Source organism: Streptomyces graminofaciens (assembly GCF_030294945.1).
Lineage (GTDB): Bacteria > Actinomycetota > Actinomycetes > Streptomycetales > Streptomycetaceae > Streptomyces > Streptomyces graminofaciens.
Genome location: NZ_AP018448.1, coordinates 8,756,456 through 8,814,126, shown reverse-complemented (window position 1 = coordinate 8,814,126; position 57,671 = coordinate 8,756,456). Strand labels below are relative to the sequence as shown.

The 57,671-nt window shown below is 69.6% G+C and carries 42 protein-coding genes, 1 tRNA gene and 7 pseudogenes; 22 read left to right on the top strand and 28 right to left on the bottom strand.

The window, feature by feature from the left end; translation table 11 throughout:
• Positions 1-239: 239 nt before the first annotated feature.
• The 5 genes from SGFS_RS38755 to SGFS_RS38735 all read right to left on the bottom strand — a co-directional run bounded on the left by SGFS_RS38755 (position 240) and on the right by SGFS_RS38735 (position 8,224).
• Complete coding sequence (locus SGFS_RS38755; RefSeq protein ID WP_286256880.1) at positions 240-1,187, bottom strand: quinone oxidoreductase family protein; 948 nt, start codon at positions 1,185-1,187, stop codon at positions 240-242.
• 534 nt (positions 1,188-1,721) lie between these two features.
• Positions 1,722-4,139, bottom strand: a complete 2,418-nt coding sequence (locus SGFS_RS38750; protein ID WP_286256879.1) for a tetratricopeptide repeat protein — start codon at positions 4,137-4,139, stop codon at positions 1,722-1,724.
• A gap of 606 nt (positions 4,140-4,745) precedes the next feature.
• Positions 4,746-6,389, bottom strand: a complete 1,644-nt coding sequence (locus SGFS_RS38745) for an MFS transporter (protein WP_286256878.1) — start codon at positions 6,387-6,389, stop codon at positions 4,746-4,748.
• Between the two features lie 162 nt (positions 6,390-6,551).
• Positions 6,552-7,871, bottom strand: coding sequence for an aminomethyltransferase family protein (locus SGFS_RS38740; protein ID WP_286256877.1), 1,320 nt, complete (start codon positions 7,869-7,871; stop codon positions 6,552-6,554).
• A 128-nt stretch (positions 7,872-7,999) separates the two neighbouring features.
• Positions 8,000-8,224 (bottom strand): hypothetical protein, encoded by a 225-nt coding sequence (locus tag SGFS_RS38735; RefSeq protein WP_286256876.1) that lies wholly within the window; start codon positions 8,222-8,224, stop codon positions 8,000-8,002.
• Between the two features lie 123 nt (positions 8,225-8,347).
• Here SGFS_RS38735 and SGFS_RS38730 point away from each other — a divergent pair, with 123 nt between their 5' ends.
• Positions 8,348-9,340: an Lrp/AsnC family transcriptional regulator gene (locus tag SGFS_RS38730; RefSeq protein WP_286256875.1), complete on the top strand. Its 993-nt coding sequence runs from the start codon at positions 8,348-8,350 to the stop codon at positions 9,338-9,340.
• Between the two features lie 507 nt (positions 9,341-9,847).
• On the opposite strand, the gene SGFS_RS38725 is transcribed toward SGFS_RS38730, so the two are convergent.
• Positions 9,848-11,077 (bottom strand): DUF418 domain-containing protein, encoded by a 1,230-nt coding sequence (locus tag SGFS_RS38725; RefSeq protein WP_286256874.1) that lies wholly within the window; start codon positions 11,075-11,077, stop codon positions 9,848-9,850.
• Between the two features lie 203 nt (positions 11,078-11,280).
• Here SGFS_RS38725 and SGFS_RS38720 point away from each other — a divergent pair, with 203 nt between their 5' ends.
• Together SGFS_RS38720 and SGFS_RS38715 are read left to right on the top strand one after the other, a co-directional pair.
• On the top strand, positions 11,281-11,940 hold the full coding sequence (locus tag SGFS_RS38720; RefSeq protein WP_286260282.1) for a response regulator: 660 nt from the start codon (positions 11,281-11,283) through the stop codon (positions 11,938-11,940).
• A complete protein-coding gene (locus SGFS_RS38715) occupies positions 11,937-13,046 on the top strand; it encodes a sensor histidine kinase (protein WP_286256873.1) in 1,110 nt (369 codons plus the stop codon). The genes SGFS_RS38720 and SGFS_RS38715 overlap by 4 nt, the downstream gene beginning before the upstream one ends.
• Before the next feature lie 504 nt (positions 13,047-13,550).
• On the opposite strand, the gene SGFS_RS38710 is transcribed toward SGFS_RS38715, so the two are convergent.
• On the bottom strand, positions 13,551-15,338 hold the full coding sequence (locus SGFS_RS38710) for an ABC transporter ATP-binding protein (RefSeq protein WP_286256872.1): 1,788 nt from the start codon (positions 15,336-15,338) through the stop codon (positions 13,551-13,553).
• Between the two features lie 380 nt (positions 15,339-15,718).
• Between SGFS_RS38710 and SGFS_RS38705 the strand changes: the two genes are divergently transcribed.
• Positions 15,719-16,855: a DUF418 domain-containing protein gene (locus tag SGFS_RS38705; RefSeq protein WP_286256870.1), complete on the top strand. Its 1,137-nt coding sequence runs from the start codon at positions 15,719-15,721 to the stop codon at positions 16,853-16,855.
• A 173-nt stretch (positions 16,856-17,028) separates the two neighbouring features.
• Here SGFS_RS38705 and SGFS_RS38700 read toward each other — a convergent pair whose 3' ends face one another.
• Positions 17,029-19,590 (bottom strand): GH32 C-terminal domain-containing protein, encoded by a 2,562-nt coding sequence (locus SGFS_RS38700; protein ID WP_286256869.1) that lies wholly within the window; start codon positions 19,588-19,590, stop codon positions 17,029-17,031.
• Positions 19,591-20,022: 432 nt separating this feature from the next.
• Between SGFS_RS38700 and SGFS_RS51895 the strand changes: the two are divergent.
• The 7 genes and pseudogenes from SGFS_RS51895 to SGFS_RS38660 all read left to right on the top strand — a co-directional run.
• A pseudogene (locus tag SGFS_RS51895) lies at positions 20,023-20,151 on the top strand (hypothetical protein); the annotation flags it as partial.
• A gap of 332 nt (positions 20,152-20,483) precedes the next feature.
• Positions 20,484-20,744: pseudogene (locus SGFS_RS38690) on the top strand (GH32 C-terminal domain-containing protein); the annotation flags it as partial.
• A 115-nt stretch (positions 20,745-20,859) separates the two neighbouring features.
• Positions 20,860-21,414: a hypothetical protein gene (locus tag SGFS_RS38685; RefSeq protein ID WP_286256867.1), complete on the top strand. Its 555-nt coding sequence runs from the start codon at positions 20,860-20,862 to the stop codon at positions 21,412-21,414.
• 270 nt (positions 21,415-21,684) lie between these two features.
• Positions 21,685-23,463 carry a histidinol-phosphate aminotransferase family protein gene (locus tag SGFS_RS38680; protein WP_286256866.1) on the top strand — a complete coding sequence of 593 codons (1,779 nt, stop codon included), beginning with the start codon at positions 21,685-21,687 and terminating at the stop codon, positions 23,461-23,463.
• A complete protein-coding gene (locus tag SGFS_RS38675; protein WP_286256865.1) occupies positions 23,460-24,263 on the top strand; it encodes a phosphatidate cytidylyltransferase in 804 nt (267 codons plus the stop codon). The genes SGFS_RS38680 and SGFS_RS38675 overlap by 4 nt, the downstream gene beginning before the upstream one ends.
• Positions 24,264-24,504: 241 nt before the next feature.
• The gene (locus tag SGFS_RS38665; RefSeq protein WP_286256864.1) at positions 24,505-24,696 is read left to right on the top strand and encodes a hypothetical protein; all 192 of its coding nucleotides are present in this window, start codon (positions 24,505-24,507) and stop codon (positions 24,694-24,696) included.
• A gap of 328 nt (positions 24,697-25,024) precedes the next feature.
• Positions 25,025-25,540, top strand: coding sequence for a MarR family winged helix-turn-helix transcriptional regulator (locus SGFS_RS38660; RefSeq protein ID WP_286256863.1), 516 nt, complete (start codon positions 25,025-25,027; stop codon positions 25,538-25,540).
• 94 nt (positions 25,541-25,634) lie between these two features.
• Here the strand turns inward: SGFS_RS38660 and SGFS_RS38655 are convergent, their stop codons facing one another.
• From SGFS_RS38655 to SGFS_RS38645, 3 genes are all read right to left on the bottom strand, one after another.
• Positions 25,635-26,027, bottom strand: a complete 393-nt coding sequence (locus SGFS_RS38655) for a nuclear transport factor 2 family protein (RefSeq protein ID WP_286256862.1) — start codon at positions 26,025-26,027, stop codon at positions 25,635-25,637.
• 38 nt (positions 26,028-26,065) lie between these two features.
• Entirely contained in the window at positions 26,066-26,848 is a 783-nt protein-coding gene (locus tag SGFS_RS38650; protein WP_286256860.1) for an MBL fold metallo-hydrolase, read from the bottom strand.
• A 142-nt stretch (positions 26,849-26,990) separates the two neighbouring features.
• The gene (locus SGFS_RS38645; protein WP_286256859.1) at positions 26,991-27,371 is read right to left on the bottom strand and encodes a VOC family protein; all 381 of its coding nucleotides are present in this window, start codon (positions 27,369-27,371) and stop codon (positions 26,991-26,993) included.
• A gap of 316 nt (positions 27,372-27,687) precedes the next feature.
• Here SGFS_RS38645 and SGFS_RS38640 point away from each other — a divergent pair, with 316 nt between their 5' ends.
• Both SGFS_RS38640 and SGFS_RS38635 read left to right on the top strand, forming a co-directional pair.
• The gene (locus tag SGFS_RS38640; protein WP_286256858.1) at positions 27,688-28,569 is read left to right on the top strand and encodes an SPL family radical SAM protein; all 882 of its coding nucleotides are present in this window, start codon (positions 27,688-27,690) and stop codon (positions 28,567-28,569) included.
• 191 nt (positions 28,570-28,760) lie between these two features.
• Positions 28,761-29,045 carry a hypothetical protein gene (locus SGFS_RS38635; protein WP_286256856.1) on the top strand — a complete coding sequence of 95 codons (285 nt, stop codon included), beginning with the start codon at positions 28,761-28,763 and terminating at the stop codon, positions 29,043-29,045.
• A gap of 324 nt (positions 29,046-29,369) precedes the next feature.
• Here the strand turns inward: SGFS_RS38635 and SGFS_RS38630 are convergent.
• From SGFS_RS38630 to SGFS_RS38610, 5 genes and pseudogenes are all read right to left on the bottom strand, one after another.
• A pseudogene (locus SGFS_RS38630) lies at positions 29,370-29,487 on the bottom strand (transposase family protein); the annotation flags it as partial.
• Between the two features lie 167 nt (positions 29,488-29,654).
• Positions 29,655-30,122 (bottom strand): hypothetical protein, encoded by a 468-nt coding sequence (locus SGFS_RS38625; RefSeq protein ID WP_286256855.1) that lies wholly within the window; start codon positions 30,120-30,122, stop codon positions 29,655-29,657.
• 359 nt (positions 30,123-30,481) lie between these two features.
• Positions 30,482-30,616: pseudogene (locus SGFS_RS38620) on the bottom strand (ABC transporter ATP-binding protein); the annotation flags it as partial.
• Positions 30,617-30,623: 7 nt separating this feature from the next.
• Complete coding sequence (locus SGFS_RS38615; RefSeq protein ID WP_286260281.1) at positions 30,624-30,905, bottom strand: hypothetical protein; 282 nt, start codon at positions 30,903-30,905, stop codon at positions 30,624-30,626.
• Positions 30,906-31,430: 525 nt separating this feature from the next.
• Positions 31,431-35,033: a BTAD domain-containing putative transcriptional regulator gene (locus SGFS_RS38610; RefSeq protein ID WP_286256854.1), complete on the bottom strand. Its 3,603-nt coding sequence runs from the start codon at positions 35,031-35,033 to the stop codon at positions 31,431-31,433.
• 406 nt (positions 35,034-35,439) lie between these two features.
• Between SGFS_RS38610 and SGFS_RS38605 the strand changes: the two genes are divergently transcribed.
• The gene (locus SGFS_RS38605) at positions 35,440-35,880 is read left to right on the top strand and encodes a Tat pathway signal protein (RefSeq protein WP_286256853.1); all 441 of its coding nucleotides are present in this window, start codon (positions 35,440-35,442) and stop codon (positions 35,878-35,880) included.
• A gap of 801 nt (positions 35,881-36,681) precedes the next feature.
• Here SGFS_RS38605 and SGFS_RS38600 read toward each other — a convergent pair.
• Positions 36,682-37,866, bottom strand: a complete 1,185-nt coding sequence (locus SGFS_RS38600; RefSeq protein ID WP_286256852.1) for a cytochrome P450 family protein — start codon at positions 37,864-37,866, stop codon at positions 36,682-36,684.
• 75 nt (positions 37,867-37,941) lie between these two features.
• On the opposite strand from SGFS_RS38600, the pseudogene SGFS_RS38595 reads away from it, so the two are divergent.
• Positions 37,942-38,403: pseudogene (locus SGFS_RS38595) on the top strand (transposase family protein); the annotation flags it as partial.
• Positions 38,404-38,446: 43 nt separating this feature from the next.
• Here SGFS_RS38595 and SGFS_RS38590 read toward each other — a convergent pair.
• Positions 38,447-39,373: an RNA polymerase sigma-70 factor gene (locus SGFS_RS38590; RefSeq protein WP_286256851.1), complete on the bottom strand. Its 927-nt coding sequence runs from the start codon at positions 39,371-39,373 to the stop codon at positions 38,447-38,449.
• Between the two features lie 153 nt (positions 39,374-39,526).
• Positions 39,527-40,000 carry a carboxymuconolactone decarboxylase family protein gene (locus tag SGFS_RS38585; protein WP_286256850.1) on the bottom strand — a complete coding sequence of 158 codons (474 nt, stop codon included), beginning with the start codon at positions 39,998-40,000 and terminating at the stop codon, positions 39,527-39,529.
• A 216-nt stretch (positions 40,001-40,216) separates the two neighbouring features.
• On the opposite strand from SGFS_RS38585, the gene SGFS_RS38580 reads away from it, so the two are divergent.
• Both SGFS_RS38580 and SGFS_RS38575 read left to right on the top strand, forming a co-directional pair.
• Positions 40,217-40,471, top strand: a complete 255-nt coding sequence (locus SGFS_RS38580; protein ID WP_434028235.1) for a DoxX family protein — start codon at positions 40,217-40,219, stop codon at positions 40,469-40,471.
• A 577-nt stretch (positions 40,472-41,048) separates the two neighbouring features.
• Positions 41,049-41,480, top strand: a complete 432-nt coding sequence (locus tag SGFS_RS38575) for a peptidoglycan-binding protein (protein WP_286256847.1) — start codon at positions 41,049-41,051, stop codon at positions 41,478-41,480.
• Positions 41,481-41,780: 300 nt separating this feature from the next.
• Here SGFS_RS38575 and SGFS_RS38570 read toward each other — a convergent pair whose 3' ends face one another.
• Positions 41,781-42,494, bottom strand: coding sequence for a hypothetical protein (locus SGFS_RS38570; protein ID WP_286256846.1), 714 nt, complete (start codon positions 42,492-42,494; stop codon positions 41,781-41,783).
• 916 nt (positions 42,495-43,410) lie between these two features.
• On the opposite strand from SGFS_RS38570, the gene SGFS_RS38565 reads away from it, so the two are divergent.
• Complete coding sequence (locus SGFS_RS38565; protein WP_286256845.1) at positions 43,411-44,121, top strand: tyrosine-type recombinase/integrase; 711 nt, start codon at positions 43,411-43,413, stop codon at positions 44,119-44,121.
• Positions 44,122-44,964: 843 nt separating this feature from the next.
• On the opposite strand, the gene SGFS_RS38560 is transcribed toward SGFS_RS38565, so the two are convergent.
• Together SGFS_RS38560 and SGFS_RS38555 are read right to left on the bottom strand one after the other, a co-directional pair.
• Positions 44,965-45,761 (bottom strand): IS5 family transposase gene (locus tag SGFS_RS38560; protein ID WP_434025902.1). Its coding sequence is split into 2 segments (ribosomal slippage): positions 44,965-45,423 and positions 45,426-45,761, totalling 795 coding nucleotides; the frame shifts between segments, so codons are not numbered across the junction.
• Between the two features lie 244 nt (positions 45,762-46,005).
• A complete protein-coding gene (locus tag SGFS_RS38555; RefSeq protein WP_286256844.1) occupies positions 46,006-46,914 on the bottom strand; it encodes a LysR family transcriptional regulator in 909 nt (302 codons plus the stop codon).
• A 132-nt stretch (positions 46,915-47,046) separates the two neighbouring features.
• Between SGFS_RS38555 and SGFS_RS38550 the strand changes: the two genes are divergently transcribed.
• Positions 47,047-48,165, top strand: coding sequence for a PrpF domain-containing protein (locus tag SGFS_RS38550; RefSeq protein ID WP_286256843.1), 1,119 nt, complete (start codon positions 47,047-47,049; stop codon positions 48,163-48,165).
• Entirely contained in the window at positions 48,162-49,595 is a 1,434-nt protein-coding gene (gene dctA / locus SGFS_RS38545; protein WP_286256839.1) for a C4-dicarboxylate transporter DctA, read from the top strand. The genes SGFS_RS38550 and dctA overlap by 4 nt, the downstream gene beginning before the upstream one ends.
• Before the next feature lie 446 nt (positions 49,596-50,041).
• Here the strand turns inward: dctA and SGFS_RS38540 are convergent.
• Positions 50,042-50,130, bottom strand: a tRNA-Met gene (locus SGFS_RS38540).
• Positions 50,131-50,306: 176 nt separating this feature from the next.
• Here SGFS_RS38540 and SGFS_RS38535 point away from each other — a divergent pair.
• Positions 50,307-50,933, top strand: a pseudogene (locus SGFS_RS38535) (NADP-dependent oxidoreductase); the annotation flags it as partial.
• A 189-nt stretch (positions 50,934-51,122) separates the two neighbouring features.
• A pseudogene (locus SGFS_RS38530) lies at positions 51,123-51,458 on the top strand (MurR/RpiR family transcriptional regulator); the annotation flags it as partial.
• 49 nt (positions 51,459-51,507) lie between these two features.
• Here the strand turns inward: SGFS_RS38530 and hutU are convergent.
• The 5 genes from hutU to SGFS_RS38505 are packed head-to-tail and all read right to left on the bottom strand — an operon-like array spanning position 51,508 to position 57,604.
• Entirely contained in the window at positions 51,508-53,166 is a 1,659-nt protein-coding gene (hutU, locus tag SGFS_RS38525; protein WP_286260280.1) for a urocanate hydratase, read from the bottom strand.
• A 5-nt stretch (positions 53,167-53,171) separates the two neighbouring features.
• Positions 53,172-53,954: an enoyl-CoA hydratase-related protein gene (locus SGFS_RS38520; protein ID WP_286256837.1), complete on the bottom strand. Its 783-nt coding sequence runs from the start codon at positions 53,952-53,954 to the stop codon at positions 53,172-53,174.
• Positions 53,947-54,822 carry a 3-hydroxyacyl-CoA dehydrogenase family protein gene (locus SGFS_RS38515; protein ID WP_286256835.1) on the bottom strand — a complete coding sequence of 292 codons (876 nt, stop codon included), beginning with the start codon at positions 54,820-54,822 and terminating at the stop codon, positions 53,947-53,949. Before SGFS_RS38515 ends, SGFS_RS38520 begins: the two co-directional genes overlap by 8 nt.
• Before the next feature lie 20 nt (positions 54,823-54,842).
• The gene (locus SGFS_RS38510; protein ID WP_286256833.1) at positions 54,843-56,066 is read right to left on the bottom strand and encodes a CaiB/BaiF CoA transferase family protein; all 1,224 of its coding nucleotides are present in this window, start codon (positions 56,064-56,066) and stop codon (positions 54,843-54,845) included.
• Positions 56,063-57,604, bottom strand: a complete 1,542-nt coding sequence (locus SGFS_RS38505) for an HAL/PAL/TAL family ammonia-lyase (RefSeq protein ID WP_286256831.1) — start codon at positions 57,602-57,604, stop codon at positions 56,063-56,065. Before SGFS_RS38505 ends, SGFS_RS38510 begins: the two co-directional genes overlap by 4 nt.
• Between the last annotated feature and the right edge of the window lie 67 nt (positions 57,605-57,671).

The following is a 57,671-nucleotide window of genomic DNA, read 5'->3' as shown; positions in this document are numbered from 1 at the left end:
TCGCCAGGACCCGGCAGGTTGAACGGCGTTTCCGCGCGCGCCCGATGGTCTCGCTCCTGCCCTGCTGCGGGTACGGCCTCGCGAAGGCGCCGTAGAGAGCAGGGCCCGGCGTTGCCCGAGGGGCGTCGCCCACTACGTGCGCCAGGGGCGGGGGCCGGGATGCGCCGCGGCAGGCGTGTGCGAGCTGGCGCTCCTCATGACCGCGGAGGCCGGGGTGCCGAGCAGCGGCAGGAACGCCGTCAGTCGGCGATCAGGACGGGGCGGGGGCCGGCAGGAGCCGTCCACGCCTCACCGGCCCGGGAGAGCGGGTAGGCGTGGGCGTCCACCTTCACCTTGCCGTCGGCGATGAGCTGTACGTAGGCGGCGACCTGAACGACGTAGCGGCGCATGTCGAAGGAACCGATGCCGCTGCCGCTGAGACGGAAGGGGCGGCTGCGCAGCAGTGAGGCGGGCACGGCGGCCTGTTCGCCGGCCGCGGAGCCGATCTCCACGTAGCTGGTGGCGTGCGCGCCGGGAATCTCCGCCAGCGCCTCGAAGGCGGCCTCGGCGACGCCGCCCCACAGGAAGTCCAGAACGAGGTCGGGCGCCTTGCCGTCGAGGGCCGCACCGATGACCGCCGCGTCCACGCCCTTGTCGCCGACGATCTCGACGATCTCGGCACCGAGCCCTGCCACGCGCTTGAGGTCGTCCATGCCGCGGCCCACGCCGATCACGCGTCGCACGCCGAGCGCGAGGGCGTTCTGTACGGCCAGACCGCCGGCCGCTCCGGTCACGCCGAGGATCATCACGGTGTCCGGTGCGCCGTGCTCGTCCGCGTGGGTGGTCAGCGGCATCCAGGACGACATGCCCGGGTTCATGCCCGCCGCCACCGCGACGGGGTCGGCGCCGTCCGGAAGCGGCAGGGCCAGGGTGACCGCCATCCGCTCGGCGAACGTGCCCCAGGGCTCCTCGATGTCGCCGGTGTACACCAGCGTGCCGTCGGCGGTGCGGGCCACCGCGTCCACGCCCGGCACCAGCGGGAAGTCCCCGGTGCTGCTGTAGTGCCTGCCGGAGGCCTTGGCCCGCACGATGGGGTGGATCGCGGACGCGACCAGATCGACGAGCTGCTCGCCCTCACCGACCTCCGGGTCGGGGAAGTCGAGGTACTCGGGGACTGCACCCGCCGTCGTCACCACTGCTGCCTTCATCACTGCTCTCCTTGGCTCAAATCACACTGCGGTCCCGCGCGGCTCCGGACTGTGAAACGGATGCCGAAAACCGGCAACCGGCAACCGGCAACCGGGCCAGCGACGGGGCGGCGGGCTTTTACGGATACAGCGTAACCATAACTCTGGCCGATCTCCAGCACGCCCGCGTCGGGACAGCGGACACCCACCACCGGAACCCCGGGGAGAAGCACCCGGCTCAAGCTCGGCACGCCCACCGAGCGAGGCCGACCCGCGGACCATCCGCAACGCCCACGCCGCGCGGCCGGTGTCCGCCCTGCGGGCCGAGCACTCCCCGTTCGAGCGGGACGTCGAGTGCGGCAGGACAGGAAACCAACAAGGCTCCTGTGTCAGTGAGTTGGGACGTCAAACACCTCCCTCAACGGCACAGGAGCCTTGTCCGTGGCAGATGCCTACGTCGGTCACCTCGATCAGTGGCCGAGCTGAAGTGGCCGAGCTGAAGTGGCCGAGCTGAAGGAGCGCACTGATTTCATGCGGTCTGCCCAGCCGCAGGAATCACTGATGGCGGCGGAAGCGACGGGCGCGGGGCGCGGGGCGGGTGAGTGTCCTGGAGAGCTCGGTGTCGGCAAGGTCGGGGAAGGGCATGCCGGCGGCGTGGTGATGGGTTCGGGACTGCTGGAGGGTGTGGAGGACGTCGTGGTTCCGGCCGGCGGCGCCGTAGAGGCGGGCAAGGCGGAAGCCGGCCTGAGCGGCGCCGGCGTGGTCGCGGGGGCCGACGAGGGCTTGTTCTGCCAGCGTGATGGCGTCGCTGAGACGGTTCGCCTCGGCGTGCAGCAGGGCTTGCACGGTCAGTGCCCTGCTGCGGCCTCGATGGTCGCCGTAGGCGTCGGTCTCCTGAAGCGCGCGGCTGATCAGTTCGGCGGCGGTGTGGTCGCCCTCGTGGAGCGCCATGTCGGCCAGCCCCAGGGTGGCCCACGTGAGTCCGCGGTGGTCCCGGACGGCGTGCAGGAGCTGAGCGGCGTGCTCGTAGTGGGTGCGGGCCGCGGCCCATCGCGGATCCTGTGCGGGACGGCTCGTGGCGTGGTGCCCGGGCCAGGGGCCTGCGTACCAGCGGCGAGGGAGCGGGCAGCCGCCGACCGTGCTCTCCTTCTCGGTGTCGGCGCGGGTGCGCAGAATCCAGCCGATACCGCGGGTTTCCTCGTTGGCGGCGAACAGGGCCTGCGCTTCGTCGAGTTGAGCGAGGGCTTGGGTGTAGTCAGCGTGGTGTCGGCTGATCACCGCCTTTTCCCGCAGGGCCCAGGCCAGCCCGCGCTCAAGCGGAAGGGCCCTGAAGAGCGTCTCGGCCGCGGTGAGCGTTCGCGCGGCTTCCCGCAGTTCGCCCTGCTGGCGCTGCAGGATCCCCAGGTTGCCCAGGGCATCGCTTTCGCCGTGTGCGTCGCCCGAGCCGTGGAAGAGAGCGATCGCTTCGCTGAAGCACTCTGCGGCCCTGACCACGTCACTGCCACTGTCGCGCAAGGCTTCGCCGAGGTTGCGCAGCAGCGCGGCACGGGCCCGACCGTCCCCCAGACGGTCGGCCGCGTCCAGAGCGAGCTCATGGACCTGGCTGCTGATGTCCCAGCGCCACTGATGCTCAAGAGCGATACTCATCGCGTCGGTGATCTCCCAGCACAGGTCCCACCACCCGCGAGCGTGAGCATGGGCGACAGCTGCCACCAGCACGACACGCTCGGCTTCGAACCACTCGACGGCCTCCCCCACATCACCCGCCACAGCGTCGTCCGGCGGCGGGCGGCGGACCGCCCCGTCACGGCCGCTGTGCCGGGCACCGGCCGGCCGTAGCTGCGCGTCGGCCGCGTCGGCCGCGCTGAGGAGAGCACCCAGCAGACGCCGCACGGCACTGTCGGACTCGTCCCCCGGCTGCTCGGCCGCTCGTTCCTTGGAGAACCCGCGCGCGAGATCGTGCAGCACGATGCGCTGGCCGCCTGCCTCGCCGCGGCGAGCCTGGACGAGATGCGCCAGCAACAGTCCCTCCAGGCACGCGTCGGCCGCATCGGCGTCCACGTCCAGCAAAGGCGACAGCGCCCAGGCCGGCAGGTCGGGAGTGTCCAGGGCTGACACCAGCCTGAACGCACGCTGCTGCAACGGCGTGAGCGCCTGATAACCAGCGCGGAAGACCGCGCGCACGCTGCGCTCGCCCAGGCTCAGCACATCCAGCCGCCGGTGGTCGTCGGCGAGATCGCGGGCAAACGAGCCCACGGTACGCGCGGGAAACGTGGCCAGCCGCGCTCCCGCGATGCGCAGGGCCAGCGGGAGCCCGCCGCACAGGCGGACCACGTCGCGACCTGATTCGGGGTCCTCGTCCACCCGGTCCCCGCCGCCGATCCGTCTCAACAGATCCCAGGCGGTGCCCTCGTCCAACCCCGACAATGCGACGCGCTCATCCACGGCCAGCGTGGCAAGGCCCTGGCGACTGGTGATCAGTACAGCGCACGAAGACCCACCCGGTATCAGGGCACCCACCTGTTGTTCACCGGCCGCGTTGTCCAGAACGATCAGGACACGCCGGTCGGCCAACTCCGTCCGGAACTGCCGTGTCCGTCCAGCCTCATCGTCGGGGATCCTTCCGCGCGCTACTCCCAGAGCCACCAGGAAGTCGCCCAGAACCTCGCCCACGGCAGCAGGACGTTCCTCCGCCCCGTTCAGGTCGACGAAAAGCTGACCGTCGGGGAAAGACGACATCAGCCGATGAGCAGCCTGCACCACGATCGCCGTCTTGCCGATCCCGCCCGGACCGTGCACCAGGCACACCCTGCCCACGCCCGGACGCTCGGCAGCCTCCACCAGCCGCGCCAGCTCCTGGTCTCGACCGGTGAAATCCGCCACCGCCAGGGGCAGCTGACGCGGGATGCCGGACGGTTCCAGGAGAAGGAAATCGCCATGGGCGAGGACCGGCGCGTGCGGCGACAGCAGCACCCGCAGCTCCTCGACTCCTGAAGGATCCTCACCCAGAGCCAGTACCAGCCGCCGTCGCAGCAGAGCCTGTGCGGCAGGAGAACGGCCCGCCTCCTCAACCACGGCCGCGCCCTCCTCACCGGGCAGCCGTCCGGCGATCCACCGGTACAGCCGCCCCAGCCGGTCGGCCACCGACTGCTCCACACCCTCCATCGCGCGATCCGCCAGACCGGCACCCAGCCTCTTCGCAGACACGATCGCCAAGGCGACCACTGCCGCCACGAGCTCCTCGACCGTCATCGACCGCCCCCTGGTCCTCCGCTGCAGCAGCCGCGCCGTCCCCGAACGCGCTACCGCCGCCCCGACGTCACTCATGCCCAGAACGCCGCCAAACGGCACCCGGCCGCTCTTCCAACGGCCGCCAAGGACTCTCTCGGGGCTCCCCGCCGGAAGTTCGCAGCACGGCGGCGATCAGCGTCCGTTCACGACGTTTTGCCGGTCAGGCGGGGTACGCCGCGTCTACACCCCTCCGTCGGCGGATTGCCCGACCACCGGCCGGGGAGGGGCATCGTCCGCGGCTCGTTACCTGACCGGCGCGGACGATGCCCCTCCCCTCTCGTCGACCGGTCAGGCGCGCTGGTGTCCCAGGGGTTGGGCCGTGCCGGCCTGAGCGTTCTCGCCGGTGGCGTCCGGGCGACCATGCCGCGCCGTGCTCCCGGTCTTCGCCGCGCCGTCCGTGACCTGCTGCTTCGGGGGGCGCAGCAGGACGACGGCGCATGCTGCGGCGAGCACCGCCAGCGTGGCGGCCACCACGAGGCACAGCCGCATGCCGTCGAGGAGGGACTCGCCCAAGGCGCCGTAGACCTGACCGGCTGTGGAGCCGAGGTTCATCCCGGCGACCGCGCCCAGGCCGCCCTCCTTGGCGGTGGACACGATGGTGTGGGCCTGGCTGCCGGTCACACCGGCGTCGGCGAGGTGGCCGGGCAGGGTGTGCACGGCTCGGGTGGACAGCAGGGCTCCGAGGACGGCCGGGCCGAGCGCGCCGCCGACCTGGCGGAAGGCGTTGTTGGCGGCCGAGGCCATGCCCGCCAGCTGGTGCGGGACGGCGGCGACGGCCGTGGCCGTCATCGGCGTGGTGACGAGTCCGAGGCCGACGCCCAGCACGATCAGCCGCCAGGCGATCGAGCCGTAGGAGGTGTCGGCGTCGAGGTTCGTCATGGCCAGCAGTGGCCCGGCGATCAGGAGCAGGCCGACGGTGATCATCCAGCGGGCCGGCACGCGGTGCATGAGCCGTCCGGCCGGGGCTCCCGCCACGATCGCGGCGACGGGGACGAGCAGCAGCCGCGCGCCGGCTTCCAGGGTGTCGAGCTGTTGGACCATGCCGAAGTACAGGCTGAGCACGAAGAAGAAGCCGATCAGCCCGAGGAAGGTGATCAGGGCGACCAGGGCGGTGGCGGTGAAGGCCGCGCTGCGGAACACCGCCAGGTCCAGCATGGGGCCGGCGCTGCGCCGCTCCACCAGCACGAAGGCGCCCAGCGCGACGACGCCCAGCGCGAGGGCGACGACCACCTTGGGAGTGGTGAAGGAGTCGGCGCCGCCCTCGATCACGCCGTAGACGAGCGCCGTGATGCCCACGGCCGCGGTGATCTGGCCGGGCCAGTCGAGCTTGCGTCCGTGCGGGGCACGCGAGTCGGTCAGCAGCGGGGCGGCGACGGCCATCGCGAGCAGCGGGAGGGGGACGGACAGCAGGTAGATCCAGCGCCAGGCGAAGTGGTCGAGGATGACACCGGCGATGACCGGGCCCACGGCCAGGGCCGCGAGCATGGCCATGGCCCACATGCCGATGAACTTGCCGCGCTCCCGGAAGTCGGGCACCGCGTGGCTGATCAGGGCCAGCGTGGTGGGCAGCAGCGCGGCCGAGCCCAGGCCGGCGAGGGCCTGCCCGGCCCACAGGGTCTGGATGTTGTGCGCGCACAGGGCGACCGCCGCGCCCGCCGCGCAGCAGAACAGGCCCGCCTGGAAGACCTTCTTGCGGCCGTGGACGTCGCCGAAGACGCCGGCGGTGAGGATGAAGGCGGCCATGGGCAGGACGAATGCGTCCTGGACCCAGGACAGTTGGGCGGTCGAGGTGTGCAGTGCCCGCTGGATGGCGGGCAGGCTGACGGCGACCGTGGTGATCGGCAGGTAGGCGACGAACACGCCGAGGCAGGCCGCGACGACGGTGGCCGCCCGCCGGTCGGTCGGCCTGATCGCCGTTGTGGTGGCGTTCACGGAAATTCTCCGCTTTCTCCCGTGCGGCGTGGTGGTGCCGCGGTCGGTCGGGTGGGGCAGGGGTTGGTGCACTGGGCTGCCGTACCTGGGGTGGGCAGCCCTGACCTGCGGGATGTTGCCGGTGGCGTCCCGCAGGCGTCGGTGGGTGGGGGTCTCCGCGGCTTACGCGACCGATCCGAACTCGGCCCGGTAGTGGGCCAGATGGAGGCGCAGGTCGACACGGGAGCGCACAGGCTTGTACGGGGCCTGCGCGACGGTGGCCCGGATCCGCTTGACCGGGTCCCCCGGGTCGCCCCAGACGACCTCGACCTGTGCGCCGATCTCGGCGTCGGCGGTGTTCAGCACGGACAGGGACAGCATCTGGCGGAAGTGGTGGCTGTAGCCGCGCTGGGTGGCCGTGCCGACGAGGACGCCGTCGCGCTCGACCCGGTCCACCCACAGGTGGCCGCGCAGGTCACGGGGCATGTCCATGAAGGTGTGGTGCGGGCCGTCGCCGTAGAGCGAGCGGTGCACGTCGAGCACGTCCTCGCTGTTCCAGACCAGGGTGCGCAGGACCCGGGCGGGCCGGGCCAGTTTCTCGCGCAGCGCCGTGTCCCCGAGGAAGGCGTGGTCGAAGCTGATCTGCCGGGTCCAGCCGAGCTCCACCGGGTCGCGGTAGTAGTCGCGCAGCGACTCGCCCTGGAAGCTGCCGGCGAGGTACGCCCTCGGGATGTGCCACGGCGAGCTGAGCAGGTGGGCGAGGAAGTCGGCCTGCTCGGGCTCGTACAGGGCGGGCAGATAGTCCAGGTTCCGGGTGGGGACGGCGTTCTCCAGATGGTTCAGGGGCGCGGCCCGGTTGCCCAGGCGGCGGATGCCGTACTTCTGTCCGGCCTCGACAACCGTGTCGTACACGGCGGTGCCGATCTCTCGCGGGCCCTGCAGCTCGAATCCGACCTCGCCGGCCATGCCCTGTCGCAGCGCCCGGACGCGGTGCCCGGCGAGGGTGATGGGCACCGCGTACATGTACGGGGTGTCCAGCAGCCGATCGTCGCTGGTCAGTTCCAGCAGCAGCGGGATCGACGCGGGGCCGGAGACCTGGTACACGAACCAGTCCTCGTCCTCGGCGGTTGCCTTGAAGTCGCCGTGCTCCAGGTTGTACCGGGCCCAGTCGCCGCCCGGCCCGTGGAACACGTGGTCCTCCTCGTCCAGCCGGGTCAGGATGCCCTCGGTGATGACATGGCCGTGCGCGTCGGTCTGCACGACGTGCTTGGAGGCGCCCACCGGGAATTTCCGGAAGGAGTTCACCGAGATCCCCGAGAACAGCTCGGGCACGCCGGGGCCGCGGAAGCGGGTCTGCGGCAGGAACGACCAGTCACCGATGTAACAGGTCCGCTTCCACGACATGCTCTCGTCGAGCCAGTCGGTGTGCTCCGGCTGTCCGAAGAGCTTGGCGAGGATGTCGAACGGGGGTGTCGAGCGGAAGGCGTCGACAGTGAAGTCCACGGGGGCGGATGCCTCTCTGGGGATGTTGGTCTCGGCTCGTGAGCGATGGTGCGGGCCGACTCGTCCGCGCAGCGGGGCCCGAGGCCCGGAGCGCCCTCGGGGGATGCGAGGAAGACGCTCCGGGCCGGTCAGGGAGCGGCAGCGACGCCCCACCGGGCAGTCGGCCCGCAGACTGCCCGGAGCAGCACCGCCGCGGGGGCCGGGGGCCTCACGCCGACCACCCGATGGGTGTGGGAGGGACCGGTGCGCGGGAGCGCCGCCCGGTGGGCCGGGACCACGCCCGCCGTGGTGAGGTGCATCAGCACGACGAACGTGCCGATGCAGGCCGCTGCCGGTGCCAGCCGCGTGCTCATGGGAGTCACGTCCTTTCTTCAGGACCTGACCAGCATCCGCCTCGTAGCCTTCGACCATGAACCCAGCAGCCCGAAGTGAACAAAAACCTCTACGCGACGAGGAGTACGTGTAAGACTCCCAGCATGATTGACGCTGTGGACAGAAAAATCCTCCACGCGCTGCAGTGTGCGCCCCGTGCCCCGTTCCGGCGCATCGGCGAGGTGACCGGGGTGTCTGAACAGACGGCCGCCCGGCGTTACCACGCGCTGCGCCGCAGCGGCGTGATGCGGGTGGTCGGTCTGGTCGCCCCGGCGGTGCACGGGCAGGCCCAGTGGGTGGCCCGCATCCGTTCCCGCCCCGACCGGGTCGGTCCACTGGCGGACTCCCTGGCCAAGCGTCCGGACATCGCCTACGCCAACCTGGCCTCCGGCGGCTCGGAGATCATCTGCGTGATCCGCTCCCCCGTGGAGGCCGAACGCGACGACGTCCTGCTGCGCCAACTGCCCCGCTCGGCCTCTGTCCTCGACGTCGGCATCGACCTGGTCCTGCACACCTTCGGCGAGACCGGGACCAGCGAATGGACCGGCTACGGCGCCGGCCTCACCCCCGACCAGGTACGACAGCTCACCGGCGACGGGCCCCCCGTCCCCACCGGCCCCCTCCAGACCCCTACGGACGAGGACGCCCCGCTGTTGGCCGCCCTCGCCGAGGACGGCCGTACCACCCACACCCGCCTCGCCGAGCTCACCGGCTGGTCCAACGCGCGCGTCGCCCGCCGTCTGGAGGCCCTGGAGACCTCGGGCACGCTCGTCCACGACGTCGATCTGCTGCCCGAACGCCTCGGCCATGCCCTCAACGCCACCCTCTGGCTGCGCGTCGCCCCCGCCCGCATCGAACAGGCCGGCGAGGAACTCGCCCGGCACGCCGAGGTCGCCTTCTGCGGCGCCGTCAGCGGACGGCACAACCTGATGGTCACCGTCATCTGCCGCGACGCCGAGGACTTCTACCGCTATCTCACCACCCGCGTCGCCACCGTCGACGGCATCGACGCCTACGAGGTCAGCATCCGCGTCCGCCGCCTGAAACAGGCCGCCTCGCTCATCTTCCACGGCCGCCTCGTCCATCCGGCACCCTGATGACAGCCGCGCTCCGGTCCGGCGACGAACGGGACGGCCGCGCGCTCCGGACTGCCTCTGCGCGGCCTGAAGAAGATCATGGGGTGGTCGCTACTGCCGAAGGGTGGCCCAGGGCGAGAGTTCGTTTGACATCGTTCGGGCGGTGGTGGATCTCGGGCGTGGCCCCGGGAGGCGGTGACAGCAGGCCCGCAAGAGTCAAGCTTGTTCAGCGGCCGACCCGCGAGTTGCTTGCGCCGAGCGGTCGGAGCGGTCGGAGCGGTCGGCGGCTCTCGGCGAGGTGAGCAGATGCCGCGATCCGCTCGGGCCGTTTGCGGGAAAGGCCGTTTCCCCGGCGCTCGGCTCCGGCCGCGGCAGCAGACCGGCGATTCCAGCCGTTGCCCAGCGCCCGGTGACTGACCGTCACACACCGCCCCGACCTCGCCGCGGGTTGGCCGGAGCGATCTGCGTAATCGGGCGACGGGTGGGACTGGGTCGCGGTCTCGCGGCCCGCGCCGCTTCGGATTCCTCTCATCGGATGCGCCGAGCGATCCCGGTCGCCCTGCCCATCAGCCATTCGAGCGGCCCTCGCTGGAAGAAGCGGGACCAGATGGTGGCGAGGACTGTGACGGACGCGATGAAGCCGAGCAGGATGTACAGGGGCGGGATGCTCTGGGCCTCGGTGTCCAGGAGCCAGATGGCGACGATGTGGTAGACGTACGCGGTCAGCGACATCGAGCCGACCGCGATGACGGGCTTGGCCAGACGCCGCAGCCGGGGGAAGGCGTCCATGGCGGCCAGGCACGCGGTCAGCACCAGGATCGCCACACCGGTGTTGCCCACGATGGACAGGGTCGCCTCGCTGTGCGGGGAGGCGACCAGCATCCCGGCGGGGGTGTCGCCGAAGATGCCAGCGCTGCCGGGCGGTGCGGACGACATGGACGACATGGACGACATGCCCGGCCCCCCTGCGGCTTCCCGGACGGCTTCGGCGGCACCGGGCAGGAGATGCAGCGCCAGCCAGGAACCGCCGTAGCCGGTCACGGCGAGGGCGACGCCGGTGAGGGCGAGGCGTATGCGTACGGCGGTGGCGGCCAGGTCGAGGCGGGCGACAGCCATGCCGGCGAGGACGAACGGGACCCAGGTCAGGGCCGGGTAGCCGCCGGTGAAGAGCAGCGAGACGATGCCGTCGGCCTGGCCGAAGGTGGGGAATGCGCGGTCGCCGACCACCGGCTTCAGCAGGTAGAGCAACTGCGGGCCCACCAGGGCCCAACCCGCGGCGATCAGCGCCAGCGGCCCCGCGCCCAGCCGGTACAGCGGCAGCACGAGCAGGAAGAAGAGTCCGTAGAAGGCGAGGATCGGCACGACCGGGGTGCCGGTCATGGTCAGGGCGGTGCCGAGGGCCAGCAGGATCACGGCCCGGATGACGACCTTGGCCACGGCCTGACGGCCGGCCAGCCCGGTCTTCGGCGTGCGGCGCCCGGTGATGAGGGCGACCGCGAAGCCGGCCAGGACGGCGAACAGGGCGGAGGAGCGGCCTTGCGCCAGCTCCATCAGGAAGCCGATGACACCGCCTTGGCTCGGGGCCGGGCCCACATGGACCGCGTACATACCGAAGACGGCCAGGCCCCGGGCCAGGTCCAGTCCGACCAGCCGGCCCACGCCGGGCGCTCCGGTCGAGGGCGCTCCGGTCGAGGGCTCACCTCGCTCGCGTGCAGGGGACGATGCGTCGGCCGGCGGGGAGTCCGCGTGCTGGGTCATGCCAGTCAGGCTGGAGACCGGGCCGATCATGGAGTATCCGGCAGAAGGCTGTGGTGCCCCTGCCGACTGGAGGGTGATACCCCGCCGGGTGGCTGGAGCTGCCGCCCGCCGGGCCGCCGGGGCTCTTGCGGGCTTTAGGGTCGGGTCGGCATTGATGGGACGGGCATGGACGAAGGTGAGGCGGAGCGCGCGTGATCCGGGTAGTGGTGGTGGACGACGAGGCACTGGTCCGCTCGGGCTTCCAACTCATTCTGGGTGCCTCGCAGGACATCGAGGTCGTCGCGACCGCGAGCGGGGGCGACGCCGTGGAGACCGTCCGCCGGGAGCGGCCCGACGTGGTGCTGCTGGACATCCGGATGCCGGACGTCGACGGGCTCACCGTGCTGCGCGAGCTGCGGACGACGCCTGATGCTCCGGTGGTGGCGATGCTGACGACGTTCGACGCCGACGAGTACATCCTGACCGCGTTGCACTGCGGCGCGGCCGGTTTCCTGCTCAAGGACACCGAGCCGGAGCAGCTCGCGCACCTGGTGCGCACCCTGGCCGCGGGCGGTGTGGTGCTGTCCCCCAAGGCGTCGCGGACCCTGCTGCACAGCCACCCCGGCACCCGAACCGCCGTCGACGAGGAGGCAGCCCGCGTCCGGCTGCTCACCGCCCGCGAGCGCGACGTCCTCGTCCTGGTGGCCGAAGGGCTGTCGAACGCCGACATCGGGGCGCGCGTCCACCTGGGTGCCGGCACGGTGAAGGACCACGTCAGCGCGATCCTCACCAAGCTGCGGGTGACCAGCCGGGTGCAGGCCGCGCTGCTGGCGCAGCGGGCCGGACTGCTCGACGAGCGCCCGCGGTCGGAGGCCGGCCGATGAGCCGTGCCCGCGCCGTGTGGCAGCGGGTTCCCGCACCGGTCGTCGACATCGTCCTGGTGGCGGTGGCGGCCGTGGACGCATGGCTGATCATGTGGGAGCACACGCGACTCGGTGTCGCGCTGGCCGCGCTCGGCTGCGCCGCGTTGGCTTTCCGGCGCAGGTTCCCGCTCGGTGTGTTCCTGCTCACCCTGCCCATCGCGCTGATGCAGGATGTCGCCGTCGCTGTGCTCGTGTCGCTGTTCACTCTGGCCGAACGCTCCCGCGACCGCCGTCTCCTCGCGGGGTGCGTCGCCCTGTCCGCCATCGCGAGCAGCACTCCGTGGCCCCTGGCCGAGGTCGACCGGACCATGACAGTGGTCTTCTTCGTGTACGGCCTGGCGACCGCCGCGGCCCCGGTCCTCTTCGGCCAGCTTGTCCAGGCGCAACGGGACTTGGCGCGGCGGCTGGTCGAGATCGAGGAGGCCAGGGAGCACGAGCGGGCCCTGCACGCCCAGGCCGTCCTCGCCCGCGAACGCGCCCAGCTGGCCCGCGAGATGCACGACGTGGTCTCCCACCAGGTCAGTCTGATCGCCGTGCGGGCCGGAGCCCTACAGGTCGCCACCCAGGACATGGACGCCAAGGAAGCCGCCGGCACGATCCGTTCGCTGAGCGTCACCACGCTCGACGAACTGCGCACCATGGTCACGCTGCTGCGCGCCTCCGGCGGCCACGCCACGGAGCTGACTCCTCAGCCCACCCTGGCCGACCTGCACAAACTGGTGGAATCAAGCGGCACGCACGTGGAGTTGTCGGGTGAGCTTCCGCCCTCCGTGGGCACGCCCGCCCAACGGGCCGTCTACCGCACTGTCCAGGAGTCGCTGACCAACGTACGCAAGCACGCCCCCGGCGCCACGGCCCGCGTCGAACTGTGGCAGGACGGCGACGACGTCGGAGTGACCGTCACCAACACCGCGCCCACGCGTCCCTCCCTGCCTCTGCCCGGTTCCCAGCAGGGCTTGGTCGGGCTGCGGGAACGCGCCGACATCCTGCGTGGCACCCTGGATTCGGGCCCGACCGCGGAGGGCGGCTACCGGGTGCGGCTGCGGGTTCCGCTCAGTGCGGACTGACCGACCAGGGCCTCATGCCATCCCGTCGGGTGGTGCCGGCTCACGAGACGACGGGAGCTTGAGGACGGGAGCTTGACGACGGGGGCTTGAGGACTAGAGCTTGACGACGGGTCCTCGGCGGCCATGACCACATGCCGTGGTGGTGGGCTGGATGTACCCCGTCGGTGACGTCCAAACTTCTTGCCGCGAACGGCAGTTCCGCTCGCCCGCGGGCTCGCCGACAGCCCCGGCCTGCGTCAGTGTCTGACGGAGGCCGTGGCCGTGGCCGATACGCGCCCGACGACATGGGTCCCGCCCTCCTCGGTCGGTATCCGTGACCATCGCCGCGTTACTTCAGCGAGTGTGCTGGCCAAGGCGACGGGCACTCCCGGGAGCGCGTCGGTGGAGCCGATCCTGAAGGCTCGTCCCCATGTGCGGCCCGCGGCCCGGCATGCGAGCAGGCCCCAGCAGAGCAGCAGGACGGTGTGGGGCACTGGACGACCGGACGACCCTGCGTGTGGTGGGTCATCGCGCGGGGGCCAGGAGCTGGGTGGCCGCCAGCCGCGCGTACAGCCGGTCCTGGCCCACCAGTTCCTCATGGGTGCCCACTGACCGGACCCGTCCGGCCTCCATGACGACGATCCGGTCGGCGCCTGTCACCGTCGAAAGGCGGTGGGCCACCACCAGCACGGTGGTCTCACGGGCCAGGTCCGAGATGACGTCCCGCAGCGCCAGCTCGTTGACGGCGTCGAGCTGCGAGGTCGCCTCGTCCAACAGCAGCAGCCGGGGCCGCCGCAACAGGGCGCGGGCGATCGCGATGCGCTGCCGCTCGCCGCCCGACAGCTTCGAACCGCGGTGTCCGACCGGGGTGTCCAGGCCGTGGGGAAGGCGGTCGACGAGGGTGTCGAGCTTCGTCCGTGCCAGGACGTCTCGGATGTCGTCGTCCGTCGCGCCGGGCGCCGCGAAGACCAGGTTCTCCCTCAGCGTGCCGGCCAGCACCGGAGCGTCCTGCTCCACGTACCCGATGGCGGACCGTAGCTCGGGCAGGGACCAGTCCTGTACGTCCTTGCCGTCGACCAGGATGCGGCCGCCGGTGGCCTCGTAGAACCGCTCGATCAGTGCGAACACCGTCGACTTGCCCGCACCGGAGGGACCGACGAAGGCCGTCATCCCGGTGCCCCGCGCCTCGAAACTCACCTGCTGATGGATGTACGGCAGGCCCGGACGGTAGCGGAAGGACACGTCCTCGAAGCGGACCGATGCCGGGCCCGACACCGCCGCACGCTGCCTGGGCAGGACGCCCTTCTGCCGGGCGGGCGGCTCCGTCGACAGGCGTTCCACGTGCGTGATCCTGGAGATCGCGGCCGCCCCCTCCTGGTAGCGGGACACGGCGTCGACCAGCTGGGACACCGGCTCGATCAGATAGAAGAGGTACAGCAGGAAGGCGATGAGGGTGGATACGGGGATCTCCCCGGCCGCCATCCGTGCCCCGCCGACCCCGAGCACCGCGAGGAAGGCCAGTTGGACGGCGAGTTCGTCCGCCGAGCCTGCCACGGCCTCCCACTTCGCGCTCTTCACGCCGTGCCGCCACGCCCGCCGCGCCGCCGCCTCCACCCGGGCGGTCTCCCGCTCCTCGGCACCGGACGCCTTCACCGTGCGAAACGCCCCGAAGACCCGCTCCAGCGCGACGGAGATCTCCCCGACCGCCTCCTGCGACCGCTCGGTGGCACGGGCGATTCTCGGCATCACCAGCGCGGCGGCCCCGCCGACCAGCACGACCACGCCGAGCGTCACACCCAGCAGCACGACGTCCAGGAACGCCATCATCACGATCGCCGCCACGAAGGCCACCGCGCCGGTGGCCGCGGAGACGACCGCCTGGGTGCTGACCGCCCGCAGCAGCGTGGTGTCCGAGGTGACCCGGGACATCAGATCACCCGGCGGGATCCGCTCCCACTCCGCGATCCGCAGCCGGAGCAACCGCCCCACAAGGGTGCGCCGCGCGGCCAGGACCACCGACTCCGCCGTCCGCTCCAGCACATACGCGCCGAACGCCTCGATCGCCGTGCCCAGCAGCACCAGGGCGGTGAGCGCCAGCAGAATCCCCGAGATGGTCTCACCGGAGGCGAGCCGGTCCACCAGTACCTTGGTGGCCAGCGGCTGCAGCAGTCCCCCGGCGGCCCCGACCAGGGCGCAGAGCAAGCCAAGAGCGACGGCCCACCGGTGCGGCCGGACATAGGCGCACAGTGCCTTGACCGTCTCTCGGGCAGGCAGGGACGTTTCATCCGTCGTCAAGGCGGATGCGGTGTTCACGAGATTCCTTTCTTCTGCGGTCTGCTCTTCGGCGGCCCGGTGTGTCATGCCTCCAAGCCTGGAAGCCCGGCCGCCCCGCGCCCATCCGGCAACCGTCGGGGACACCCCCGCCGAGTGGCTGGAAAGAACTGGAAAGAACCGCCCGTCCGGTCGTGCCGGACCTGTCAGGACGAGACTCCGCCGGTCGGCAGGGCGGTACCCGCCGATCGGCGGGGCCGTTGCCGAAGCCTGCCGGATGGTCCGCCTCCTGACGTCCACGCGAGATTCCCCGTATGACCAAGTTGCAGCCGCCGCAGGAGACATCAGCTCCGCAGGAGAACTCGCCTCCGCAGCCCCGAACCCCGCCCGAATCCGCCGTGCCGGCCCCGCCCGGTCCTTCGATGGGACGCCTCGTGGGGGTGGACCTGGCCCGCGCGCTGGCGGTGTTCGGCATGTACGTCGTGCACATCGGTCCCCCGCTGTCGGCCACGGACGGCGTAGCCAGCTGGGTCCGGTACATGTCGGACGGTCACTCGTCGGTCCTGTTCGCCACCCTCGCCGGGTTCTCACTGATGCTGCTCGCCGGCCGCCGGGAGCCGAAGACCGGCCTGGCCGGCCGACAAGCCAAGGCCAGGATCGTGATCCGCGCCGTGGTCCTGCTGGCGCTGGGCACCGTGATGGCGATGGAATACGGGGAGGTGATCATCCTCGCCTTCTACGGGGTCTACTTCCTGCTGGCCCTGCCCCTGGTGCGACTGCGGGCCAGGACGCTCGCGATCATCGCGGCCGTCCTCGCCCTCGTCACACCGCAGCTGTCGTTCGCCCTGAGCTCGCTGCTGACCGAGTCGGTCCAGCAGAGCATCAACGCCTACGACCCACTCCACCGGCTCAGCGACGTCGGCGTGCTCGATCTGCTGTTCACCGGCTTCTACCCGACGATCACGTGGATTCCGTTCGTGATCGCCGGCATGGCGCTGGCCCGCCTCGACCTGTCCGCGACCGCCGTCCAGTGGCGCCTGGCCGCGCTCGGCGCCGCCCTCGCCGCGGCCGCGTACGGCATGTCCTTGCTGCTGGCAGGCAAGCACGCGTTGGACAGCTTGGCGGAAGGCGGAGGGTCGTCCGGTAGCTCCGGGTCGATGCCCCCCGACGGCGGGTCGTTCGAGCCCCAGGCATCGATGCTCTTGACAGCCGGGCCGCACAGCGGCACCACGTTCGACATCATCGGCAGCGTGGGAGTCGCGATCCTCGTGATCGTGGGCGCGACGGTGGCGATGGACCGCCTGCCGCGACTGCGCCGCCTGGCGAAACCGGTCATCGCCGTGGGCACCATGTCCCTGACGGCCTACGTCGGCCACTTCGTCGCACAGTCCGTGCTGTCCGTGCCCGCCGGGACCGGCACCCAGCAGTCATGGGTGCCGCTGCTCATGTTCATCCTCGGGGCGATCCTCTTCGCCGCGATCTGGTCCCGCTTCTTCCGCCGCGGACCTCTGGAATACCTGCTCAACGTCGCCACCAAGCCGGCGAAGTACATCCGATGACGCCCAGCCGAAAGATCGTCCGGTACCCCCTCTGGGGCTGGAACGACGGCTGCGAGACCTTGTAGCCACCGTGAGGTGCCTCCGGCGACGCTCGCCGGAGGCACCTCGATCGACGGCTCAGGCGGGTCGCCCGTCCTTGAACGGATCGACCCCGAGGTGGCCTCGCGTCAGGATCAGTCGTGGGCGGAGTCGAGGTGCCAGACGACGGCCTTGTCCATGTTCACCGTGCCGTTCTCGGCGAAGACTTGCACGCCTTGGCTGGCGGGGTCGGGGAAGATCTGGTCGGTGATCACGGCTTCGCCGTTGCCGCCGAAGACCTCGACGGACGACCAGTCGACGAGGATCCGCAGCTTGACCTTGCCGTTCTTGGCCTGCAACGGGGCCCGCTGGACGCCGGGGAAGGTGCTGTTGAAGTCCACGGCGCCGGAGCGGGTGCGGTCGACGTACAGCTCCTGGGTCGTGGTGTCGTAGCCGATGACGGTCTCCTCGCCGTTCGCGCCCGTGCGGACCTTGAGGCCGAAGCGGTCGGCGTCCTTGAGGGAGAAGGTCGCCTCGATGTCGAGGGCTTTGCCCGTGGCCGCGGGGCCGATCAGGGTCTTGGAGGTGTCCTTGACGGTGACGCCGGACGTGGACACCGCGTGCGGCTGCCGGAGGGACTCCAGGCTGCCCACCGGCTTGCTGGTGAGCCGGATCCGGCCGTCGACCGTGCGCAGGGCCATCTCCCGGGGGACGCTCTGCGCGCCGCGCCAGGGGGAGGTGGGGACGGCGCCGCTGTAGTCCCAGTTGTTCATCCAGCCGACCATGTACCGCTTGCCGCCCGGTGCGTTCTCCCAGGACACCGCCGCGTAGTAGTCCTTGCCGTAGTCGGCCCAGTCGGCGCGCTGCACGACGGACTTGGCGGCGGTGTCGGCTTCGGTGAACCGGTCGGCCAGGATGTGGCCCCAGCCGGCGGTGTTCATGTCGACGATCTGGATCTTCGCCTTCCTGCCCGCGTAGGGACGCAGGTCGAAGGAGGCCCAGTCCAGGGTCTCGCTGTTGGAGCCGGTGGCGCTGCGGACGACCTGGCCGTCGACGATCAGGTTGACGGACGTCTCCTGGGAGACGGGCCGGGCCTTGGTGTCGGACAGCATGATGTGGTCGACGTTGAGGTGGCCCCAGCCGCCGGTGTTGTCGTCGACGATCCTGAGCTGCGCCTTCTTGCCCGCGAGGTCGCCGACGTCCCAGGACGCCCAGTTGAGCGCCTCGCCGTCCTTTCCGGTGGCGCTGCGCACCACTTCGCCGTCGACGAGGAGTTCGAGCGCGGTGGGGTCGGCCGAGCCGGCGGGGTGGTTGCCGCCGCCGATGAGGAAGTTGATGTGCTTCTTGTCGACGGTGAACTCGGGCGAGGTGAGGGTGCCGGTGGTGGAGTCGCCGTTCAGGTAGGTGTTGACCAGGCCACTGCCCAGAAATCCGGAGACCTCCTGCTGGTTGGGGAGGGTGCCGGTGGCCGGTGCGGAGCCGAAGGCGTCTCCGGTCTTCGTCCAGTCGCCGTAGGCGCCGCCTTCGAAGTCGGCGAGGACCGTGCCCTCGGGCGGCGGTCCCTGCTCCATGACGGTTCCGGACTCGTGCGGGTGGCGTCCGCCGCCGACCTTGAAGTTCAGGTAGGAGCTGTCGACGGTGAACTCGGGTGAGGTGAGGGTGCCGGTGGTGCCGTCGCCCGAGTGGAAGCTGTTGGCGAGGCCTGTGCCGTCGAAGCCCTCGACGGTCCCCTGTCCGGCCACGGCCCCGGCCGCCGGTCCGTCGCCGAAGGCGGTGCCGGTGGTCGTCCACGTACCGAAGTCGGTGCCCTCGAAGTCCTGCACCACCGTGCCGGCGGGCGGGGTGTAGGTGCCCTTGTCGTCGGCGGTGAACTTCTTGCCGTCGAAGTCGCCGACGAAGTACTGGGCGGCCGAACCTCCCGCGATGCCACCGGGGTTGATGTTGACGACCAGGACCCACTTGATGTTGTCCTTGTTCCCGTCGACCGCGAGGGGGAACAGGTCGGGGCACTCCCACACGCCGCCCGTCGCCCCGGCCGGCCCGAACTCGCTGAGCAGGTCCCAGTCCTTGAGGTTCTTGGACGAGTAGAAGCGCACCTTGTGTTCGGTGGACAGCGACACCGTCATCAGCCAGCTCTTGGTCGGCGCGTACCACTGGACCTTGGGGTCGCGGAACTCCTTGGAGCCGATGTCGATGACGGGATTGCCCTGGTACTTGGTCCAGGTGCGGCCGCGGTCGGTGCTGTAGGCGAGCGACTGGGCCTGCTTGCCGCCGTTCTTGTAGGCGCTGGTGTAGATCGCCACCATGGGCGGGTTCTTCTTCGTACCGAACCCGGTGGTGTTGTCCCAGTCGACGACCGCGCTGCCGGAGAACACCATCTCCTCGTCGTCGTGCGACAGGGCGAGCGGCAACTCCTCCCAGTGCACGAGGTCCTTGCTCACCGCGTGCCCCCAGGACATGTCGCCCCATGAGTTGCCGTTCGGGTTGTACTGGTAGAAGAGGTGGTACTCGCCCTTGAAGTACACGAGCCCGTTGGGATCGTTCATCCAGTTCTTCTCCGGAGTGAAGTGGAACTGGGGCCGATAGGTCTCGGAGTACGGCGGGGTGTCGGCAGCGACGGCTGAAGGAGCCAGCGGGGCTGCGGACAGGGCGCAGACGGTCGCCACCGCCGCCATCATCCGTATGCGGGCATGCCGGGGTACACGTCCAGAGCTCATGGTGTCTCCTGTGCTGCGGTCGTCCGCGCGGCCGAGCCTGCTGCCCGGCGCGGATGCCTTGCGGCGCCGTCGTCCACGGCGATCGACAAGGAATGTCATCGTTGACTTGTGTCATCGATGACATCGAGTGGCCCGATGATGGAGGCAATCCGCCCAGTGCGTCAACAGCCCTGGAGCTATGCGAACCCCGGATGGCCCGACATCCCGAAAGGGCGGCCGGCTGTCGCGAGCCGCCCCAACTGGCCTTGCCGCGGCGGACTGTGCCCGGCAACCGATCAGGTCAGGCCACTGAGGAGCGGCGAACAGGCGGACTTCCTGGATCAATGGTGATCGTCAGCGACTGGACCCCGCAGGGCGGTCCGAGCCATGTGACGGCCCACACGAGCCACGAGGAACAGGGCCGTTTTCACCGCGACCGCACCCCCCGTACGACTGGACCAAGGCCCGGACTTCTACGCCCCCGCCCTGCTCAAGGCCCCCGAGGAAGACCGGTGGCTGCTGTGGGGCTGGGCGTGGGAGGCCCGCGACGACTCCTGGGCGCACGAAGCCGGTTGGGCGGGAACCCTGCCCCTCCCTCGCGAACTGCCCCTGGCCGACGACGGCACGGTCGGCCAGCGCCCCGCACGCGAACTGCTCGCCCTGCGCGGGGAACACCTCCTGCACAGCACCGCACACGTCACTGGATCTCAGCCGGTTGAGCTCGGTGAGGTCAGCCGCACTTTCGACCTCGCCGCGGTCCTGACCCCCGACCTCACCGGCACGAGCGGGCTGCGCCTCATCACCTCGGCCGACGGCGCCGAACACCTCGACATCACCGTCGACCCGAGCGCCGGGCGGCTCACCGTGAACCGCGACCACGCCTCACTGGACCCACGAGCGCGTCCGGGCACGTACGCCCTGCCCTGCCGGCCGTGCAGGTCCCCGGCGCATCCGTCGAACTCCGCGTCATCGTCGACCGCTCGATCGTCGAGATCCACCTCGCGTCCGGCCAGACCCTCACCTTCAGGTTCTATCCGACCGGCGACCGGCCATGGCGGCTGCTGGCCCACACGACAGGCACCCGCGGCACCGACTTCGCCGTCGACGCAGGGGACCTGACCGCTGACGGATTCCATCAGCGGCCGCTTCTGGCGGGCCAGGGACAGGACGTTTGACCGACCTTGCAGCGCGCAGTGGTCGCCGTCTGGTGTCGTGTACTGGTCGGAGCCGACGAGTTCAATGTCGACACCCCCGGTGGGGACGTCCCCCACATCACACGAGGATCAGCCTTTGACTCCGCATTCCCTGGCGTTCTACGTGGACGTCGTCACCAACGGCACCTTGCTCGGCGTGGGCCCCGCGGATTCTCCCGACGACGTCACCAAGGCCCTTGGGCCGGACTTCGCCGAGGACACCTTCGGCGACGGCAGCATGTGCCGTGACTACGGCCTCGCCGAGTTCTACTGGGACCGTGCTTCCGCCGACCACCCCTGGTCGGGCCACCACTTCACCTTGCAGGTGCACCGGCTCGCGTACCGGGACCGCACCCTCGTCAACGACACGCTTCGTGCCCGGTACGGGCGGTTCACTCCCAGGCTTCGGTTCGAAAAGCTGCAACGTCTACTGGTGCGGCACGAAGTCCCCCTGATGGAGATCCCGGAAATCCCGGTGTCCGCCCCGTATTTCCGCACTTTCTGGCAGCCCGATTCCCATGTGGCCGTCTCCGTCATAGGCACCTACGGCGAGTACAGCACGCCGGACAATCTGCGGGTCGGCGACGTGTACAGCGTCCATGCCCCGATGGCTGCCGAGGAAGTGGAGTGGCGGAGGGCACAGGTCGGGTAACACGGGGACAGGGCGGGGACAGGGCGGGGGGCTTGCCAAGCCGCACGTGGTTGGCGCACCGCCGGGAGCCCGCACGGTCGCCCAGTCCCTGATTTCGCCATCAAGATCATCTTCGGTGATGGCCTGCCATTGACCTCCGCGGACGGAGCACGCGGGGGACGACTGCGCCTGAGTACGCGTACCTAGGTTGATCGTGTCGCTTGGCTCTGCCGCAGCCGCGCTGCGTTCTCCACGATGGAACGGCCCCATCCTGCGTCGAGAGAGGTGCTTATGAGCCGTGACCTGCAGCTGCGCGTTGCCACTCCGGAGGATCTTGAGTGGATCCACGAACTACGTCACCAGGTGTACGCGGAGGAGCTGGGCCAGCATGCGCTGGATCCGTCCGGGCGGCTTCACGACGGGCTGGACGGCGACAACGTCTACCTGGTCGCGGCGCGAGGCACGACCCGAATTGGTTTTGTCAGCCTGACTCCGCCCTGGTTGGGGCGGTACGCGCTGGACAAGTACCTGACCCGCGACGAGCTGCCGCTGCTGACCGAGGGCGGCCTGTTCGAGGTGCGCATCCTCACCGTTGAGCCGCGCTGGCGGGCCTCCGCAGCGGCACCGCTGCTGATGTACGCGGCACTGCGCTGGATCGCCGCCCGGGGCGGTCGTCGGGTGGTGGCGATGGGGCGCACCGAGTTGCTCAACATGTACCTGGCCGCCGGCCTGCGCCCGGTCGGCCGTACCGTCCACAGCGGTGCGTTGACGTTCGAGGTGCTGACCGGCAGCGTGGCCGAGCTGACGAAGGTCGCGATGGACCGTTACCGCACCACGTTGGAGCGTCTGCGGTCCGAAGTGGACTGGCGGCTGGACGTGGCGTTCGCACCCCGGCCGGACGGCTGCGAACACGGCGGAGCTTCGTTCACCGCCATTGGCACGGACTTCCGTAGCCTGGACCGACGCCTTCAGGTAGTCGCGGCCGACGTGCTGGACGCCTGGTTCCCGCCGGCCCCCGGGGTGCGGGCGGCGCTCACGGAAGATCCGGCCTGGGCCGCCCGGACCTCGCCGCCGACCGGGGCCGAGGGACTGGTGGCGGAAATCTCTGCGGCCCGGGGGCTGCCGGCGGAGACGCTCGCGGTCGGCGCCGGTTCATCCGACTTGATTTTCAGAGCGTTCGGCCAGTGGCTGACCCCTGAAAGCAGGGTGCTGCTGATGGACCCGGGATACGGCGAGTACGCCCACGTCACGGAGCGGGTGATCGGATGCCGGGTGGACCGGTTCCCGTTGCGCCGCGAAGACGGCTGGCGGATCGATCCGGCCCGGCTGTCCGCTGCCGTCGGATCCGACCGCTACGACCTCGTGGTGGTGGTCAACCCCAACAACCCGACCGGACGCCACGCTCCGGCCGCGGAGCTGCGCTCGCTGATCGCCGCCGCGCCGCCCCGAACCCGTTGGTGGATAGACGAGGCCTACCTGGGCTATGTCGACCTGTCCGAGTCGCTCGCCGACCTCGCGGCGATGGATCCGCGGGTCGTGGCCTGCACCTCGTTGTCCAAAATGTATGCGCTGTCCGGTATGCGGGCCGCGTACCTGGTGGCCGAGCCCACCACCGCGGCGCAGCTACGCCGACACACCCCGCCCTGGCCGGTGAGCCTCCCGGCGCAGCTGGCCGCGGTGGCAGCCCTGCGCGACCCGGCGTACTACAGCGACTGTTGGCTCCGCACCCACGCGCTGCGCCGGCAACTGGCCGCCGACCTCGCCGTGCTGGACGAGGCCGTGGTGGTCGAGGAGGGCGTGGCGAACTTCCTCACCGTGACCCTGCCGTCCGGTGGGCCGAGTGCCGCGCAACTGGTGAACGAGTGCCGCCGTCACGACGTATACCTGCGCGATCTGTCGCCGTTGTCGTCGGAGTACCAGGGGCGCACCGTGCGCATCGCGGTCAGGGACACCGCCGAGAACGCGCGCATTGTGGCCGCGTGTCAGGCCGCCCTGGACGTACTTCGGCCGGGTTCGGCGTCGCTCGTTCCGATGGCCTCGGCCGTATCCGCCTCCGGATCCGCTCTGTGATCACCGTGGCCTCCCTGGCGCCCTATCTCGGTGGGGCGCTGGCGCTGGGCGGCATCGCGGTGGCGGCGTCCGGGCGCCGCGAGCTGCTGATCCGGTGGTGCGCCTGGGCGATCGGAGTGCCACTGGTCACCGGTGCGTTCTGGTTGGGCCGCCCAGGCGCCGCGGCTGTCGCCATCGCGGTTGCGGTGATCGCGGTGATGGAGTTCGGCGGGCTGATGCGGCTGGGCTGGGTGGACCGGGTGGTGTTGGCCGCGGCGGTGGCAGGCGTGGTGCTGGCTGCCTGGTTGGCGCCCGGACAGGTACTCCGTGTGGTCGCGATCGGGGCGCTCGCGGTGGCCGCGGTGCCGCTCCTGGCCGGTGACGCCGACCATGGCCTGCGCCGGCTTTGCGCCGGCCTGTTCGGGCTGGCCTGGCTGAGTGTGCTGGCCGCGCTGGTGGTGCTCGGGGCGAGCGCGCTTGCGTTGTTCGTGGCGGTCTCGATCGCCGACATCGTGGCGTACTTCGCCGGTCGACGGCTGGGCGGGCCGCGGCTGTCGCCACTGTCACCGGCCAAGCGGTGGAGCGGAACCCTGGCCGGGGCCGCGGCCGGCCTCGGCGTGCTCGCCGTGCTGTCCTTGCTGAGCTGGCCGATGGCGGTTGCGGTGGCGGTCGGCGGCCCGGCCGGAGACCTTCTTGAATCCATGCTCAAAAGAGGTGCACAGGCAAAGGACGCCGGCCGCTGGCTACCCGGCTCCGGAGGCCTGCTGGACCGTATCGACTCGCTGCTCATCGCACTGGCTGTCCTGCTTGTCCTGCACTGACCCTCATCGGCCCAGCCGGGCAGCGGACACGGTGACGAAGGACCGACGCCGATGCGCGAACCACTACAGGAAGGCCGCGCTCACACCGACTCCTGCCCCACCGACTCCTGCCCCACAGCTGATGCGCTCCGGTCGAAGTCCTCAGGCGACTCGCGGCCGCCGACTAGCTCTCGCATTCTCTCCGCAGAGCGCGCAGTCGCCGCCAGCAGATACGTGCGCATCCAAGGGTGAGGAATGCTTCGTGGATGTCGTCGCGGATCTCCCATCGGATCCGCAGGCGGCGAAACCAGTGCAGATGGGCAATGTCAACTCAGACAAGGGCGGCGAGGTGTTCTGGCAGATGGCCGACTGGACCCCGGAATGGAATTTTCTCGGCGTACGGCGGCGCCTACGGGCAGCAAATCATGCCGCCACCACGGCTGCCCAACTGTGAAGTAGTCGACGGGGTGCCAGGACAGCAGATGCGCGAGCACGGTGGATCCATGCCCTGACGTCCCTGCGGGACCCGGGCAACTGGGCCCGGGCCTCCCGCCAGACCAAAGCCCGCTCCATCGAACTGAGTGCGGCAACGAGATCGAAAGGCACTGCGGCAGCCCCCGGAAGAACTCCCGGCACGCGCTGGGCATTTCCCTTCGCGGCCGGCCGCTCTCGGACGCGCCGCAACCGCTCTCCGCCTACCCTGCTTGCGCAAGCGCGGCTTGCCCGGAGCAGCGACAAGTACAGTTACCGTCTGCAGAAGATAATTCTTCGGAAGATGAGTGATGGCTGACGCTGACCTGAAGCAGCTGTACCGGGAGCTGGTCTCGCTGGAGATCGAGTTGTGGGACGGCATCGAGGGGCGGTTGCGGGCCGAGTACGACTTGGCGCTGACCTCGTTCGAGGTGCTGCACCTGCTGCTGCGGCGGCCCGGGAGGCGGATCCAGGACATCGCAGAGGAGTTCTCGATCACGGTGGGCGGCACGAGCAAGGTGGTCGACCGTCTGGAGGCGGCGGGCCTGTGTGTGCGGCGGGCCAATCCGAACGACCGCCGTTCCTCGATCGTCGAGCTGACGCCTGAGGGGCGGAAGCTGGTGGACGGGGCGCTGAAGATCTTCGAGGAAGAGCTGGAACTGCGGATCGGGTCGGTGATTCCCGAGCAGTCCGTACGCGAGGTGACGGCGGTCCTCACCACGCTGCGGGCAGCCGGACGCGCCCTGGACGCGGAGCGGAAGGCCGCCGCCAAGACGCCGGTGCCGACTGCGCGCGCGCCGAAGCTTTCCGGCCGACCGAGATCGTGAGCGGGGACGGCTCCGCAGTGCCGCGTACGGATCGGCTCGTGGTGCCCGAGGCCGAGCCGGCCCCGGGCACCACGGGCTCTAGGGCTCTAGGGCTCTAGCCCCAGAAGGCGTCTTCGGCGGCCGGGTCGGCGGAGAAGAGCCACATCTCGGTGATCTTGCCGTTCTCGATGCGCAGGAGGTCGACGCCGTCCATGCTCATCGACGCGTCGCCGTGGCGGCCGGTGAAGTGGATGGTGGCGGCGACCAGGTCCCCGTTGCCCATGAGGGTGTGGATCTTGTCGATGGCGAAGGAGCCCTGGCTGGTCTCCATCATGCTGCCGAGCATCTTGAAGACGGCGGCCTGGCCCTTGTGCTCGCCGGAGAACTGGTTGGCGCCGGGCTGGTGCCAGACGATGTCGGCGTCGAGGAGTTCGCCGAGAGCAGCCATGTCTCCGGTCTGGACGGCCTGGAAGTAGGTGCGGGCGATGTCGACGTTCGCGCTGGTCATGTCGTTTGCTCCTGGGTTCTCGTACGGGGGGTGGGTGGTTATCGGGCGAAGTCGAGGCGGTCGGCGAGGCCGACTTCGGTGAACGCGGCCTCGATCTCGTTTCGGCCTTCCTTGAAGTGGGCCCAGCTGTCGAAGTGGGCGGGGACGACCCGGCGGGCGCCGAGTATCTGCGCGGCCTGGGCGCCCTGGGCGCTGTCGAGGGTGAGCAGGGCGTTGTCGAAGGCGAAGGCCATGCGGGCGCCGCCGAGGAAGAGGACCGCGGTGTCGACGGGAGCGAACCTCGCGGCGATTTCCTTGACGTGCTCCAGGGAGGCGTTGTCGCCGCTGACGTAGATGGAGGGCAGTTCGTCGGAGGTGAGGATGAAGCCGACGACGTCGCCGGTGACCGGTTCACAGCCGACGGGGCCGTGCCGGGCGGGCACACCCGTGACGGTCACGGTGCCGCCGTCGGGCCGCCAGAGCTCGGCGGTCTCCCAGAAGGCCAGCCCCTGTGCGTTGCCGCCCAGACGAGCGGCTCCGCCGACCGTGGTGAACACGACCGGAACCTCGGACAGGAAGGCGCGGCCGGCGTTGTCCAGGTTGTCGTCGTGCGTGTCGTGGGAGAGCAGGACGGCGTCGATGCCGCCCAGGTCGGCGGCGGTGACGAGCGACGGGTCGGTCTTGACGAGCTTGTGGTCGCCGGGCAGAGGCATGGGGTACTCGCCGGGCGGGTCGAAGGTGGGGTCGGTGACGAACCTGAGCCCGCCGTACTCGATCAGGGTGGTCGGGCCGCCGTAGACGTGGACGGGGATCTTTTCGCTGGTGGCGCTGGTGCCGGGCATCGGGGGCCTCCGGTCGGGGAACGGTGAGGACGCGAGCCCTGCGGGTGGCTCCGGCAGGGGAAGTGGCGGAAGGAGAAGGGCCGTCGGCCGTGCTGCGGGACAGGACATCCGGCGGGTGCCGCGCGGTGGCCTGCGCGGCCGGTCAGGGGGCGGGCGCGGAGAAGACGCCGAAGTGGTTGCCGGCCGTGTCCCGCAGCCGGGCGAAGGTGAAGCCTGCGGAGTCGGAGACCGGCTCCATGAGCACCTCGGCGCCGAGTTCGCCGGCGCGCTCGACGGTCGCGGCGACGTCTTGGACGACGACGTAGAAGATCGCGTAGTTGGGGAACTTGCCCTCCGACTCCCATACGCCGCCCGCGGGCTGCTGGGCACCGGGCGGCATCACCGAGTGGTAGGTGACGCCCGGGGTGTTGGTGTTGAGGACGTAGTTCCAGTCGAAGAGCTCTCCGTAGAACTCCTTGACCTTCTCCGGCTGGTCGGTGCCGAACTCGAACCAGGCGACCGAGTTGAAGGCGGGAACGGTCATGGCACTTTCTCCTTACAGCCCATATCGGAACAAAAAGTAACTCTCCGGGGCGTGGTCGATCCGGAGGGTGTTCGCCGCGTTCCGCATGAATGGCTTCACGGGCCTGCCCGCCGGAGCGGACGGCCAAGGCCCCGGATCGGCCGCTCGCCCAGCAAACCATTTAGATTCCATGGAATCAACTTCCAGGGATTATTGTTCCACGCGATGCAGGTTTGGCGTCCCGTCGCCTCGCCCCGCGGACGGCACAGGAACGGGGCCGACCGTGGCACGGGCGGCCCGGCAGCAGAGCGGCCCGGCAGCAGAGAGGAAACCCGTCATGGAACCGGTCGAGATCGAGGCGAAGACCTTGATCCAGAAGTCGAAGACCCCGTCGAACGACTACGTGATCAACCCCTACACCGGCTGCGTTCTGGGCTGCGCGTACTGCTTCGCCTCTTTCGCGGGACGGCAGTTCGGCCGGTCGGCCAAGGAGTGGGGCGACTACCTGTACGTGAAGAAGAACGCCGTCGACCTCGCCCGCAAGGAGCTGGCCAGGATGCCCGAGCACAAGCGCCGCGGCACGATGCTGCTCAGTTCGGTCACCGACCCCTACCAGGGCCACGAGACGCGGTACCGGCTCACCCGGGGCATCCTGCGCGAGCTGAAGGCGGTCGAGTACCCGGGCCTGGTCCGCATCCTGACCAAGTCACCCGTCGTCACCCGCGACATCGACCTGCTCACCAGCCTGCCCCGGGCGGAGGTCGGCATGACCGTGACCACCGCGGACGACAAGGTCAGCCGCTGGCTGGAGGTCCGCGCCCCACTCGCCTCGCGCCGCCTGCGCACCCTCACGGAACTACGCGAGGCCGGCATCCCCACCTTCGCCTTCGTCGGCCCGCTCCTGCCCCACTTCGCCGCCCAGCCCGAACTCCTGGACCACCTCTTCGGGCAGGTCGTCGAGGCCGGTATCACCGAGGTGTTCATGGAACACATCAACCTCAAGCGGTACATCCGCGAGCGCATGGACCAGGTCCTCGCCGACGAACCCGACGAGGTGCGCGAGGCGTACGTACAGGCCCGCACCGAGGAACACCGCGAACAGCTCGACGCGATCGTGGCAGGCCTGCTGGCCGAGCACGGGCTGAGGCTGCGCTTCGACGAGGTCGTCCACCACGACGACAACGACGCCCTGCGGCAGAGGCTGGCCGGCTCAGCATGAACGCGTGGTACAGGCGTCGCGCCGGCGAGGAGTGTCAGGTGAACGGCGTCGTCAGATGACGGCGTCGGGCTCGGGGTCGGGGTCGGGAACCGCCCTACGCGATCCGGGCCGACTTCCCCGTCTCCTGGTCCTCCCACCTGGACATCGCCGATGTCGCCGTCGCCCTGTTCGAGCGCCCGGACGTCACCGGTGTGGTCTCCGTCGGCCAGTACCCGGCGATCACCGGGCCGGACCTGGCCAAGGCGTTCGCCGCCCGGCTCGGACGGGACGTCGTCTTCGAACCGATCGCCCCCGAGGAGATGCGCACCTCGATCGCACCCCTGATCGGGGAGGGCGCGGCCGCTGATGTCGCGGGGGCCTACCAGGCGATGAGCACCATGCCGGGCCGCTCGATCGCGCCGGAGACCTCCGCCCAGAAGCTGCTGGGCGTCGCTCCCCGGACCACGAGCCAGTGGCTGGCCGACATCGGCCTCTGACCCTCATAACTGTCGGCGTCGGCCGAGTTCGACAGGCAGGCGTGGCAGGCCGCCGTCGCGGGCAGCCTGCCACGTCCTGCAAAGCAGCCGACTGTCCACACCAAGACCCGCCCTCCGGCTGCGACTTCACAGGAAAGATCAGGTGGGCCGAGTGGAGCACGACGGCCTGAGCGGCTCCGGCGCGACGAGTTCACCGTCCAGGACGAGCGCCTCGCACAGCCCCATCCCGCCGGGGATCGGACCTGAGATCAGCATCCGCCCGGGACGGGCGAATGAGAACGGGGGACGAACGAGGTTGGGACGTGTGCCGGTGGCCCACCCCTGACCGGCCGGGCCTGTTCGCGTGCGGGCGGCGCGCCCGGGCCTCGGTACCGTCCAGCCGCAGCTCGACTCCCTCGGCCGCCGCGTACGCGAAAACGTCCTCCAGCGTGCGAAGCCACAAGATCAGCAGCCGAGTCGACGGTGTCCAAGGCCGGTGAAGATTCGATGGGACAAGGCCGTGCGGCCAAGGTACTGCGTCACAACAACACCCAACCCGCAGGGCCCTCTTTATGTCACGTCGCCTTCAACGACCGTGGCGCAGTGGGACATCAACTCGCCCGCCGACTTTTACGCTGGGGCGACGTGGGCGACGAAGGTGTCGAGCGCGCCCACGGCCGCACGGATATGGGCCGGGCCGGGACGCAACCGTTCTCCCGCGCACCACCAGGCCAGTTGTCCGTCCGTATCCCTCGGATGCATGCCCAGGCCATGCTCGGCACACACGGGCCACGCCTGCCACAGAAGCTCGGTGAGGGTCTCCTGCGCGGCATCGGCGACGATCGCCAGCGCAGAGGCAGGGTCGTCCGGAGAGTCCGGGTCCAGGTAATTGCCGTGCCACTCGCCGTTGGCCAGAGCGACGTAGACGTTCTCCGGTTCGTCCGCATCGCCGGACGGGAGGGCCAGCAGTTGCAGGGGTTCCTGTTCGGGAAGGGTCACCGCCAGGTCCCGGTTGAGGAGGGCGAGAGCCCGGTCCCACATCGGGTACTCGCCTGGCGAGACGCGACGGGGCTCGGAGGGGTCGAATAGAGCGTGCATGGGCACCATCCTCCGCCACACCCGGGACAGCCCCAAGCGCACACCACGTCGCGAGTCGGGCAGTCCCGCCCGGGACGCGAGTCGTCGCCGTCGAATCCCAGGGCGAACCATCGTGCTGAACTACCCGAACCGCTGCGTCAGCTGACGGAGAACTGACTGAAGCTCGCGGTGCCGATACTTCCGGCGTGGGCCGTGGAGAACACGCCCGCGTCCAGGGTGCTGTTCGCCCCGGTCAGTGTCGCGGTGCCGACCGTGGTCCAGGTGGTGCCGTCGGCGGAGTAGGAGCCGGTGACCGACAGTGCCGCTCCTGACCAGGCTGAGCCAGACCGGGGCGACGGTGGAGCTTCCCGTCTTGAGGCTTCCCAGCGCACGGTGCGGTCGCACCAGCGGTTCAGGAGGATGTGGTCGTGGCCGACGGCGAGCAGGCCGACGCAGGTGGTGGCCCGGTAGTTCTCGACGGCGGCGACCAGGGCAGCGGCCGCGGACGCGTCGAGATCGCGGTCAGTCGCCGACGAACCACAGATATCGGTGAACTCTCTGCTCGACGACCTGGCACAACTCGCGGGCCTGCCCGACCCAGTCACCACCGCAAGCGGCCGGGAGCCGGTCGAGTTCCGCCAGCAGCAGCGGCACCTGGCGCCGGTTGAAGACCGCATCCCCATCCGGCATCAGAGCCGTGAGCATCGGGAACAGCGCCGGATCCAGATCGGCGAAGGCGGAAGTCCACCGCACTCCGGCCTTGGCCCGGGCCACGACGTCGCGGCTGTCACCGCGCACCTGCATGTTGATCACCCGCCGACCTTATCGGCGCCCCACCCCGACCGGCGAAGGAAGATCCGGCGCCGGTGTCTGAGCGAGTGACCTCCCCGTATCGGCGTCGCCGACGCAGGACATACCGACGCTCGCCCACGGCAGAGGCGGCCGTGGCGCTCGTAGTGTCGGTGGACGTCATGGCCTGGTTTTTCCCACACGGCGAAAGGGGGGAGATCCACGCCCAAGCCTCGGACATTCCCGCCCCCAAGCCGCTTCTGCATCGCCCCGCCACCCACAGCAGCGTGCCTCCGCAGGCGCCACTTCCGAACACCTGCGGCCTCACTGCGGCCTCAACTTCGCCCCCGGCCCCTCGTTCAGGCCGCCGTTGCGGCTCACCCGAGCCAAAGACCGACGCGTTGTCGCAGGTCAGAGCGGGTCTGAACTGCGGCGAACCACGGCCGTCGCAAGGGCCGTTGAACTTGTGAGCAGCGGATTCAGTCCGTTGGCCCAGAGTCCCGATCCACGTTTTCGCCGGCCGACACACCTTTGCAAGTCTCAGATCCCAGGTGTTATGCCGATTGTCAGAGGCGGAATTCGGACGGCGATGCGGTCGTGTTCTTGATCGGCCAGTTCGGACAGGGCCGTTGCCCCGCAGCCGGTGAACAACGCGCTCGCTCGTTCCAGCTGAGCGAGTCCTTCGGACCGGCGGTCGACGACGGACAGCGCGATACCGGCCGTCAGCCGGGCTGTGGCTTCATAGAGTGGCATCCGAGCTGCGCAGAACGCGGCAGCGGCCTCGCACGCGGTCTCTGCCGCCGCCGCGTCTTCCCTTGCGAGGTGTACCTCGGCGCGGGCCAGCAGAGCGAAGCCGAGTTGTCCTGGCGGTCCGTCGGGGCTCACAGCGGATGCTGCGCGGCCGGCCCACATGTCGGCAGCCGCCACATCTCCCCGGGCCAGTTCCGCACCAGCCAGCAGCCGCAACCACACTGGGCGCACGGGTGCTTCGAACGCCGACATCTCGGGGCCACCACCCGCTTCGATCACCCTGCGGACGCAACCCGCCGGATCGCCGGTGAACAGCAGCGCACTGCCGAGCATCCCCAGTATCGCCGACCGGTGCTGGGTCGGTTCAGGGCCGACCTGGGAAAGCGACTCCTCACAGATCTTGAGTGCTCCGGCGAAGTCTCCCCGCCACATCGAGACCGCCGCGTTCACCGCCTCGGCCAGCGAGCGTGGCTCGTTGCTGCCGACGAGTGATGCCGCCTCCAGTGCGTCGTCGGCGTACTTCGCTGCCTCGTCCAGATGCCCGAGCCACATCAGTACGTATGCGGAGGCTGCGAAGAGATCGGCAAGCATGAGGCTTTGGCCGGTACGACGGGAAAGGTCCAGGCCCTGGCCGAGGTGCCGGAGCGCGGCGTCGTAGTGTCCCAGGAACATTTCCGTCCAGCCGATCGTGACAAGGGTGTCGATCTGGTCGACCAGTTGCTGGTCATCGGCTTCGTCGACTACTTCCAGTACCAGGTCCAGGTAGTCGGTCGATCGGGCGGAGTCCCCGGCCAGGACATGTGCCAGTGCCAGCAGGCTCCGGACAGCGGTGATCCGCGATGGGTCGCCGACGGTTTCCGCCGAGTTCAGCGCGCGTTCGCCCCAACCGATGGCTGTGGGGAAGTCGGCTGTGCGAAGCGCCACCGTCGCGACCCCCATCTGCAGAGCGGCGGTCTCGGATGCCGGCCGGTCGTCGTGGTCCGCCAGTTCCCGAAGCAGCAGCGACGTCGCCTTCTTGTAACGGCCGAGCTTCCACTCCATCGTGGCTCGGGAGACGGTCAGCCGAGCCCGCTGAGCCCGCGCCTGCGCAGGCAGGAGAGAAGCGGTCGTGCGCAGGACGTCGCGGCTTTCCAGCAGTCGTCCGGCCATGCCCAGCGCATCGGCCTGCTGGAGCCACAGTTCGGGCCGCAGCCGACTCTGCTCGCCGAGCAACCGCAGGGCTTCCTGTGTCCAGTGCGCGGCAGCGGCCGGGGCGATCGTCATCACCTGACGGGCAGCCCGTACCAGTACGTCAACGGCATGTTCGTCTCCGACCCGCGCCGAACGCTGAACGTGCGACGCCTGGGCGGTCAGCGGTGCGCCGTGCAGCGCCAGGCCGTGCGCGGCCCGGGTGTGCGCCTCGATCCTCCAGCCGGCGCCCGCCCCCTGGTACACCGCTGCCCGCACCAGCGGATGGCGGAACCGGAATCGGCGTGTGGAGCCGATCTGGCGTACCAGGTCCCGCTCCGCGACCTCGTCCAGGGCGGCAAGGGCCTGTGCCTCACCGGTCCGGGCCACGACGGCGACCATCTCGGCTTCGAAGGAGTCACCGAGTACCGCGGCCGCCTGTGTACAGGCCCTCGCGGTGGCCGACAGACCTCCCAGCTCCTCAAGCAGTGCGGCACGCACCGATTGCGGCAGCTCGTCGGCGACGGGCACCGCGTCGGCCGGGACCACCGGCGGGCTTTCGTTCCCGGCGCTTCGGGCCAGCGCCTCCAGGTAGAACGGGTTGCCGCCGCTGGCCTCGTACAGCTGTCGAAAGCGCCAGTGATCCGGCCTGGCCCCGCACAGCTCCGCTCCCTCGGCCGGGGACAGCGGCCCCAGCTCGACCCTGGCCACTCTTCCCGCCGTTGCGGCCCGGGCCAGTGCCGCGGCCAGTCGCGGCGGAGCCTGCCGGGGACGGTAGGCGAGGGCGAGGAGCAGCGGTGTCCTCGGCGGGTGCCGTACCAGATGGTCGATCAGCTCGGCTGTACCGTCATCCGTCCACTGCAGGTCGTCCAGGCTGAGCACGAGCCCGCCGTCGGCACTCAGCGCCTCCAGCAACGTCCGCACCGCCCGGTGGAACCAGTACCGTTCGACCGTCACCGGCTCCGGCCCGGTCGGGAACCGGTCACAGAGCGCGGGGAAGACCGTACTCAGCAGCGCGAACGCGCCGGGCGGTGATCCATCGTGCCGGAGCCGGAGGAAGTCCACATGGCCGAGGTGGTCGTCCAAGGCGTCCACGAACGCGCCGTACGGAGCCCGGTCGAACTCCACGCTGCGGCCGGCCAAGGACACGAAACCGCGCCGTCTCGCGCGCTCGCCCAGTTCGCCGAGCAGCCGTGTCTTTCCGATACCCGGTTCCCCGACCACCTCGACCACCCCTGGCGCACCGGCCAGGGCATCCTCGATCGCACCGTCGAGAACCGCCAACTCCGCTGTCCGCCCGAGGAGGTGACTCGCCGTCCGGGGGCGCTGCGGTGTCGGCGGGCCGGGCAGTTCGGCGCCGTCCCGTGGGGCGCCCACCGGCGGGGGCGTGGGTGACGGGCCCCGCACGAGAGCGGGTGCGGATCCCGGAGCACGCCCGGCGGCGGGGAGGTTCATCGCGGGGACGGCGGCGGGGACGTTCAGTGCGGGGTCGGTGGTGAGGATCTGCTGGTGCAGTTGCCGCAGCGGGAGGCCGGGGTCACAGCCGAGTTCTTCGGCCAGCAGCAGCCGGATCTGCTGGTAGTGGTTGAGGGCATCGGCCGGGCGACCGCAGCGGTACAGGGTGAGGATGAACTGGCCGACCAGCCGTTCGTCCAGTGGGTGCATCTCGACCCGGGCGGACAACTCGGACAACAGTCCGCTGTGGTGACCGCAGCGGAGCCGAACGTCGGTGTGGTCCAGTTCGACCGCGACCCGTTCTTGGGCGACCGCGTCGCGGAGGGCGTTGATCCAAGGGGTGTCCAGACCCGCGAAGGCATCGCCCCGCCAGAGGCCGAGCGCCTGCCCGAACAGGGTTGCGGCCTGCTCGTCCTGCTCGTTCCGCGCGGCCGCGCGGGCCCGTGCGGCTACGTCACGGAAACGGCGCAGATCCACTGCCGCCGCCTCGACGTCGAGGACATACCCACCGGAACGGCGGACGATATCCGCCCCCTGGGCGACGGCCAAGGCCTGCCGCAGACGGGAGACATAGCCGTAGACCGTGTTCCGGGCCCGCTGCGGAGGACGGTCGGCCCAGACGCGCTCGACGAGCTGGTCCACCGAAACCACCTGGTTGGCGTCCACCAGCAGCACGGCGAGCACACACCGCTGCCGGGCATGGCCCAGATCGACGATTCGGCCGTCCACCCGCGCCTCGACGCTGCCGAGCACACCGAACTCAACCGTCACAGCACGCCCCCGAGTCTCGGATCCCACCCTGGCATAACACCTTCGACCAGCCAATTCAACGTTTGCTCAAGGTTCGCCGACGGTCGGCCGAGCATCTTGGTCCAGGACAGGAAACAGCGCGACGAAGAACCCGGAGGCCCAGCTCGACAGGCGTTCAGCCGCACAGCGAAACGGCCGCAACCGACGAGCGTGCAGTCACCGCCCCGGGGGCGTGGAGTGGCGCCTCCGCAGTAATCACCCCCGATACGCACGCAGGTAGCGGCAGAACGCGGGCTGTCGCACTGAACGCACAGCAACCTCGCCCCGCCAGGGGTGTGAGCAGCACAGCCAGCCCTTGGGCCTCTGTCCTGTCGTCAACCCAGTGGGTCCGTTCCCAGTCACACCATCGACATCCAGGAGGACCGCCATGGTCAATGGCATCACATTCAAGAGCGTTCAGAAGAAGCTCGCGGTCGCGGCCGCCGCCGCGGGCCTGGTCCTGGCCTTCTCCGGCCAGGCTCAGGCCGCGAGCTATTACAAGAGCACGTCCGACGGCTGTGCCTCCGTCAACGGCACCTACAACTACTGGCAGGTCGGGACGGCCGGCGGCTACGCCCTCTACGACACCAACTGGGACTTCGAGATCTGGGACAACTGCGCAGACGGCAAGGGCGCGGGGCTCTACACCACCTACCAGAAGTGGGAGAACGGAGGGTGGAACTACCACGGCTACACCAAGCTCGGTTCGGACAGCAACGGCGCCAACAGCACCCCCGGCTACGCGAACAGCAACGGGTACAGCGTCCGCAACGTGAAGCTGTACGTCTGCTTCGTCGGTGACGGCAATTCCTGCGTGTCGCTGTTCTAGCGTTCCCGGGAGTCGGTCCGGGCGAGCCCCCGGCATTCGCCGACGGCACCCCGTAGGGGGCAGGGAGGGCGCGGCCGAAGTGCGCAGAGGCGCCGAGCCACTGGTGTCCATGCCGCACAACCAGCAAACGGGACACCGAGTCGGCCCGGAGACACCGTCGCCTTGGACACGGCTGCGCCGTCCCGGCCCCTGTACTGCCCCTGGGTCTTGGCATCGGCCCTCAGGGCAGCCACCCGGACCGCGAGCAGCAATCTCGATCTTCTGCTCCACCACAGGTCAGAGGGGTTGAAGGTCCCTCCCGAGCGGGGCCGGACTCCAAACCCACGAGCAGCGGCTGCGCGGACATGGCCGTCCTGCGCCAGGTGACGTTGACGCATCCCAGCGGCTTCTCCATGCAGCCGGATCGGTACGGCGATCGAGGTGCGGCGCCGTCGAAGTCGTACTCCGGTGCGCGCATGTGGGAACGGAAGCCGACAAGGGCGGCGGGGACCACCTCGTCGACGTACGCCTTGGGGCTGTTGGTGTCGATCGTCACCAACCGAACGCGACCGCCGCCACTCACGCGGCTCCGAGGATCCGCTCGCCGCCATGGCCAGCTCCCTTTAGAGGACCGTTGCGGCGATGCGGATGTCCGCCACGTACAGCACGGGCATCGCAGCAGCGGCGGAGATCGTGGACAGTTGGACTGGGGTCCTCGTCCGCACGTGAGTAGTGATCACGATGCCGGTGGCCTCCTCGGCAGTGATGACTCCCTTGCCGCGCAGCTTGATCGCCTCGGCGGTCAGACACGAACGCGATCAGTCAGAACCGCACCGGCAGCGCGACCAATCCGCGGGCCCGCATCGAGGGCCGCCACCGCAGTTCGTCACGCGGCACGTCCAGTTCGAGGGCGGGGAAGCGGCGCAGCAGCGTACTCACGGCGATCTGTGTTTCCAGCCGTGCCAGCGGGGCGCCCACGCAGTAGTGGATGCCGTGCCCCAGCGCCAGATGCCCGCCGTCCCGCCTGTCCACATCGAGGTGGTCGGGGTCGCGGAAACGGGCGGGGTCACGGTTGGCGGAGGCAAGCGACAGCATGACCGTCTCCCCCGCCGGGATCGTCACCCCGTCGATCTCCACGTCTTCGACCGGGAAGCGGCGGATCGCGAGCAGCGCCGGGCCGTCGAAGCGTGCGAACTCCTCCACAGCACCTTCGATTTTGGCTGGGTCGTCACGTAGCGCGGCCAACTGCTCCGGGTGGTCCAGCAACGCCAGCACGGCGGTGCCGATGAGTTGCACCGTGTTCTCGTAGCCGGCGGACAGGATGAGGAACGCCAATGACGTCAGCTCGTCCTCGGTGAGTCTGTCGCTGCCGTCGCGCACGTTGACCAGATCGGACAGTAGGTCGTTGCCGGGCATGCGGCGCTTGTCGGCCATCAGCTGGGGAAAGTACGCCAGCATGGCGGCCACTGCGTGCTTCGCCCTGTCGGGGTCTGCGGGATCCGGGGCGACCAGCGCGTCGGTCCAGGCCCGGAAGTCCAGGCGCGAGTCACCTGGCACACCGAGCAGATCGCAGATGACGGTGATCGGTAGCGGTACGGCGAACTCGGCGACGAGGTCGGCGTGCCCTCGGTCGGCCACGCTGTCCAGTAGCCGGTCGGCCAGGAACTGAATGCTTGGGCGCATCCGCTCGATATGGCCGGGGGTGAATGCCTGGGCGACCAGCCGCCTGATCCGGGTGTGGTCGGGCGGGTCCATGTTCAGGAGGTTGGCGTCGAGGGCCGCAGGCAGCGAGAAGCCTCTGTAGTTGCCGGGAAGCCGGTGTGTCTTGTCCAAGGAGAGCCGCGGGTCGGCCAGCAGTTGCCGCACATCGGCGTAGCGGGTGACGATCCAGACGGGCAGCCGGTCCGGCCCGATGATCCGGTGAACCGGCCCGGCCTCCCGAAGCCGGGCATACGCCGTATGAGGGTCAGTGAACAGCTCGGACAGGTCAGGTAACGCAGTAGACATGGCTGGCAGCCTAAGCGCTTCACGGCGTCAGAGCCGTCTTGGATAGCCCCGTTCACCGGGCTGAGCCCACGCACGCCGACCCGCGATCACACCGTGGCTGAGCAGTCGAAGAACTATCGGTACTCGACGAACCATCAGGTGGTCGTCGACGCCGACACCCGGCTGGTGGTCCTGCTCGGCCGGCCACTGCCGGGCAACCGCAATGACTGCCGGGCCTGGGCCGGGTCCGGCGCGAAGGACGCCGTCGGGAAGACCGTAACGATCGCCGACGGCGGCTACCGGGGAACGGGACTGGTCATCCCTCACCGCCGTCGCAGCGCGGACGAAGAACTCCCCGACTGGAAGCAGGCGCACAACAAGAGCCACAGGCAGGTCCGGGCCCGCGTCGACCACGTCTTTACCCGCATGAAGACCTGGAAGATCTCGCGCGACTGCCGCCTCCGCGGCGACGGCGTGCACCACGCGATGCGCGGTGTAGCCCGCCTGCACAACCTCAACCTCGCCGGACAGGCGAACCGGCCACCCTGCGGCCGCTGACATGAGCTGCCGGTGAACGAGCCGACCCACGCCAGTCCCGAGGTCATTTCGTCTGCTGGCGGCGGGCCTGCTTCACCTCGCGGTCGATAGCCCAGGCGTCAGCGACCGGCCCGAGGTGGCCGAGCTTGTCGGGGTTGATCACCGAGCGGATGGTCTGGATCTGCCCATCGAGCAACTCAAGGGCCAAGATGTGGAGCACCTTGCCGTCCCGGTCGCGGAAGATCGCTCCGGGCTGGCCGTTGACCTCGTGCGGCTCGAAGGTCACCTCGATCCGGGCCATCCAGGGGAAGACGGAGGCGAGCAACCGGGCCACGTTCTCGGCGCCGATGACGGCCCTGGCCAGCTGCGGGGCCTTGCCGCCGCCGTCCCCGACCATCGACACGTCGGCGGCGAGCAGATCCCGCAGGCCGACTACATCGCCTTCGCGGAGGGCGTCGAAGAATCGCGTCGCCAGTTCCTGCCGCTCCTGACGGTCCGCTTCGAACCGTGGCCGTCCGGCCTGCATGTGCCGCCGCGCCCGTACCAGCAGCTGCCGGCACGCCGCCTCCGACCGCTCCACCGCCGCGGCGACCTCGTCGAAGCCGAAGCCGAACACCTCCCGCAGCACGAACACCGACCGCTCCAGCGGGCTGAGCCGCTCCAGGAGCAGCAGCGCCGCCATCGACACAGAGTCGGCCAGTTCCGCTGAGCGTGCCGGATCCTGATAGGGATCGGTGAGCAGCGGCTCGGGGAACCACGGCCCGACGTACTCCTCCCGCCTCACCCGTGCGGAGCGCAGCACGTCGATCGAGATCCGCGTCACCGTGGCGGACAAGAAGGCCTTGGTCGACGTGGGCCGGGTCGCCGAGCCGTCGAAGCGCAGCCAGGTCTCCTGTACCGCGTCCTCGGCCTCACCCACGCTGCCCAGAATCCGGTAGGCGATCGAGAACAGCAGCGGCCGCAGCTCCTCGAACTCCTCGACCTTGCTCACGCCGACTCCCCCTTGCAGTCCTCCCGCCCGGCCGTACTCGTCGGCGCGGGCATCTACTGGTGATCATCCGGTCCACCGGTGGCGCAGAGCAAGGCCCCATGGGCCGGGAGCCCGCGGCCCGGGCCCGGGCCCGGGCCGGTTGCCGACGACCGTTCAGTGGAACTGCCCGACCTCGTAGTCGCCGGCCGGCTGCTGGGTGATGATGTTCAGCCGGTTCGCCGTGTTCATGAAGGACACCAGGATCACCAGGGCGGTGAGCTGCTCCTCGTCGTAGTGCTCGGCGGCACGCGCCCAGACCTCGTCGCTGACCCCGCCGGCCGCGTCCGCGACCCGGGTCCCCTGCTCCGCCAGCTCCAGCGCGACGCGTTCGGCCTCGGTGAAGACCGTGGCCTCCCGCCACGCCGCCACCAGGTTCAGCCGCACCGGGGCCTCCCCGGCAGCGGCGGCCTCCTTTGTGTGCATGTCGATGCAGACGGCGCAGCCGTTGATCTGGCTCACGCGCAGCGCCACCAACTCCTGCGTCGCGGCCGGCAGCGGGGATTCCTTGAGCGCCTTGCCCGCCGACATGAAGTACTTGAGGGCCTTGCTGGGGTTCGGGCTGGCGAAGTAGTTCAGTCGCGCGTCCATCGTGTGCTCCTCCGTGGTCGTCAGTGGCTACACCCCCTGAGACGAGGTAGCCCGACGCCCTGTGACACGGACGCGTGTGACCCACGTCTGCCTGCTGCCGGGGTGTTCGGAGATGCACAGGCGGGGTTGCTGTCTCGTCACAGGGGTGCGGGCAATCCTCGATGAAGGAGCTGATGATGAACCTCACGCTGTGGATCACTGCTGGCCGCTGTCTGACTGGCCGGCAGCGCCAAGATGTTCGTGCCCAAGGAGAAGACGGCCGGCATGGGCACCGCCACCCGATGGGTCGAGGACTTCAGCCCCGGCGCCCTCCAGGCCATCGGCGCCCTTGAACTCCTGGCCACGGCGGGCCTGGTCCTGTCCGCCCTGCCAGACATCGGAGGATCAGTGGTAGTCGGCGCTGCGTTCATCTTGCGCTCAGCCACGTCCAACCGCCGTAACAGGAAAATGAGGAAGGCCAAGGCTTGGTAGGCCTCTTCGTCGCTGTAATTCGGGGACTGGCCGTGGCCTCCCGGGTTGCGTAGTGCACCCATCATTGCCCTGTGGAGAATCGATCTGGCCGGCAACTTCGCTGGGGGCGGGTGACTTAAGGGATCGCGGCGGCCCTGTTCGATCACGCTTCCACGATCGCGGGGGCCAATGGGGGAAATCAGGTCAGGCGGTGGGACACATATCGCCTCGGCCGTCATGAGTGCGACAGCACGCTCGTGTACGTGTCCGATGTGATCTGGCGTGAGCTCTGCCCGAGCCGCCCCTGCACCACCTTGATGCCGTTCTTCGCGAGCAGTGACAGCGTGGCGGAGATGTGGCGCAGAACATGAAGGCGGCCCTCATGCCGTTCCCGGCACGCTTCCAACTCGCCTGCACGGTGGAATAGTTTCGCAATTCAATTCAAGAATGTTTAACTGATCGCATTCGCTGCTATTCGAGTTGCGCGTGACGCGCACCATTGTAAAATACGGCCGGAGTTAGACCGTTGGCGACGTGTCGCCACTTCCGTCCATTTCCCCCTGTCGCACCGTTCTTAACTCCGCACTAGAATGACCGCATGAAGACAACCGAATTCTATGTGGTAAGGGAGGGCGATACGCTCTCCGCAATCGCGGCCAGGTTCCACGTGACGCTGGCTCAGATCAGGGAGTGGAACCCGCAGATCACCAATCCGAATCTCATACACCCAGGACAGCGGGTCCGCGTGGCCCCACCGGGCGAAGAGCCTGACGGCGAGTATGAGCCCTACCCGGGAAAGGACTTCTTTCAACCGTCCGTGAGTAGCCCGATCATCGAGGCCATGGGCTATCGCCTCATCGAGGAGGGCTGCTCGGCGTACTCCGGCGGACCCGACTACCAATGGAGCGAAGCGGACCAGAAATCCTACGCCAAGTGGCAGCGCAAGCTCGGCTTCTCAGGCGCGGACGCGGACGGAAATCCCGGGCAGCGGTCGTGGGACAGGCTCCATGTGCCCGCCATCTACGAGTGAACAACCCGCCCCCGGACACCAACCAGGGGAATTGACTGATCGAGTTCCGTCAGGGGTTCATCACGTGAGGCCGAGGGCTCGTAGGGGCCGGTGCTAGTCACGGCCGGTGCGTGACGGAGGGCGGCGGCGATGTTGGTCTGGGCCGTCCTGCCGGAAGTCGATGTCTCAGATCCTGCCGATCCGACACCCAACTGCCAAGCCGCACACTGGAATTCCGTTCGAAACGATCAGTAGAGCGATGCAGCTTCCCAATCTCACAGCTCATCCTCGACGGGCCGCTTGTCGCGGCGCCTACTGAAGTCACTCGGCTCCGGCTGGAATGCCATAGATGCCGTCGCCCGCCGGTGGCGCTTCCGGGATGTCGAGAGGACAGATTCCCCAGTGCCTGGCGATGGCCATGACGTGCCTCTCGGATGGCATGGCGGCATACCAGTCGTCCCAGTCGGATTCGTTCCAGGACGCCCTCCCCTCTTCCGCCCCCCTGATGCCGACACCCAGTTGCCGTTCGATCTCGGTTGGCTCACCGAGTCGCAGGGGCACGTCACCGTCATAGCAGTAGGCCCGGACGACTTGGCCGGCTTCCACTCTCGCCCAGGCGTGGTACTCGCAGATGCGATCGGTGCGGAAGTACTGAAAGTCGCCCAGGCGCTGGCCGAGTGACCGAAGCCAGGACAGGAGGGACGGACCGCTGTCCTCAACGCCGACGGGGAGGTGGACCCGGCCGTGAGCCAGCGTCCAGCCGTCCACTGGAGAGGCTACGAAGACGCCTCGCCGGTACGCCGCTTGTGTCCCCGCCTCCCAGTCCATTGTCACTCGCGTGAGCAACCCGAGCGCGTCGGCGACCTGCTCACTGTCGCCGCCGGGCACGGCCAGCCAGGACGTCTTGTAGCCGATTCCCACAGCAATCCCCTCCCACACGCGTACGCGTATCCTGCTGCACGGCTCCGACATGTGCCTTCCTGCCGAGCTGATGAAGCCGATCCGTCCGGCTGCCCGTATCAGCTTCCTTCTCATGCAGTGCTAGTGCTGTTCACACTCTTTCAGGCGGGACCGAAGGCTGAAGCCTCAGGGGCCGTCCGCCCGTGAGCACCAGAACTCGGCCGGCGGTGACGGCTGAAAAGTCAGGGGCCTCGCGTGAACAGGCTTCACCCGGTTCGCCGGTCTGACGAGTGACGTACCGTTATGCCCGGTAGTGCCAGGGGTGTCCGGACAGCAGAGAGGATCGACCGCAAGGTGGTACGCGGTTCGCGTGCGAAGACGGCCGCGGCAATCGGGCCGCCGGCCGCGATGGACCACCACGGCGTGGTCCTGGCCCAACGGCAGGCCGCCTCCATGAGCAACGAGATCCTCTCCTGTATTGGCAGGTCGAAGATTGGCAGGTCGAAGAACTGTCATGCGCTGGCGCCGCGATCCGAGCACCAGAAAGCTGACCATCGAGCGCGTCTACCTGATCACCAGCCTGGTCGTCTTCGATGCCCCCTGTACCGAGCTCTCCACCTGGGTCAGGGGCCACTGGGGCATCGAAAACCTCCTGCACCACGTCCGTGTGACCGTACGTTCCGCGAGGACGACTCCTAGGTCCGCACCGGAGCCCTGCCCCGCGCCATGGCTTCCTGCTTCCTTGCCGCAACCTCGACATCCGCGTCTTCCGCCAGGACGGCCCAGACCAACATCGCCGCCGTCCTCCGTCACACACCGGCCGCGACTAGCACCGGCCCCTACGAGCCGTCGGCCCCACGTGGCGAACCCGGACAGAACTCGATCATGCAATGCCCCTGGTTTCCTCTGGGGGCCGTTTCCTGCTGGGCTGGGCTCAACGGCGACCGTCGAAGCGGTCGTCACCCGTGTCGGCGGACAGGGTGTCGAGCTGGTCGGGGTCGGCCGGCTCGGTCAGTCCGTGCACGGCGGCGTCCATGCGGTCCTCGACTCCGTGAGCGACGACCGGCTCTGCACCATATGGAACGCGTTCATCTTCCGCGGTCCTCGCCGCGGCGAGATGTGCGCACTGTCGTGGCCGGAGGTCAGCCTGGATGGTTCATGGTTCCGCATATCCGCATATCCGCATATCCGCATATCCGCACAGATCGTCGAGATCGCCTACCGGCAGTTCAACGAAGCCCCGAAGCAGGACAGTGTGTGCACCGTCACACTCGACTCTCAGACCCGCGAGCTGTGGCGGGAGTGGCAGGCCACCCAGGCCCGGGAGCACGAGCAGTGGTCGGGCGAGGAGGCGTGGGTGGAAAGCAACCGGGTCTGGACCCGCGAGAACGGTGAGCCCCTGCATCCCGACCGGATCAGTCGTCGGTTCAACCGACTCGTGGGGCTGTCGGGCCCCCCCCGGCTGCACGACACGCGACACCTGCCGGCAACGCTGGCACTGCTGGGCAAGGCCGACATCAAAGTCGTCCAGGAGTGGCTGGGGCACAGCTCGCGCCAGATCACCTCGGACACGTACACGAGCGTCCTGCGGCAGCTCTTGACGGCCGAGGCGGAGTCCACGATCGCGGTCGTCCCTCGGACTGAGCAGAAAGGCTCAGGACGGGACAAGCGGTGCAAGGAAAAGGAGCAGGTCCAGGCCGCAGAGACAGAGCCCGCGGCCGAGAACGAAGGGCCGGATGAGGGACTGCGCCCCGCCGCGTGACCTGCGTCCTCAATTTGTCCTCACGATCATGAAACCATGGTCGTGCCAAGGTCGCCAGGATCCCTCAAAGCACCACCCTCTCAACAAAGTTGCTGGTCAGAAGGTTTCTCCTCGCGTAGCGAGTGGTGGGGCGGGTGGGACTCGAACCCACGGCCGACGGATTATGAGTCCTTTGAGGATCTTGGCGGTTGTTGCCGATCAACGCTCGTTCAAGACGTTTTTGCAGGCCAGAGGGGTTAACCTCTGCCGATGCTTCCAAAGCCTTGTCAGTCTGTTCCTGTCCTTGCGGCCTCAACTCGGCCTCAATGAGGCCCCAAGGGGCCAGAACGAAGGCATCGAGGGCGATCCCGCCAGCTCGAAAAGGCTGTCGAAACTCGCACGCAGCGGATTCCCCTTCCAGCGCACGGAAACTCCGACCGCCACTCCACGGGTGCGGGGAGCAGGGGCCGAGACGCCCCCACGGCGCGCCGGTGGATCCGGCGCACGTCGAGCAGTTGCCGCTCAGCCGCGTGGCCCTGCGCCGAGCAGGAGTGTGTCGACGGCGAGTGCGGCCAGCGCGTCCGGGTCCTGCGCGGTTGGATCCTGGTCGGCACCCGGCCCAACGAGGGCTTCACTCAGGAGGGAGCAGTACACCTGCCGCGTCCAATCCAGGGTCCGCGCCCGCGTCAGGAGACTGACGGTGTGCGTGTCGATCTCCGCCCAGAAATCGGCGGCGGCCTCCGTGTGGGCCTCGCCGTCACTCGGTACAGCGCGACGAGCGCGGGAGCGGCATCGGGCCGCGCCTCCTCGACCGCGTCGACGAACTGCTGCTTCGCCGACAAGGCGAGCGCCTTAGACGTCGTCTCATTTGGCGAGTCTGCGGTAGCAGATGAGGCTGCAGGCAATGGCGGTGAAGGCCAGGAAGTGTTCGGCCTTGCGTTCGTAGCGGCGGTGCAGACGGCGGCAGCCGCCCAGCCATGACATCGTGCGCTCGATAGTCCAACGGTGTCGGCCGAGTCGCGTGGAGGACTCGATGCCCTTGCGGGCGATGCGGTGCCGGATACCTCGCTTGCGTAGCCATCGGCGCAGGTGGTCGTAGTCGTAGCCTTTGTCCGCGTGCAGCTTGGCCGGCCGGCGTCTGCGCGGGCCGCGGCGGGAGCGGATCGGCGGGATGCCGCGCACCAGCGGCTCGAGTGCCTGGCTGTCATGCAGGTTCGCGCCGGAGATCCCGACCGAGAGGGGTAAACCGGTCCGCTCGGTGATCAAGTGGACCTTCGAGCCCTTCTTGCCCCGGTCTACAGGATTCGGACCTGTCAGGTCCCCCCTTTCAGGGCCCGCATGTTCACCGAGTCGATCGCGCAACGTGACCAGTCCAACTCTCCGCGCGAGCCCAGTTCGTCGAGGATGACGCGGTGCAGCTTCGCCCAGACCCGGGCGGCGGTCCACTCGGTGAAGCGCCGGTGCGCGGTCGGCCCCGAGGGGCCGAAGACCGGCGGCAACTGCCGCCAGGTGCAACCCGTCGTGGCCACGAAGATGATCGCGGCCAGCACCTCACGATCCCCGTACCGCCGCCGACCGCCGCCCTGCGGCCGCGATGGAGCAGGCGGGACCACCCACTGGAACAGTTCCCACAACTCGTCCGGCACCATGCGCTCGACCATCACCACATCGTGCAGACTACCCAGCACTCCAAATGAGACGACGTCTTAAGCAGCGCCTGCCAGTTGGCTAACCGGCGGTGCACCGTGACCCTGATCAGGCCCGCTGCTTCGGCGATCTGACGCCGGCCTATGTCGGCGAGAACGTGCGGGGCTTCTTCACCAACAGTCCGAGGATGTTCGACGGGGCCGGTCCGGCCGCCACCAACCGGCGCCGAAGTCACCGCGGACCTATCGGCGCGGCATGTCATGACGCCGTAGCGGCGGCGGCGCTGTTGCGGAGAAAGGCCGCGAAGGCCTGGGCGGCGGGGGTGAGGGCGTGGTCGCTCATGCGGACGAGGAGGATGCGGCGCACCGGGCCGGCGGGTTGCAGCGGCAGGATGCTGACACCGGCTCGGACGCCTTCCAGGGCAAGGGTGGGGGCGAGGGCGACGCCGATGCCGGCGGCGACCATGGCCTGGGCCTCCTGGTAGTCGTGGGCCTCGTAGGCGATCTGCGGCTCGAAGCCGGCTGCGTGGCAGCTGCGGGCGAGGGCCTCGGCCACCGGGTGGTGGTCGGCGCGGGTGATCCAGGGATCGTTCGCGAAGTCCGCGAGGGCGGCCGAAGGGCGGTCGGCCAGGGGGTGGCCCTGGCCGACGAGGAGGGCCGGGGGGTCGTCGACCAGTGCGGTGACGGCAATGTCCTCGCGGTCGATGCGGTTCCAGTCGTAGTCCCACATCAGGGACATCTCGATCTCCCGGTTCTCCAGCATCGCCCACAGGCCCGCGATGCGGGCGCTGCGCACCGTCAGCCGTACGTCCGGATGCGCTTCCCGGAAGGCGATCACGGCCCGCGGGAGGAGGGAGGCGCCGACGGTGGGGAAGGTTCCGACCCGGAGGGTGCCCGCGCGCAGTCCCGCGAAGTCGGCCAGCTCGTTCTCCGCGGCCGTCAGTTCGCGTTCGATCCGCTCCCCTCGCTCGGCCAGCGCGCGTCCCGCGTCGGTGAGTGTGACGCCCCGCGCATGGCGCTCCAGAAGGGGCTGCCCTGCTTCTACTTCCAGGCGACTGACCTGCTGGGACACCGCTGACGGCGTGTAGTTGAGGGCCCGTGCGGTAGCGGTGACCGAGCCCCGGCGGGCGACCTCGGTGAAGAGCAGGATGCGCCGGACGTCGAGCACAGCGCCACCTCCAGCGTTAACTTCAGCTTAATGCCCATGCAGATTTCCGAGATTGTACTTCATGCTCTTCGCGCCCACTGTGGATCGCATCCCGCACGGAAGTGCCGTCGGGGTTTCTACGAGGAGACCGTTGTGTTGCGTCTGCAGGGCGAGATGATCCGCGGAGGAACCAGCAAGTGCTGGATCTTCGACCACCACGACGTGGTGGCGACCGGCGTGGACGCCGACACCCTGTTGCTCGCCGCCTACAACGCCGCCGACCCCCGCCAGATCGACGGTGTCGGCGGTGCCTCCTCCACGACCTCCAAGGCCGCGATCGTCCGGAGGTCGGCCGAGCCGGGCATCGACGTCGAGTACGCGTTCGCGCAGGTCGGTATCGGTGACGAGCACGTGGAATGGGCCAGCAATTGCGGCAACTGCGCCACCGCCGTCGCTCTGTACGCCGTCCACAACGGCCTGGTGCCGATCACGTCGGACTCCACCACGGTGCGGATGCTCAACGTCAACACCGGGGCCCGCCTCACCGGCACCATCCCGACTCCGGGGCGTACGGCCCCCGAAGAGGGCACGGCGGTGGTGCCGGGCACCGCCGCGCTCGGTGTGCCGGTCCTGCTCGGCTTCCTGGACCCGGCGGGTTCGACCACGGGTCGTGCCCTGCCGACCGGCCGTTCCCTGGACACCCTCTCGGGGCCCGCCGGTCCCATCGAGGCGTCCCTGGTCGATGCCGGTGCCCCAGCCGCGCTGTTCGAGGCGAAGGCCTTCGGTCTTCAAGGCACCGAGTCCCTGGCCGAGTTCGCCGCGGTGGTGCCGGCGCTCACCGTGCTGCGCCGTCAGGCCGCCCTTGCCATGGGCCTGGCCAAGGAGAATGATCCCGTCAGCCACGCCGTGCCGAAGGTCGGCGTCCTCGCCCGCCCCGCTGCCTACCGCACCACCGACGGCACCCCGGTCGGACCGGACGAGTACGACCTGGCCGTCCGCATGGTCTCCATGCACGCACCCCACCCGGCGATCGGTCTCACCTCGGCCGTCGCACTGGCCACCGCAGCCGCGACTCCCGGCACCCTCGCCCATCGCGTCGCCGGGCAGACCGCCGACGGCACGCTGCGCCTGGGCACCCCAGCCGGGGTCGTCACCGCCCAGGCCGTACCCGCGGCGGACAGCGCCTCCCCCACGGTGCTGCTGCACCGCGCCGCCCGCCGCATCGCCCGAGCCGAACTCCTCGTTCCCGTCCTGGAAGGACGCCCCGCATGAGCCGCAACGACGCAGCCCCGGGCACCGTCACCGCTCCATCCGGCCGCATCCGCCGACTGCTGTCCCTGCTGTACGTCCAGTGTCTGATCGGTGTCCTTGCCGGGGCCGCGGTCGGCTGGTTGTGGCCGTCGTTCGGAGCCGACCTGAAGCCCCTGGGCGACGGTTTCATCGCGCTGGTACGCATGATGATCGCGCCGGTCATCTTCTGTACCGTCGTCCACGGCATCGCCTCCATGGGCAACGCGCGTGCCGTCGGGCGGGTCAGCCTCAAGGCGCTGATCTACTTCGAAGTCCTGACCACCGTCGCCATGGTGATCGGCCTGGTCGTCGTCAACCTCGTCAAGCCCGGCAGCGGACTGCACGTCGATCCCTCCACCCTCTCCACCGAGGGCCTGCCGCCGGAGGCCACTCAGAGCCACGAGAGCGTCTCCGCGTTCGTCCTCTCCAACATTCCGGACACCCTGCCCGGCGCGCTGACCGGCCACGAGATCCTGCCGGTGCTACTGGTCTCGGTCCTGTTCGGCTTCGGCCTGAACGCCGCCGGCGAGGCCGGCACGGGGATCACCCAGGGCGTCGAAAAGCTGTCCAAGGTCCTGTTCACGCTCATCCGCTGGATCATGCGGCTGGCCCCGATCGGCGCCTTCGGCTCCATGGCTTTCACCATCGGCAACTACGGTCTGGACACCCTGCGTCACCTCTTCCTGCTGGTCGGCTCCTTCTGGCTCACCGCCCTGTTCTTCGTCCTGGTCATCCTCGGGGCGGTCATGCGGGTCAACGGCCTGCGTCTGCTGCCCTTCCTCCGCTACATCAAGGAGGAGCTGCTGATCGTCCTCGGCACCTCGTCCAGCGAGCCGGTGCTGCCGCGCATGATGGCGAAACTGGAGCACGCCGGCGCCTCCAAGCCGGTCGTGGGCATCACACTGCCCGCCGGATACTCCTTCAACCTCGACGGCACCGCGATCTACCTGACCATGGGCTCGGTCTTCCTCGCCCAGGCCCTCGGCATCGACCTCAGCCTCACCCAGCAGCTGTCGATGCTCGCCGTCATGTTGCTCACGTCCAAGGGCGCCGCCGGGGTCACCGGCTCCGGCTTCATCGCCCTGGCCGCTACCCTCAGCGCCGTTCCGCACGTCCCCGTGGCCGCCTTGGCGCTCATCTTCGGCATCGACCGCTTCATGTCCGAGGCCCGTGCCCTGACCAGCGTGGTCGGCAACGGCGTCGCGACCCTGGCGGTGGCCAAGTGGGAAGGGGAGCTGGACGAGGACCGCGCCAGGGCCGTCCTCCGCGGCGAGATTCCGTACACCTCCGCCCCCGAGGCCGATCACACCCCCGCGCCGCACGCCGATCCCGCACCGGGTGAGAAGGCCGGGGACGCCGACGTCAAGGAAGCAGCCGGAACGGACCGTGCCCCCGTGCCGGCCGTCGGCTGACGTACCCACACAGCCGGTCCGGAGCTCGGGCTCCGGACCGGCTCTTCTCGCGATCAGGAGCACGGCACTCATGGCACCACCTTGGGTCGCTGCAGGGGGTGGGTAGTCGGTGCCGGGGCAGGATGCTCGGTCCGGGAGAAAGATGGCAGGCCGCCTGGCGGTCAGGTGGCGGTGGCCTGGGCCGTCTCCCGACACCCATCGTCACCGGGCACCACTTCCGGATCCTCGTGTCCAGCCAGCGTCCAGAATTCGACGTCCAGACGCTCACACAGCCCACCCACGACGCCATCCTTCAGCGGAAGCTGATACGTCTGCGCAGGTCAGAGCGACCCCAACGCACGCTAACGGCCACGGAGTTGAACTCACGAGCAGCGGATTCAGCCCCGTGGCCCAAAGTCCTGAATCAGCACGCCCGCTAAGACGTTTCCGCAGGTCAGAGGCCTGCATGGTGGGGCGGGTGGGACTCGAACCCACGGCCGACGGATTATGAGTCCATTGAGGATCTTGGCGGTCCTTGCCGATCAACGCTCATCCCTGACGTTTTCGCAGGTCAGATGCGGTAATCCATGTTGGGGCTCGTCACCCTTGTCGGTCTGTTCCAGTCCTTGTGGCCTCAACTCGGCCTCAATGAGGCCCGGCAGGATCGCACTGCAGAGATAGAGGGCGATCGCTCCAGCTCAAGGACGAGGTTTGAACCCGCGCGCAGCGGAGTTGGTCGCGCTGACCGCCTGGCAGGCCCTGGTCGAGCGGGCCAAGGTGCAGCCGGGCCAGAAGGTCCTCATCCACGCGGGCGCCGGGGGCCTCGGCTCCATCGCCGTCCAACTGGCCAAGGCGCTCGGCGCACACGTGGCCTCCACCGCCAGCACCGCCAAGGTCGACCTGGTGAAGGAGCTCGGCGCGGACGAGGTCATCGACTACCGCACGCAGGACTTCTCCGAGGTGCTCGAGGGCTACGACTTCGTACTCGACTCCCTCGGCGGCGAGAACCTCGCCAAGTCCTTCGGCATCCTCAAGCCCGGCGGCCTGGCCATCAGCGTGGCCGGCCCGCCCGACGCGGAGGTCGCCCGCGAGCTGGGCCTCAACGCGGTGATGCGCGCGGCCACGACCGTCCTGAGTGCCAAGACGCGGCGCAGCGCCAAGAAGCTCGGCGTCACGTACTCCTTCCTGTTCATGAAGGCCAGCGGCGACCAGCTCCGCGAGCTCGCCTCCCTCGTCGACACAGGGAAGATCCGCCCCATTGTCGACCGCGCCTTCCCGTTCGACGAGACCCTCCAGGCCATGGAGTACGTCGAGAAGGGCCGGGCGAAGGCCGGCAAGGTCGTCGTCTCGATGACGTGAGAGTGCGGAACGTGACCTTCCGTCCGGCTTGTGGTCGCTCGATAGCGTGATGTTGGGGCATCGTTGCCGGTCGGGCGTTCGAGGTTCGCTTGGATTGTGGCATGAGCATGCGCAAGCCGTACCCGAGCGATGTCACCGACGAGCAGTGGGAGCTCGTCGGCGCTGGTGCACCGGGCCCAGGCCGAGGGCCAGATCGACGCGGCCGTCCGCGCGGGCGCCTCCACGCTGCTGTGCTTCGCGCTGCCCTGGCATCCCCGCGAGGTCGTGGACACGCTGACGTACGCGAAGGAGGCCGGACTGACCGTCGTCAGGGTCGCCGACTCCGCGTTCGCGGCGGTCGCCAAGGTGTCCGACCTGCTGCTGCCGGCCGCCGTCGGCACCGGGCTCGCCTTCGACACCGCCCGCGCGCCGATGCTGCTGGGCCGGGTGCTGCTGGAGGCGATCTGCGACGACCTGCCGGACGCGCAGGCCCGGCTGGAGCAGTTCGACGCGGGGGAGGCGGCGCGCGGGCTGTTCGTGGAGTGAGCGGCGGTGACCTCGGCGCGTTCTGGGAGAGCGATGCGCGTTCCGGGGATCAGACGCCTTCGCGCATAGGCACCCGGACGCCCCGCTCGTCGGCGACCGTCTCCGCGATGTCGTAGCCGGCGTCGACGTGGCGGATGACGCCCATGCCGGGGTCGTTGGTCAGCACGCGGCGCAGCTTCTCTCCGGCGAGTGCGGTGCCGTCGGCGACGGAGACCTGGCCGGCGTGGATGGAGCGCCCCATGCCGACGCCGCCGCCGTGGTGGATGGAGACCCAGGACGCGCCGGAGGCCACGTTGACCATGGCGTTGAGCAGCGGCCAGTCGGCGATCGCGTCGGAGCCGTCGAGCATGGCTTCGGTCTCGCGGTACGGGGAGGCGACGGAGCCCGAGTCGAGGTGGTCGCGGCCGATGGCGAGCGGGGCGGCCAGCTCACCACTGGCGACCATGTCGTTGAACCGCTCGCCGGCCTTGTCCCGCTCGCCGTAGCCGAGCCAGCAGATACGGGCGGGCAGGCCCTGGAAGTGGACGCGCTCGCCGGCCATCTTGATCCAGCGGTGCAGGGATTCGTTCTCCGGGAAGAGCTCCAGGATCGCCTTGTCGGTCTTGTGGATGTCGGAGGCCTCACCGGACAGGGCGGCCCAGCGGAAGGGCCCCTTGCCCTCGCTGAACAGCGGCCGGATATAGGCAGGCACGAAGCCGGGGAAGGCGAACGCCCGCTCGTATCCGGCGAGTTGGGCCTCGCCGCGGATCGAGTTGCCGTAGTCGAAGACCTCGGCGCCGGCGTCCATGAAGCCGACCATCGCCTCGACGTGCTTGGCCATGGACTCACGGGCGCGGGTGGTGAAGCCCGCCGGGTCCTTGGCCGCGGCGTCGGCCATGTCGTCGAAGTCGACGCCGACGGGGAGGTAGGCGAGGGGGTCGTGGGCCGAGGTCTGGTCGGTCACGATGTCGATGGGGGCGCCCTCGGCGAGCATCTGCGGGAGCAGTTCGGCCGCGTTGCCGAGCAGGCCGATCGACAGAGGCCGGCGGGCGTCCCGGGCCTCCACCGCCAGCTGCAGGGCGTGCTGCAGCGAGTCCGCGCGCACGTCGAGGTAGCGGTGCTCGATACGGCGCTCGATGGCGCGCGGGTCGACGTCGATGCAGATCGCGACGCCGTCGTTCATGGTCACGGCGAGGGGCTGCGCGCCGCCCATGCCGCCGAGGCCGGCCGTCAGCGTGATCGTGCCCTCGAGGGTGCCGCCGAACTTCTTCGCGGCGACGGCGGAGAAGGTCTCGTAGGTGCCCTGGAGGATGCCCTGCGTACCGATATAGATCCAGGAACCGGCGGTCATCTGCCCGTACATGGTCAGGCCCAGGGCCTCCAGGCGGCGGAACTCCTCCCAGTTGGCCCAGTCGCCGACCAGGTTGGAGTTGGCGATCAGGACCCGCGGGGCCCACTCGTGGGTCTGCATCACCCCCACCGGACGGCCGGACTGCACCAGCATCGTCTCGTCCTGCTTCAGGGTCCGCAGGGTGCGGACCATCGCGTCGAACGACCGCCAGTCCCGCGCCGCCTTTCCCGTGCCGCCGTAGACGACGAGCTTGTCGGGGTGCTCGGCGACTTCCGGATCCAGGTTGTTCTGCAGCATCCGCAGCGCCGCCTCCTGCTGCCAGCCCTGCGCGCTGAGCGAGCTCCCGCGGGGAGCGCGCACGGTCCTCGGTCCAGAAATTCCAGTCATCGTTCGTTGCTCCGGCGCTTGTCGAGGAAGGCCCGCAGGCCCTGGGTGTGGTCGTCGGTGGAGGCGTTGAGGGCGGCCAGGCGGCGTTCGGTGCGGATGCCGGCGGAGAGGGGCGTCTCGAAGGCCGTCAGCACCGCCTCCTTCGCCAGTCGGACCGCGGTCGCGGGGTGGGCGGCGATGGTGCGGGCCGTGTCGTGGGCTGTGCGGTCGAGCTGGTCGGGGGGTACGACGCGGCTGACGAGGCCGGCGGCGAGGGCTTCGGGGGCGGTGATGGTGCGGCCGGTGAGGATCATGTCCATCGCGAGGGCCTTGCCGACCGCGCGGACGAGGCGTTGGGTGCCGCCCGCACCGGGGATCGCACCGAGACGCAGCTCGGGCTGGCCGAAGCGGGCGGTGTCCGAGGCGATGACGAGGTCGCAGATCATGGCGAGTTCGCAGCCGCCGCCCAGGACATGACCGTTGACCGCCGCGACGAGAGGGATGCGGGTGGCGTACAGGGCCTCCCACAGGTCGCTGAAGTCGTCGAGGTACGTGCCGACCGGGCCGGACTCCGAGAGTTCCGCCAGGTCGGCGATGTCGGCGCCGGCCGCGAAGAGGCGTTCCGTGCCGCTGATGACGACGCAGCGGACGTCGGGGTCGGCGTCCCAGGCGCGTACGGCGTCCAGCAGAGCCGTCATCATGGCGCGGCTCAACGCGTTGGCCGCTTCGGGGCGGTGGAGGCGGACGTGGCCGACCGCATCCTCGGTACGGGTCAGAATGGTGCCGGTGCCGTCAGCCATCGTGGGTCAACTGCCTGACGACGGCGTCCCGGTGGGCCTTGACCCGGTCGACCCGTTCGCCGGGCCACTCGTAGAAGCCGCGTCCCGACTTGGCGCCCAGAGCGCCTTCGGCCACCAGTTTCCTCACGGACTCCGGCACCTCGGCCGAGCGGCTCAGCTCGGGCATCAGGATCGCCGACACCTGCTCGACCACGTCCAGCCCGGCCAGGTCCATCAGCTCCAGTGGGCCGCAGGCCGCCCAGCGTGGGGCGAGCGTCGTACGCACCGCCAGGTCGGCGTCCGCCACGGAGGTCACGCCCGAATCCACCAGGTGCAGCACCTCGCGCAGCACCGCGTACTGGATACGGTTGACGACGAAGCCGGGGACATCCGCCCGTACGACGACGGGCAGCTTGCCGAGCCGCCGGGTCAGCGACTCGGCGCGCTCCATCGCCGTCGCGGTGGTGGCCTCGCCGGCGACGAGTTCGACGAGCGGCATGACCGGCGCGGGATTGAACCAGTGCATGCCGAGGAACCGGCCGGGATCGTCAAGTGCCGTGCCCAGCAGGGTGATCGGCACGCTGGAGGTGTTGGTGGTGAGCAGGCAGTCCGGTGTCACCGCGGCCTCGATCGAGGCGAGGACGTCCTGCTTGAGGGCGACCACTTCGGCGACGTTCTCGCTCACCACGTCCGCGCCGTCCAGCGCCTCCGACAGCGAACGCGTGCGGAGGACCTCGTCCGGGACGAGGGCGCGCGCGGCGTCCAGGGTGGCTTCGCTGCGGGACCACAGGGCTACCCGGCAGCCCGCTCGGGCGAAGACCTGGGCGATGCCCGCGCCCATGGTCCCGGCGCCGATCACCGCCACGGTGGGCAGTTTCTTCTCCGGCATGTCTCTCTCCATTCGAGGGCTCAGATCGCGCCACGGGCGCGCAGGCCCGCGATCTCGTCGGGGCTCAGCCCGAGCGCGGCGGCCAGCACCTCGTCCGTGTGCTGCCCGAGGACCGGCGCGGGTGCGGGGGCGGCGGGCTGCGCTCCGGAGAAGCGGACGGGCTGTCGCATCACGGCGACCTCGCCGGCCACCGGGTGCCGTGCGGTGCCCAGCAGCTGTCGCTGCTGCGCGTGGTCGCTGTCCAGGGCCTCCTTGAGGCTCCAGATGGGACCTGCCGGTACGCCCGCCGCCTCCAGCCGGTTCACGGCCTGGTCGACCGTCAGGCCACGCGTCCAGTTCTCGATCAGTACCCGGAGTTCGGCGTGGTGGCGGGCGCGCTGGGCGTCCGTGGCGAAGCGGGGGTCGTCGAGGAGTTCGGGCATGCCGGTCTCCTTGCACAGACGGGCGAAGAGGGCGTCGTTGGCGACCGCGAGGACGACCTGTCCGTCGCGGGCGGGGAAGCTGTCCATGGGGGCGGAGACCGGATGACGGTTGCCGATCCGCTCGGGTTCGGTGCCGTCGGCGGTGAACTGGGACAGCGACACGACGAGCAGGGACAGCACGGAGTCGAGCATGGCGACATCCACGTGCTGCCCGTGCCCGGTGACGTCGCGTTGCCGGAGCGCGGCCAGGGCACCGTACGAGCCGTACATCCCGGCGACGACGTCGCCGATGGACTCGCCGACGCGGGTCGGGCCGGTGCCGGGCCAGCCGGTGAGGCTCATGATGCCGCCCATGGCCTGGATGATGTGGTCGTAGGCGGGGCGGTGGGCGAGTGGTCCGGTCTGGCCGAAGCCGGAGATGCTGACGTACACCAGGCGCGGGTTGACGGCGGACAGGGTGTCGTAGTCGATGCCGAGGCGGTCGGTGACGCCGGGCCGGTAGTTCTCGATCAGGATGTCCGTGTCGCGCACCAGGCGGTGCAGCAGGTCGCGGCCCTCGTCGGACTTCAGGTTGAGGGTGATGCCGCGTTTGCCCCGGTTGAGCATCATGAAGTACGAGCTCTCACCGTTGATGTGAGGAGCAAAGTGCCGGGAGTCGTCGCCGGCGCCGGGCATCTCGACTTTGGTGACCTCGGCTCCGAGGTCACCGAGCAGCGCCCCGCAGAGCGGACCGGCCAGGACCCGGGAGAGGTCGAGGACCTTGACGCCGGACAGCGGGCGGCCCTGATCTGCGTTGTTCTCGCTCGTCACCGTGCTCTTCATCGGGCCAGTCCTCCCACTACTGCTTCCACGGCCGCCACGAGGCTGCCGTCCGCGACCAGCTCCCGGGCCGCCGCGAGGTCGGGGTACATCTCGCGGTCCTCCTCCAGGACGGCCACCCGTTCCCGGACCGCTCGGTACGCGGCCCCCGTCCCGGCTCCCGGGCGCAGGGTGCCGTGGTGCTCCAGCCCCTGCGCCGCCGCCAGGATCTCGATGCCGAGGCCCTGCTGTGCGTACTCGACCGCCTGCCGGGCCTGCCAGCCGGCGGGGACGCCCATGCTGACGTGGTCCTCCTGCATCGCCGAGGTCGGGATGTTGTGCACGGAGGCGGGCTGGGCGAGTGCGCGGGCCTCGGCGGCCAGCGAGGCGGCGACGTACTGCGGGATCATGAAGCCGGAGTCCTCGCCGCCGGGGGCCGCGAGGAAGGCCGGCAGTTCGCTGAAGTGGGCGTTGGTGAGGCGGTCGGTGCGCCGCTCGGAGATGTTGAGCAGGTGGGTGACGGCGATGGCGAGGACGTCCAGTGCCATGGCGACCGGGGCGCCGTGGCCGTTGCCGCCGGTGTGGGCGGTGAGCTCGTCGCCGGCGACGGAGAACAGCGGGTTGTCGGTGATCGAGTTGGCCTCGATGGTGACCGTGCGCTCGGCGTAGTCCAGCGCGTCGCGCACGCTGCCGTGGACCTGGGGCGCGCAGCGCAGGCTCAGCGGGTCCTGGAGGCGGTGGTGACGGTGCGCCGCCACGATCGCGCTGCCGTCGAGCAGGGCGCGCAGGTTCGCGGCGGTGGCCGCCTGGCCGGGGTGCGGGCGGACCTGCTGGACGCGGGGGTCGAAGGCGCGGTCGTTGCCGCGCAGGGCCTCCAGGCTCATCGCCGCCGCTATGTCGGCGGCGGCGGTCAGCAGCCGGGCGTCGTGGACGGCGAGCGCCGCCATCGCGGTCACCTCGTACGTGCCGCTGACCAGGGCGTGGCCCTCGCGGGGGCCCAGTTCGAGAACGGGCAGACCGGCGCGGCGCATCGCCTCGGCGCCGGGCAGCAGCTCGCCCTCGAAGTACGCCCGGCCGAGACCGGCCGTGACCAGGCCGATGTGTGCGGTGCCGATCAGATAGCCGACCGAGCCGCGGCCGGGGGACCAGGGGGTGACGCCTCGGTTGAGCATCGCGACGAGGGTCTCGACCAGACCGAGGCCCACTCCGCTGCGGCCCTGGGCCATCGCCCGCACGATCAGGAGGATCATGGCGCGCATAACTTCGGGCGGGTAGGGCTCGCCCACCCCGCAGGCATGGCTCTTGAGCATCTTCAGCTGGGCCGACGACACGTGCTCCGGGGCGACCGACACGTCGTAGAGGTCGCCGACGCCCGTGGTGAGCCCGTAGACGGGCGGTCCGTCCGCGTCGAGGCCCGCGAGCATCCGGACGCGCATGCCCTTGACCGCCAGGGCGGCTTCCTCGGTGAGCAGCACCGGGGCGCCGTGCCGCGCCACCGCCACGATGTCGTCAATGGACAGCGGCGTGGATCCGATGGCCACCGGCTCCCGAGAATCACTCACGGTATTCCTTCCCAGCGGTGCGTGTGTATGGAATCGGACGCTATGGACGCCCGGTTTCACGTCTCAC

Coding starts and splice junctions, on each gene's coding strand:
- SGFS_RS38755 (WP_286256880.1), bottom strand. CDS start 1,187: ATGAAGGCAGCAGTGGTGACGACGGCGGGTGCAGTCCCCGAGTACCTC.
- SGFS_RS38735 (WP_286256876.1), bottom strand. CDS start 8,224: ATGAGCACGCGGCTGGCACCGGCAGCGGCCTGCATCGGCACGTTCGTC.
- SGFS_RS38730 (WP_286256875.1), top strand. CDS start 8,348: ATGATTGACGCTGTGGACAGAAAAATCCTCCACGCGCTGCAGTGTGCG.
- SGFS_RS38725 (WP_286256874.1), bottom strand. CDS start 11,077: ATGACCCAGCACGCGGACTCCCCGCCGGCCGACGCATCGTCCCCTGCA.
- SGFS_RS38715 (WP_286256873.1), top strand. CDS start 11,937: ATGAGCCGTGCCCGCGCCGTGTGGCAGCGGGTTCCCGCACCGGTCGTC.
- SGFS_RS38705 (WP_286256870.1), top strand. CDS start 15,719: ATGGGACGCCTCGTGGGGGTGGACCTGGCCCGCGCGCTGGCGGTGTTC.
- SGFS_RS38700 (WP_286256869.1), bottom strand. CDS start 19,590: ATGAGCTCTGGACGTGTACCCCGGCATGCCCGCATACGGATGATGGCG.
- SGFS_RS38680 (WP_286256866.1), top strand. CDS start 21,685: ATGAGCCGTGACCTGCAGCTGCGCGTTGCCACTCCGGAGGATCTTGAG.
- SGFS_RS38660 (WP_286256863.1), top strand. CDS start 25,025: ATGGCTGACGCTGACCTGAAGCAGCTGTACCGGGAGCTGGTCTCGCTG.
- SGFS_RS38655 (WP_286256862.1), bottom strand. CDS start 26,027: ATGACCAGCGCGAACGTCGACATCGCCCGCACCTACTTCCAGGCCGTC.
- SGFS_RS38650 (WP_286256860.1), bottom strand. CDS start 26,848: ATGCCCGGCACCAGCGCCACCAGCGAAAAGATCCCCGTCCACGTCTAC.
- SGFS_RS38645 (WP_286256859.1), bottom strand. CDS start 27,371: ATGACCGTTCCCGCCTTCAACTCGGTCGCCTGGTTCGAGTTCGGCACC.
- SGFS_RS38640 (WP_286256858.1), top strand. CDS start 27,688: ATGGAACCGGTCGAGATCGAGGCGAAGACCTTGATCCAGAAGTCGAAG.
- SGFS_RS38625 (WP_286256855.1), bottom strand. CDS start 30,122: ATGCACGCTCTATTCGACCCCTCCGAGCCCCGTCGCGTCTCGCCAGGC.
- SGFS_RS38615 (WP_286260281.1), bottom strand. CDS start 30,905: ATGCAGGTGCGCGGTGACAGCCGCGACGTCGTGGCCCGGGCCAAGGCC.
- SGFS_RS38605 (WP_286256853.1), top strand. CDS start 35,440: ATGGTCAATGGCATCACATTCAAGAGCGTTCAGAAGAAGCTCGCGGTC.
- SGFS_RS38600 (WP_286256852.1), bottom strand. CDS start 37,866: ATGTCTACTGCGTTACCTGACCTGTCCGAGCTGTTCACTGACCCTCAT.
- SGFS_RS38585 (WP_286256850.1), bottom strand. CDS start 40,000: ATGGACGCGCGACTGAACTACTTCGCCAGCCCGAACCCCAGCAAGGCC.
- SGFS_RS38575 (WP_286256847.1), top strand. CDS start 41,049: ATGAAGACAACCGAATTCTATGTGGTAAGGGAGGGCGATACGCTCTCC.
- SGFS_RS38570 (WP_286256846.1), bottom strand. CDS start 42,494: ATGAGAAGGAAGCTGATACGGGCAGCCGGACGGATCGGCTTCATCAGC.
- dctA (WP_286256839.1), top strand. CDS start 48,162: ATGAGCCGCAACGACGCAGCCCCGGGCACCGTCACCGCTCCATCCGGC.
- SGFS_RS38520 (WP_286256837.1), bottom strand. CDS start 53,954: ATGGCTGACGGCACCGGCACCATTCTGACCCGTACCGAGGATGCGGTC.
- SGFS_RS38515 (WP_286256835.1), bottom strand. CDS start 54,822: ATGCCGGAGAAGAAACTGCCCACCGTGGCGGTGATCGGCGCCGGGACC.
- SGFS_RS38510 (WP_286256833.1), bottom strand. CDS start 56,066: ATGAAGAGCACGGTGACGAGCGAGAACAACGCAGATCAGGGCCGCCCG.